The organism is Vibrio sp. E150_018 (assembly GCF_053544035.1).
In genome coordinates this window covers 1-55904 of record NZ_JBHGNY010000002.1, presented here as the reverse complement: position 1 = coordinate 55904, position 55904 = coordinate 1, and the positions used below count along the sequence as shown (strand labels likewise).

Sequence of the window (55904 nt, the reverse complement as noted above, 5' to 3'; positions counted from 1 at the left end):
TCGTCAGTGCATTTTCAATTGGATCTGAACCATCAATCGGCAGTAGATCAATCATATGCAATAGCACACGACAGCGCTCTAAGTGTTTTAGGAATCGAACACCAAGACCGGCACCATCCGCGGCACCTTCAATTAAACCAGGAATATCAGCAATAACAAAGCTACGTTCAGAGCCTGCTCTAACCACACCTAAACTCGGAATCAAGGTCGTAAATGGATAATCCGCCACTTTAGGCTTCGCCGCAGACACAGCACGAATGAAGGTGGATTTACCCGCATTTGGCAAACCCAGCATACCAACATCAGCAAGCAACAATAGCTCTAGACGCAACTCACGCACTTCACCTTTAGTGCCCATGGTCTTTTGACGCGGTGCACGGTTAACCGAAGATTTAAAACGTTGGTTACCTAAACCATGCCAACCGCCTTTCGCGATCATGATTTTTTGGCCATGTTCGGTTACTTCTGCTACCACTTCATTGGTATGGATATCAATTGCGCGAGTTCCAACTGGTACTTTGATAGTTTTATCTGCACCACGTTTACCCGTACAGTTACCACCACTACCATTTTTACCGCGTTCCGCTTTATGGAAACGTTCAAAACGGTAATCAACTAGTGTATTGAGGTTTTCGTCGGCTTGCATGTAAACATCACCGCCATCACCACCATCACCGCCGTCAGGACCGCCTTTTTCAACAAATTTTTCACGCCAGAAACTAACAACGCCATTACCGCCATCGCCAGCTTCTACTTTTATGGTTGATTCATCAACGAACTTCATTTGCTACTCCACCTGCATTATTGGCAAGTTATTATGAGTGTAGACCACAGACTGTAAATCCCAACTCTAGGGTCTAGGGTCTAGGGTCTAGGGTCTAGGGTCTAGGGTCTATTATATAACTTTGCTATAAATAAAAAACCCCGCCATAAAGGCAGGGCTTTGAATTCAATAGTAAACAGAAACTTATGCAGTTTCGATGCTTACAAACTTACGGTTCTTAGGACCTTTAACTTCAAATTTAACTTTACCTTCAGATAAAGCAAATAGAGTATGGTCTTTACCGATACCAACATTCGTTCCAGCGTGGAATTTAGTACCACGTTGACGAACAATGATGTTACCAGCTAGAACAGATTCACCACCAAAACGCTTAACACCTAGGCGTTTGCTTTCTGAGTCGCGACCGTTATTAGTAGAACCACCAGCTTTTTTATGTGCCATGTTAGCTTCTCCTTAGTTAAATTAAGCGCTGATGCCAGTAATTTTGACTTCAGTGAACCACTGACGGTGGCCCATTTGCTTACGAGAATGCTTACGACGACGGAACTTAACGATTTTTACTTTATCGCCACGACCGTGCTTAACTACTTCCGCAGTTACTTTACCGCCAGCAACCAGAGGTGCACCAATAGTGATTTCTTCACCATTAGCAACCATAAGAACTGAATCAAACTCAACGTTTGCGCCAGTTTCTACGTCCAATTTTTCTAAACGAAGAGTTTGACCTTCGCTTACACGGTGTTGTTTACCACCAGATTGGAAAACAGCGTACATATTTTACTCCGCTTTTTCCGCACAGCATCATGTTAGTTATTTTAAACATATCAGGTGTGCGCTTAAACTTGTCATCAATAGGGCGCAGATTCTACTTGAGAGCTTGGCCTTTGACAAGATAAATATTAAAAAAAATGGCGAAAAGATCATCGCCTGATTAAAGTGCGCTAATGATGCCGTTTACACTCGTGTTTATCAATGTTTTTTAGTGTAGAATCCATGATTATTTTTTAAATTTAGGCCTAGCACGCCCTATTCTCAGCTGGAAGAACAATGGATTTTAAAGCTATCCAGGCACTCACTGCCGACGACATGATAAAAGTGAATGAAACCATTCATGCACAATTGAATTCAGAAGTTAGCCTTATTAATCAACTCGGTTTCTACATTGTTAGTGGTGGAGGCAAACGCCTGCGCCCTCTTTTAGCGTTACTATCAGCCAAGGCTTTAGGTTATCAAGGGCAAGAACATATCACTGCTGCTGCGTTTGTAGAATTTATCCACACCGCCACATTACTACATGATGATGTAGTCGATGAATCGGATATGCGTCGTGGTAAAGAAACCGCTAATGCTGCCTTTGGTAATGCCGCTAGCGTTCTGGTCGGTGACTACATTTATACTCGCTCTTTCCAAATGATGACTAGCCTAGGATCTTTAAAGATCCTCAAGTTAATGAGTGATGCGGTAAACGTGATTGCCGAGGGTGAAGTTCAACAATTAATGAATTGCAACGATCCGAACACTACCGAAGAAAGCTACATGCAAGTGATCTATTCGAAAACAGCACGTCTATTTGAAGCCGCAACTCAAATTGGGGCTTTGTTAGTTGATGCGCCACAAGAAACCGAAGTCGCATTACAAAATTACGGTAAGTTCTTAGGCACCGCTTTCCAGTTAATTGATGATGTGATGGATTACACATCTGATGGTAAAGAAATGGGTAAAAACGTTGGCGATGATCTTGCAGAAGGCAAGCCTACCTTACCTCTACTGTATGCAATGCAAAACGGTACACCAGAACAAGCTTCTATGATCCGCGATGCAATTGAACGCTCGAATGGCATGGAAAAACTAGACGCTATTATGGCAGCTATGCATGAAACGGGTTCACTCGAATACACAACACAACGTGCAGAAGAAGAAGCCGATAAAGCCATTGCAGAACTGGCGATTATTCCAGAGTCAGACTACAAACAAGCTCTTGTTACTCTTGCGCACATGGCGGTTAGAAGGACAAAATAGATTTCCGAAGCTCGAACGCAAAGCTTCTCGTTCGCTTCGCTACTCGTTTATCGAAAATAAAAAAAGCTCGTCTCTTTTTCAAGAAACGAGCTTTCGAGAAACGAGATTCGCCTACTTACTTCGCGAACTCTTCACCTAGAGCAATATCTGATTTCAATGTATCTAGCATGCTATCAAACGCTTGTTGTTCAAATGCACTTAGCTCACCAAAGCTTAGAATTTCTTCTACACCTTCTTTACCTAAACGAATAGGTTGCGCGAAGAAACGTGCATGCTCACCATCACCTTCGACGTAAGCACATTCTACAATGCCTTGCTCGCCGTTCAGTGCTTTCACTAAAGACACACCAAAACGGTAAGCTGCTTGTCCCATAGAAAGCGTTGCAGAACCACCGCCCGCTTTAGCTTCTACGACTTCTGTACCTGCGTTTTGAATACGCTTAGTTAAAGAAGCTAGCTCATCATCAGAGAATTTCACACCTTTTACTTGAGAAAGTAGAGGTAGGATCGTCACACCAGAATGACCACCGATAACCGGAACTTCTAAACCATCAAGTGAAACACCTTTCAATTCAGAAACAAAAGTTTCAGAACGAATCACATCGAGTGTAGTAATACCAAATAAGCGGTTCTTATTGTAAACACCCGCTTTTTTCAATACTTCAGCGGCAATTGGCACTGTTGTATTAACTGGGTTAGTAATAATACCAACACACGCAGTTGGGCAAGTATTAGCAATTTTTTCAGCGAGAGATTTAATAATCCCAGCATTGACATTGAAAAGATCCGAGCGATCCATACCTGGTTTACGAGCAACACCAGCAGAAATTAGTACCACGTCGGCACCTTCTAATGCTGGTGTTGGATCTTCACCAGCATAACCTTTGATCGAAACAGGTGTTGGGATGTGACTTAAATCAGCTGCAACCCCTGGTGTCACCGGAGCGATATCGTATAAAGCAAGATCTGATCCTGCAGGAAGTCCGTTTTTCAGCAATAAAGCAAGTGCTTGACCAATACCACCAGCAGCACCAATTACAGCTACTTTCATGAGCCTTTCTCCTTCGAAAATTTGATTATTTTTTACATTATTTAGGTCTGAGTTTAAGGAGTTGGAACGACACTCCCTAGAAATTTATAGGGCCTAATCTTAATACCTTCGAAAGTACAATAACTCGATTATAATTACAATTATTCAACATCAGCTTTGCGATATTGAACTCATCCCTTATAAAATCATATATAAATTCAATAACTAAAATTAAAAGCTAAAGCTCAATCCACCTAATTTTAACAATCCTGACGAGTAAAAAGTTAACATAATGGTCACAACCTTTTTTTAGCGAAAATTTGACCTAATCGTTTGGTGATCATTGACCATCTATGCGAAAATATTGAAATTATATGTACCACTAAAAGAACCCATTATGCGAAATAGTGACAAACAAGATAACTTAGTCCGCTCTTTTAAAGCTCTACTAAAAGAAGAATGTTTTGGCTCCCAAGGCGAAATTGTTGATGCACTGCGAGAAGAAGGCTTTGTCAATATCAACCAGTCAAAAGTCTCTCGAATGCTAACTAAGTTTGGTGCAGTAAGAACGCGTAATGCGAAAATGGAAATGGTGTATTGCTTACCGGCAGAGTTAGGGGTTCCTACCGCTTCAAGCTCTTTACGTGAACTCGTGCTTGATGTTGGTCATAACGATGCGTTGGTAGTGATTCATACCGGTCCGGGAGCGGCTCAGTTAATAGCTCGTTTGCTTGACTCTCTTGGCAAATCAGAAGGAATTCTTGGTGTTGTTGCAGGTGATGATACAATTTTCATTACGCCAACCTTAAACATTAGCACTAAGCAATTATTTGATTCTGTGTGCGAATTATTTGAATATGCAGGTTAAAATATAAAACCGTCCTCTCCCCCTAGGCGTTCTTTTGACTCTTTTCCCCCACATGTCGTGAACGCCTTCTCATTTTTTATATAATCTTCAATAATTATCTATCTTTATAACCCCCACTCCCAGTATTTTTATTAACAATAAATCAACCTCTCACCTATTGTTGATATACAATGGCAAGGATCGCCATTTCTCATTTTATTGGCATAAAGGAATAAGCCATGACAACCTCTGCATCATACTTTCATTATTTTTTGTCTCGTGAGATCTATAAGATCTTACTGGTTTTCCTCTTGGTTGTTTCAACCACAACGGTAAAAGCAGAAAATAATAAAAGCTATATCACAATTGCTACTGGCGCGGTAACAGGAGTTTATTACCCTGCAGGTAGTTCTATCTGCAAGTTAATCAACAAAGGTCGTTTACAGCATAATATTCGCTGTTCAATCGAACCTTCCGCCGGCTCTGTCGATAATATTGATCAAGTGAGATTAGGTAAAAATGATTTAGGAATCACTCAATCAGATTGGCAGTACTTTGCTTACCAAGGTAGTAACGAATTTACCCCTAAAGCACCTTATTCCAACATGCGTGCCCTTTTCTCTTTACACAACGAACCTTTTAATCTCATCGTTCGCAAAGATTCAAACATTCAAAATGTCGCGGATTTAGCAAGTAAACGAGTCAATATAGGTAATAAAGGATCTGGCGATCGAGCGACTATGGATAGAATTATGCAACAATTTGGTTGGTCACCGAAAAGCTTCTCGCGGGCAACAGAATTTACCGGAGCGAGCCGAGCTCAAGCATTATGCGATAACCAAATTGATGCTTTTGTTTCAATTTTAGGTAATCCTAATGCCTCGATAAAAGAAGCGACTACTTCCTGTCAAGCCAAGATCATTCCCGTAACAGGCCCTAAAATTGATAAATTAGTCGATGATGTACCTTATTACGCAGAGACTAGCATTCCTGCAAATCTCTATCCGAACAATGACAAAGACATCAAAACTTTCGGCACTCTATCCGTTGTGTTTACCGATAAACGCATGTCCGATGAGCTTGCTTATAACATCACCAAGGCGGTATTTGAGAATCTTGATACCTTTAAGCGTTTGCACCCGGCTTTTGCAATGTTAAAGAAAGAAAATATGATTAAAGATGGAATCTCCGCGCCACTGCATCCGGGCGCGATTCGTTATTATAAAGAAGTCGGATTACTACCTTAGCGAATAAGCTAAATCGTTAGCAGACTCGATTCTGCTCAACACCTTGTTGGTATTTTTCAATATTGTCCATCAAGATATTACACAGCGCTTGAATAGAAGAATGACTCCCCCACGCAACATGTGGAGTGAGGAGTAAGTTTGGTAAGTCCATATTGGCGATTAGAGGGTTCGACTCATCAGCAGGCTCTTGAGTAAACACATCACACCCAGCACCGGCAATTTGTTTCGTTTTTAATGCTTCCACCAAATCTGACTCATTCACTAGTCCACCGCGACCAGCATTAATTAAAATTGCGCTCGGTTTCATCGCCGTTAGTTCTGGCATCGCAATTAAGTTTTGCGTGTCATCAGTAAGTGGGCAATGCAAAGTCAACACATCCGCCGTTTCAATCACTTTTTCAAACGCCATATAGCCGGGACGAGCAGGTTTCACCCCTTTACGTTCCGCAAACACCACCTTCATACCAATCGCTTTGGCTAACACGCCAACGGCTTGCCCTAAACTACCACTGCCAATAATCCCGATAGTTGAATCGGCCACATCAGTAATAGGATGAGTAAAGAAACAAAACTGCTTTTGTTTTTGCCATTCGCCAGCCGCGATATCTTGGTGATAACCGATTAAATTACGCTTTAGCGCAAACATCATCGCCACCACATGCTCTGGCACAGAGCGCGTTCCATATCCCTGAACATTGGTAACCACAATCTTATGTTCACGACAGTAATCTACATCAACGTTATTCGTTCCTGTCGCTGCGACCGCAATTAACTTGAGTTTCGGGGCTTGAGCCAAAATTTCTGCAGTTAATTGTACTTTATTGGTAATCACAATATCGGCAGGTTGAATTCTCTCAACCACCTTCTCCGCTGGCGTTAAGTCAAACTGTTGCCATTGATGTTCAAAAGTCAGGTTAGGCACTGAAATGTGTTCTGGAATGGTCGCATGATCTAAAAAAACAACCGTTGGTTTACTAGGTAAATGAGTGAGAGGGATAGGCATGTAACATCCTTTTCGATTAGTTCACGTTCACTATGACGATACCAAAGTTTTATAATCTGGCAACTCAGCTTCAGCGCTAAAGTGTTGCAAAATTTGCGCTTTTACATCGGGATAAAAATCACATTCAACAAACGCCGTTGCTAGTTGATTATCTTTCGGATGATAAAAACTTAACTCAGTAGAATGCAAGTGCAACCGCTCGGAGTACTCTAACGCCTCTGGAGTCGCATAGAATTCATCACCAACAATCGGATGACCAAGCGCCATCATATGCACTCGTAGTTGGTGTGAACGTCCTGTGATCGGTAGTAAACGAACGATGGTCGTCTGCTCTTCTCGCACCACTACTTGATAACGCGTTACAGAAGGTTTGCCATCTTGGTGACACACTTTCTGTCGAGGACGATTTGGCCAATCACAAATCAACGGTAAATCGATTTCACCTTGGTCGAGCTCAACACTTCCCCATACTCGCGCATAATAAATTTTATGGGTGAGGCGATATTGGAATTGCTTCTTAATATGACGTTCTGCTTCTTTAGTTAAAGCAAATAGCATCAACCCAGAGGTCGCCATATCCAGACGATGCACCACTTCAATATTTGGATACATCTCACGTAAACGACTCCAAATACTATCGTAATGCTCAGCCAAGCGCCCCGGCACCGATAACAACCCCGCAGGCTTATTAGCCACCAAAATATGTTCATCTTGGTAGACGATATCCGTCCAAGGATCGGTAGGTGGAAGATATTCAAGTAGGGCCATAGAAAAACAAGTTCCTAGTTTAGAGTTCCTAGTCCCTAGGTTAGGTTCCACAAACTAGGGTTAGACAAGGAGTTAAATAAACATTTCTCGGCAGCTCGTTGCTCGTAACTCGAAAAGATAACATCGAGCTACGAGAAACGAATTTTCCGAGTGACGTATTACTGATGAGCAACGACGATCAAACGCAAAGAATCAAGCTGTAACTGCGCGGTTTCGATGTAACCAGACAGTGTTTCGATTTGCGTTTCAATGGTGCTAATTTCTTCATCACGTATGTTTGGATTGACGGCTTTAAGCGCCAATAAACGTTCTAATTCAGAGTTAAGCTTTTGCTGCATCTCAGATTTCGCGGTTTGGCGTACGTCATCCAGTTTTGGTAATACCGCTTGCTCCGCATTTTCAATTAACGAGTGAATCTGATCTTGCACTGAACTCGCCACTTTACTCGCCATATGACGGTTAATCGGACTAAGTTGGCGGTTAAATGTGTCAAACGGTACTTGTTCTGAAAGTTCGTTACCTTTGGCATCCATCAATAAACGAATTGGGGTTTTGGGTAAGAATTGGTTAATGCCACTACGCTTTGGTGCTTGAGCATCCACTAAATACACTAGCTCCAAGAACATAGTGCCGACGGGTAATGCTTTGTTTTTCAAAAGAGAAACCGCATTAGTACCCACATTTTCGCTAAGCAAGAGATCAATACCACCTTGGATCATTGGATGCTCCCAACTCATAAAGTGCATATCTTCACGAGAAAGCGCAGTATCGCGATCAAAAGTAATGGTCGCACCTTCATAAGGTAACCCAGGGTAGCTTGGCACCATCATGTGTTCTGATGGTGTCATCACGAGGGCATTTTCACCTTTGTCATCTTGGTTTAAACCTATGGTATCAAACAGGCCAAGCGCAAAGGTCACAAGGTTAGTATCATTATCACCAGATTTAATAGTTTTAGTAATTTGTTGCGCTTTTTCACCACCGTTCGAGTGAATTTCTAGCAAACGGTCACGACCTTGCTCTAATTTCGATTTCAGTTGTTTATTGAGCGCTGCCGATTGCTCGACTAAATGCTCTAACTCACTCATATCGCCCGAAGCTAGCATGGCAATTAAATTGGCAGAATATTCATCATACACTGCGCGACCTGTCGGACAGGTTTCTGCAAATGCATTCAAACCTTGGTGATACCAATGAGCCAAAATTGATTGCGCTGAATTTTCTAAATGAGGAACGAAAATTTCGATATCACGAGTTTGACCAATACGATCTAAACGGCCAATACGTTGTTCTAATAGGTCAGGGTTGAATGGCAAGTCGAACATCACCAACTGGTTGGCAAACTGGAAATTACGTCCTTCAGAACCAATTTCAGAACAGATCAGTACCTGCGCTCCACCTTCTTCTTGAGCAAAGTAAGCGGCGGCTTTATCACGCTCCAGAATCGACATACCTTCATGGAATACCGTCGCTCGGATACCTTCACGCTCACGCAAAGCTTGCTCTAGTTGCAAGGCAGTAGAAGATCGTGATGCGATCACTAAGATCTTTTCAGAGCGTTTTTCTAATACTTTATCGATAAGCCAAGTCACGCGAGGATCGAACGTCCACCATGAGGTTTTATCGCCTTCAAGATCTTGTAAAATCTCTTCTGGGTACAAGTTTTTCAACGCTTGAGTTTGTTCAGGAAGTTCGCCATCCATCATATTGGAAACACGCATTGCTCGAGTGTATTGCTCAGGCATTGGCATTGCTAACATGTGTACGTGGCGCTCAGGAAAACCTTGGATCGCGGCACGAGTATTACGGAACAAGATGCGCCCAGTACCATGACGATCCATTAAGTTATCAATCAATTCTTGGCGAGCTAAGGTTTTCTGATCAATATCAAATTCAGCTTGTGAGCCACAACCATCTAAAATTCTAAATAGCGGCTCAGCATCTTGCTCTGATAACAACTCAGTGATGCTATTTTTTTGATCGTTAGTCAGCGGCTGACCAGATTCTAAACTGGCGACTGCTTCGGCTACCGGTGCGTATTGCTGCTCTTCTTTCACAAAAGTTGGGTAGTCAAAAAAGCGGTCTGAATCAAGCAAGCGCAGTCGAGCAAAGTGGCTTTCATGACCTAGCTGCTCAGGAGTTGCAGTAAGCAGAAGAACGCCTGCGATTTTTGCTGCTAAGCCTTCGACCATTTGATATTCACGGCTTGGTGCGTCAACACTCCACTCTAGGTGATGCGCTTCATCGACGACTAATAAATCCCAATCAGCGGCTAAGGCTTGATTGAAACGTTTTTCATTCTTTTTCAAGAAATCGAGTGAACATAGAACATATTGTTGAGTATCAAATGGATTCAAAGCATCGGCTTGCGACTCTAGGCAACGTTCTTCATCGAATACCGAAAAATGCAGATTAAAGCGACGCATCATTTCGACTAACCATTGATGCTGTAGCGTTTCCGGCACCACAATCAAAATTCGCTCAGAACGACCAGTTAATACTTGCTGGTGAATGATCATGCCCGCTTCAATGGTTTTACCTAGGCCAACTTCATCGGCCAGTAGGACGCGAGGCGCATGACGACGGCCCACTTCATGAGCAATATAAAGCTGATGCGGAATAAGGCCAGCGCGCATGCCACAAAGGCCACGCATTGGACTTTTATACTGCTGATATTGATTGGTTAATGCGTTGTAGCGTAGGACAAAGTTATCCATACGATCTATTTGTCCTGCAAACAATTTATCTTGCGGCTTATTAAAGCGAATTTGGTGGTTTAAGAAAATCTCACGTAATACAACATCGCTTTCTTGGTTATCTTGGCGAGTACCGATATAGCTGATCACATCATCTTGTACTTCGATATGCTCAACTTTTAAAGTCCACCCTTCTTGGCTTTCAATAACATCACCGACATTGAACACCACTCGAGTGATCGGCGCATCATTACGGGCATACAAACGGTTTTCTTCTGATGCAGCAAACATCAAGGTTACAGTACGAGCATCAAGCCCAACCACTGTCCCTAATCCTAAATCGCTTTCTGTATCACTAATCCAACGCTGACCTAACGCAAATGCCATGTAATCGACTACCTTATGAATCTAACTTTATTGAAATCTATTTTATACCCAAGTCACTTGCGTATCATGTTTTTTGACGAAATATTCTTCCCTCAAATCCCATTAAAATACGCTTTCCCGACAAGGAAAAAGCCGCACATCTTACTTGATGAGACTAGATATATCATCCTGATTTGAAGTTAATTTTCGCCTTGACATAAAAGTGTCAATATTTGAGAGGTAAATTAGAGCTGAAAGTAAAAATCTTTCATATACTCAACATAAGTATTCAGATAGTTTTGTATTAAAAAGCTATCGTTGCTTATACCAATCAAATTAATTAGATGATCAGAGATGACGCAGGAAAAAGCCTTGAGAACAAGGCATAAATTTTCGATAAGTAGTTGCTCTACAATCAAAATTGATAACGCAGTTATCGAGGCTTTTCACAAGTAAGAATGATTAGATAATTAATGAGATTGGTATTATTAATGAAAAGGGTTTGATCGTTATGTAGCTGCACGCTACCGACACTCTCGATAGCGAAAATAGAAACAAGATGTTATCTATATACTGTAGCTGCCTCTAGCAATCAAACATTGCTAGCCTTCCGCACCGCGGAACAAGGAGACGCTATGGGCTCGACCGACAGAACGCTAACTAGCGCAATATCATCAACACACGATAAATCATCACGCAAAATCTTTGTCCTTGATACCAATATCCTACTCCATGAACCTCACGCCATATACTCATTCCAAGAACATGATGTCGTCATTCCAATGACGGTGTTAGAAGAACTTGATCGCATCAAAGACAGCAAACGTGATGTTGCCCGAGATGCCCGAGTCGCCATTCGAGCCTTAGAAGCCATTTTTCACGATGCGACACCCGATGAAATATCCCAAGGCATTCCTTTTGCTAAAGATAATCAAGCTACTGGCACCATTTCGATTCTAGCTGATTTCGACATACAAGATAGTGATAAAGCCTTTGCTGATAAAGCAGGCGATAACCGAATTTTAAATGGCGTGATTGCCCTGCAAAACCGTCGCGCACCACGAGAAGTCGTATTAATCACCAAAGATATCAATATGCGCTTACGAGCTAAAGGGGCGGGTGTTCTGTATGTTGAAGATTACCGAACTGACCAATTAATTGATGATGTGCAGTTCCTAACCAAGGGTTTTAATGAATACCAAGGCAGCTTTTGGGATAACTTTAAACAAGTAGAAAGCCACAACGTCGGTAACAAAACTTTTCATACCGTTGATCGAGAAGGCTTAGAGCCCACCTTTATTAATCAATATATCATCGATGAAGATACCGATTTTGCTGGTCGTGTTGAAGAACTGTATCCGACAAATGCCAAAATTAAAGATCTTAGCCGAGAACGTTTGATGCACCGACACGCTTGGGATATTTATCCAAAAAATGTCTATCAAGGGATGGCAATGGATGCCTTACTTGATCCTGAAATTGATTTGGTGATTTTAACGGGCGCAGCAGGTAGTGGTAAGACTATGCTAGCCATGGCCGCAGCGTTAGAAATGACCATTGAAAAGAAAATGTTCGATAAAATCATCGTCACTCGTAATACGCCAGATATCGGTGAAGCCATTGGTTTCTTACCCGGTACAGAAGAAGAAAAAATGATGCCTTGGCTGGCGGCGATCACCGATACGCTTGAAGCTCTGCATAAAAACGATCACTGCACTGAAGGCTCATTAAAATACATTTGTGATAAAGCCAATATTCAATTCAAATCCATCAACTTTATGCGTGGCCGATCAATTCAAAATGCTTTTGTATTGCTTGATGAGTGTCAAAATCTGACTGCTTCGCAAATCAAAACCATCATTACTCGTTGTGGTGAAGGCACCAAAATTGTTTGTTCGGGTAACTTGGCGCAAATCGACTCTACTTACCTAACGCCTGTAACTTCAGGATTAACTTACATGGTTGAACGCTTTAAAAACTTCGAAGGTAGTGCCAACATTCACTTAAATGGTGTGGTTCGTAGCCGTTTAGCGGAATTCGCCGAAGAAAACTTATAATGATTCCCATCATCCTAGCTTGAATATGAAAAATCCCTACTTAGATTTAACCATTGTTTAAGTAGGGATTATTTTTGGTTTTTTAGGTTGAATAAATGAGTGGTAAAAATAATAGAAAAGTAAATAAAACGTTATAGAATACCCAACCTCTTTGCCTTGTCCGATACTTGAATGGAATCTTATACAATCGCTGTAAGGCTAAATTCTTTTATACTTTGAGGTTTTTTATGTCTAATGATATCCATAATATACTAAAAGGGTTTGGGCAATTTCTATTACTCGCTTTGCTTGTTACTTTACCTGTTGTCACTCTTAGCTATGACCTGATTTATCTCAAGCAAGGGATAGGTGAAACCTCACTCACTGAGTACTTTCAAGAGTTAATCTTACTACTTAGTGCATTATCTTTTGCTTATACCGCTTATCAAGAGCCTTCTATTCGGCATTTTTGTACTTTAGTGGCTGGTTTTTTCGGTTGTATGTTTATCCGTGAATTAGATGGCTTATTGGATTTAGTATTTCATGGCTTTTGGATAATACCTGTGCTTATCCTCACGGCTGCCTGTGTGATATACGCTTCAAGAAATATCAAACAAACCATACACACTTTCTCCCATTTCACCCAAAGCAGCCATTTCTTCTCATTATGTATAGGAATGGCATTGCTACTGGTATTTTCGCGCTTATTTGGTATGGGTCATTTTTGGCTAGGTATTCTTGGGCCTGAATATGATCGAACAATCAAACGTGTCGTAGAAGAAGGAATAGAAGTGCTAGGTTATACTATCATTTTTTATTCATCATTAGGCTACCTACAAAGTTTTTTAACCTGGCGAAAATATAGTCTCAAAGATGAAAACTATTCCGAATTTATCAATAAACGAAATCAATTTTTACTGAACGACTAACTAACATTACTTGCGGATAGTAAAAAACTTTAACCTTATTTTTCATATAAATATACAGCCTTTGATACTGACAATATCAAGGGCTGTTTTAATTTCCACTCGCTTTGAGAAACGCCCTTAAATGAGCGTTCGTACTTTCTTGGGTTAAATGTGATATTCGGTCGCATACGGTCACCTTGCCTTGCTCCATAAAGGCAAAATGACTGCCTATCGATTTAGCATCTGACAAATGATGTGTCACCATCAATACAGTGATATTGCGATCTTTGGCTAGGTTTGACACCAACGACAACATTTCTTGACGTAAAATCGGGTCTAACGCTGAAAAAGGTTCGTCCAACAACCAAATAGAATGAGGTTGTACAAAACACCTTGCCAGTGCGACGCGTTGCCGCTGTCCGCCCGATAACTGCTCTGGCAAGCGATCTAATAGTTCAACAATACCAACTTGCTGGGCGGCTTCACCGACTTGTTGTTTTTGTTGGTTCGTTAATTTCAAACCGGGATGTAAACCAAGACCAATATTTTGTCTTACCGTTAAATGGCTAAATAAATTATGCTCTTGAAACAGCATTGCCAATGGTCTTTGGTGAGGCTGCAAACCAATCACAGATAACCCATCGACGTTAATCTTCCCTTGTTTAGGCTCAATAAAACCGGCGATTAAACTGAGTAATGTGGATTTGCCAGAGCCACTAGGTCCCATCAAAGCCATAGTCGAACCACGCTCTACCTGTAAGTCAAAATGAAAGGTTTCACTTTGATAATCATAAATGACTTGCTGGATATCAATGGCACAATCAGACATGGTCATTCTTCTTCATAATTAACGACTACTCCGTTTAAAAATGACATCAATCAAGCTAAAACAAATGACACTAAACACCAATAAGCACAGCGAGACCATCGCCGCTGCAGGCATTTGATAACTTCCTAATAATTGAAATAAATACAAAGGCAACGTAATGAAAGATTGATTACCAAATAGTGCCACGGCGCTTAAATCTCCCATAGAAAACATAAAGCTAATCGAAAAGGCATGAGCAATGGGTTTATTTAGCGCTTTCCACTCAACCATTTTGAAACGATTCCAACCTGTCATACCTAAACTTTGACATAAAAATTGATATTGTTGCGAAATTTGTAACATCGGTTGCGACAACGTTTTGATGATATACGGTAATGCCATTAGCCCATTCACTAAAATCACCATCACAAAAGCGAGGCTGAATACGTCAACTTGTTTACGCAGCAATAAAAATAGCCCGGTGCTAATCACTATTCCCGGCGTCACCAAAATAATCGTGCCCACTAACTCTAAACGGCCAGCCCATTGACCACGCCCTTTCAAGTGCCAAGCACGACTGGTAAATAAAATGGTCATCCCCATGACTAAAGCAAGTGAACTGGCCAATGTTGCAACTTTAAGAGAAGCCATTAAAGCCTGCCAAAACTTAGCATCTTGCAGCACAATTAATGATTGAGGATTCAAGCCTTGCCATATCACCATCACTAAAGGCGGTAGCACAAGCAGCATTGCCGCTAGGATCCAAATGCTATCCCAAACTTTCGCTAAACGAGAATCGGGCCACACTAGTAACACTTGTTGGCTAGACTGAGTCGAAGCTGGCAAGGTCTTAACTAAACGCAATAATAGTAAACTTAACCCACCACATAACATCATTTGCCATAACGCGAGAATCGCGCCAGCTTGTAGGTCAAAATCAAACTTAATTGCTTGATAGATAGCCAGTTCAATCGTGGTCGACTTAGGCCCACCACCTAATACCATAACCGTCGAAAAGCTAGTAAAGCACAGCATAAACACTAAGCCAGCGACATGTGGAAGTTGCTGCCTCATACGGGGCCATTCGACTTGACAAAACTTCTGCCATCCATTCATTCCCAAGTGAGCGCACAATTTATGTTGCTCATTAGGTATCGATTCTAAAGCATGTAATAACAAGCGGCAGGCATAAGGTAAGTTAAAAAAGACATGGGCGACTAAAATACCACTTAAGCCGTAAATCGAAAAAGGTAAGCGGGCATCAAAAGCTTTTAATACGCTAGCGACCAAGCCACTGTTACCTAAAATCGCTAAAATACCGAATACGCCAACCAACACTGGCAATACCAATGTCGAAGCAAACAGTTTCAATAACAACGACTTGCCTATAAATTCTCGTCGAGATAACGCATGAGCAACCGGAATCGCTAAGCCAACACTCAACAAAGTCGAAAAGAATGCCTGATAGAAACTAAAGAAGGTGATATGTCGATAATAAGGATCGGATAAAATCCAACTAATATTTAACGTTGGGGCATGCAGAACCAACGCTCCTATTGTTGCGCAGACAAACGCAGCTATCACCAGCGCAACCGCAATACCTAACTTAGGAACCGGAACATTAATCACGCTGGCGTCCTATTAGAGCCTTAAAAACGAAAAGAGTTGTCATTGCTTTATTGCGACAAAGCCATCTGCCACTCACGAGTCCAACCTTTCAACTGCTTAGCAACGGTTTCGGGCTCTAACGACAACATTTTGCTTGGCACCGTTAATTGCTCATAACCTTTTGGCAACTTAACATCGGTCACTGGGTACATCCAATTACCGGTTGCCATCACGGATTGGAAATCATCGGTTAAGATAAAATGCATAAACTCATCGGCTAATTTAGAGTGCTTGGTACTCGCCACCTTGGCTGCCAATTCTATTTGTGCATATTGGCCTTCAGTAAAATTAGCCGCAGCGTATTGGTCATCATTTTCAGCAATGATGTGATAAGCCGGAGAGGTACTATAAGACAACACCATATCGCTCTCCCCTTTTAAGAACATAGGGTAAGAGTCTGACCACCCCTTACTCACCGTAACCGTTTTATCGGCAATTTTTTTCCATGCTTGCACCGCATCATCACCATAAACCGCTTTCACCCACAGCAATAAACCTTGGCCAGTAATCGATGTGCGTGGATCTTGATAAATAATATTAAAATCATCACGCTCGATTAATTCTTTTAAGCTTTTGGGTGGGTTGGTCATTTTCGTTTTGTTGTACACAAAGGCAAAGTAGCCGTAATCAAAAGGCACAAAATAAGAATTATTCCAACCACCGGGAATAGTGACTTGAGAAGTATCAACATCATGCTTGGCAAGTAGTCCCGTTTGCTGGGCCTGCGCCATAATGTTGTTATTTAATCCTAGAACCACATCTGCTTTGGTATTGTTACCTTCTAAACGAATACGACTTAACACTGAACCGCCATCATCCAAAGCAACAAAATTCAATTTACAGCCACATTGGCTTTCAAAAGCTTGTTTGATTTTCGGACCAGGCCCCCAATCGGAAGTAAAAGAATCGTAAGTATAAACGGTTAAGGTAGGCTTTTGCTCCGCTAGCGCTGAAGTAGAAAAGGTTGCAGCACAAGAGAAAGCAAGAAAAGTAAGCGCTTTAGGTGTGAAGTTCACTAGATTAATCCTTATTTAGTGAGCGGCACAGGGAAAAGAAGGAAAAACCCACTCAATTCCTACGCCAGCATTATCTGGTTCAGGTCACGGGTGTTATCTCAGCTAAATCACATGATTCAGCACCCCGATGAGTTGTATAAATTGTAAGATCTTACGTAACGGTAAACGAGTCGTTATATTAGCTTAATATCAACACTGTTAGCTAGAGCGTTGATCGTAGCCCCAACGAGGTACTAAACCTTGTTCAACACCTAAATGATCGAGAATTCTCGCCACCATAAAATCAATTAAATCTTCAATCGTTTTAGGTTGATGATAAAAGCCTGGGGCCGCGGGCATTATGGTGACGCCCATTTGCGATAGCTTGTGCATATTCTCTAAATGCAACGTCGAAAATGGTGTTTCTCGTACCACCAGCAATAACTGGCCGCGTTCTTTCATTACCACATCAGCAGCACGTTCAATTAAATTATCCGACATTCCGTGAGCAATCGAAGCCACACTACCAGCAGAACATGGACACACTACCATTTTTTTCGGCGCAGCCGATCCTGAAGCGACGGGTGAAAACCAATCTTCTTTACCACATACAATTAACTTATCACTGCGACATTTAAGGTGTTCAATCAAAGCTTTTTGCGCCGCTTCTGGGCCACTTGGTAACTTTAAATCATGCTCGGTTGCCATCACGACACGGGCCGCTGATGAGATCAACAAATAAACGGTATAGTCCGCCGCCAGCAAACACTCTAATAGACGCAGTCCATAAGGCGCACCAGAGGCACCAGTGAAAGCAAGAGTGATTTTCTTTTCCATCAATTGAGACATGTTCACTTCCTCAACAGAGAATGAGTTTGGTGAGCAAAAGGATTATAGTGATCTTTTTATCACCAATGATCTTTTTACTTACTATGATCTTTTTACTATTTTTGCTGTAAAGCTTGTAATAACTTGGCGTGGATCCCTTCAAAGCCACCGTTACTCATCACTAAGATCTGATCGCCAGTCTGCGCTTGAGCCACAATATGTTCCACAAAGCTGTCAATATTGTCATCAACGTAACTTGGTTGAGAACACTGTTGCGCCACTTCTTCTACTGACCATTGAATGTTGCTTGGCTGATATAAGCAAACTTGATCGGCATGCTTAAAAGCGGCGGCTAAAGTTTGTTTATGTACGCCCATTTTCATCGTGCTAGAACGAGGCTCAAACACCGCGATAATTTTACTATCACCGACTTTATTACGTAAACCTTCTAACGTAAGCTCAATCGCAGTTGGGTGATGAGCAAAATCGTCATAGACCTTAATGCCCTTTACTTCACCTTTTAACTCTAAACGACGCTTAGTATTGATGAATTTACCCAATGCTTCACAAGCTAGATCTGGCGTAACTCCCACATGACGCGCCGCGGCAATCGCCATCAACGCATTATTCACATTATGGTCACCGACTAAATCCCACACCACATCACCATGATGTTGGCCATCTAAATACACTTGGAAATGGCTGCCATCTTTTTTCACTTTTTCAGCTTTCCAATGGCCATCGTCGCCGATGTATTCTAGTTCACTCCAGCAACCACGCTTAATCACCTCTTTCAAACCATCATCATTGCTTGGCGTTAGAATACGACCATTGCCCGGCACGGTGCGAACTAAATGGTGAAATTGACGCTTAATCGCTTCCAAATCGTCAAAGATGTCTGCATGATCGAACTCTAAATTGTTCATCACTAATGTACGTGGGTGGTAATGCACAAACTTTGAACGCTTATCGAAAAAAGCACTGTCATATTCGTCGGCTTCGACCACAAAAAACATACTTTCGCCTAAACGTGCCGACACACCGAAGTTACCCAATACGCCTCCGACTAAGAAGCCCGGTGCATAACCGCAATCTTCTAAAATCCAAGACAACATACTCGATGTGGTGGTTTTTCCATGAGTACCAGAAACAGCAAGAACCCAACGATCATGTAATAAAAATTCTTGTAACCATTGTGGACCTGAGGTGTATTTCAAATTGTTATTTAACACATATTCAACACAAGGATTACCACGGCTCATTGCATTACCTATCACAACCAGATCCGGCGCGGGCTCAAGCTGAGAAGGGTCAAAGCCTTCTATAATATCAATACCTTGAGATTCGAGTAATGTGCTCATCGGTGGATAAACATTAGCATCACAACCTGTCACTTTATGTCCGAGTTGGCGCGCTAAAACTGCCGCTCCCCCCATAAATGTGCCACAAATACCGAGAATATGAATATGCATAACAATGGTTCCAATCCAACTATTAGGATCTAAAAAAATGAATGTACAATAATTCTGAATAGTACCGTAAACACACAGAAAAGTATGGTTAGAATTGAAAGGATATAAACTGAAATAAGAATTAAACATTTTCTGCTGTTGGCATAGTTACTTCATTACCATAAAAAAGTTTATCCTTTTACAATGAGTTAGCCCCGAACACACCCGTAGCTTAACGACACAAAAGGATTAAACATGTCGACCATGCGTACACTTGGTGAATTTATTGTCGAAAACCAACACCACTTCCCTCATGCCAGTGGAGACTTATCTTCTCTACTCGGTTCTATTAAATTGGCAGCTAAAATAGTCAATAGGGAAATCAATAAAGCCGGACTAGTTGATATTACTGGCTCGGTGGGCGCAGAGAATGTTCAAGGAGAAGAACAACAAAAACTTGATTTGTACGCTAATGACAAATTTAAAGCGGCATTAGAAGCTCGCGATCAAGTCTGTGGCGTAGCCAGTGAAGAAGAAGATGAGGCAGTTGCCTTTAATAAAGATCTTAATAAAAATGCCAAATACGTAGTGTTAATGGATCCACTTGATGGTTCATCTAACATTGATGTGAATGTTTCAGTTGGCACCATCTTCTCAATTTATCGCCGCGTTTCTCCAATTGGCACTCCACCAACCGAAGAAGATTTCCTACAACCGGGTCATAAGCAAGTGGCGGCTGGTTATATTATTTACGGCTCTTCTACTATGTTGGTTTACACGACTGGCAATGGCGTGCATGGCTTCACTTACGACCCATCACTTGGCGTATTTTGCCTATCTCACGAACAGATGACGATCCCACAATCTGGCACCATCTATTCAATTAATGAAGGTAACTACATTCGTTTCCCAACTGGCATCAAAAAATACATCAAGTATTGCCAAGAAAATGTGCCAGAAGATAATCGTCCTTATACTTCTCGTTACATTGGCTCTTTAGTCGCTGACTTTCACCGCAACTTATTAAAAGGTGGGGTCTACCTCTACCCAAGCACTGAAAGCCATCCAAATGGTAAGTTACGATTATTGTACGAGTGCAACCCGATTGCTTTTCTAATGGAGCAAGCTGGCGGAAAAGCAACCGATGGTAAAAACCGTATCATGGATTTAAAGCCAACTGAGCTACATCAACGAGTTCCTTTTGTCGTTGGCTCACCATTAATGGTCGATAAAGTAGAAAGCTTTTTAGAGCAATATCCTGAATAGCTCATTGCCTCGACTAACAATAAAGATAGGAGGAGCTTATTCCTCCTATCTTTTTCTCTTGTTATTAATCTTTTCTCTTACTGCTTCTTGTTGCTTCTCTTTTTTCTTGTCGCTTCGTTAGAATTTCCTTCGCATATTTCACGTAAGCCCTTTACAACCCCTTAACAAGTCACGTTATAATCAAAGCCGTTAATTTCAAATCTAATTGATGCAAAATAAAGAAAGGAAGCCCAATGAGCTTGAATAATGTACCTGCTGGTAAATCACTACCAGACGACTTATATGTAGTGATCGAAATCCCTGCTAATGCAGACCCAATTAAATATGAAGTCGATAAAGACAGTGGCGCAGTATTTGTTGACCGCTTTATGTCGGCACCGATGTTCTACCCATGTAACTATGGTTATGTAAATAACACCCTCTCTTTAGATGGCGATCCCGTTGATGTTTTAGTTCCAACGCCATTTCCATTAATGCCAGGTTCCGTAATTCGTTGCCGTCCGGTTGGCGTATTAAAAATGACAGATGAGTCTGGTGAAGATGCCAAAGTGATTGCGGTACCTCACAGCAAACTATCTAAAGAATACGAGCACATTCAAGACATCAACGATGTTCCTGAGTTGCTTAAATCTCAAATTACCCATTTCTTTGAGCGCTACAAAGATCTTGAAGAAGGCAAATGGGTAAAAGTTGATGGCTGGGAAGATGTCGCAGCAGCACGTAAAGAAATTCTAGAATCTTACGAGCGCGCTCAGAAATAATGACTCTCGCTTCAAACCTAACACAATGAAAAAAGAGCCATTATCGGCTCTTTTTTATTCCAATTATTTAAAGATTACGCTCAAGACTAAAACGACTCTCGAAATTGACACCAATCTCCAGACGGTATGCCTTTCGTCAATAAGCGTTTGTTTTGATATAAATATATCCACGCTTGCCCATGTGGCGTAGTGACTAGCTCTCGGTCATATTCATTAGGGTAGTCTTCCAATATATCCAGTCGCTTCATGGTATCATCATCAACTAAATACACTTCAGCCACTAAAGCCTGCTCACCTTTTATCGCCGCAGGATAAGGCCCTAAATCAAACAGCTGAAACTGCGCTTCCGTTACTACATTGCCTAAAAATTGGCTATTTGTTAATAAGTGATGATTCGACTCTCCTTGGCGTAACGTGCCATAAACTAAAACACGGTGTGACATGATTGTTCCTTTTTATTCATCACTATAAAATCTATTCACCATCAATTTACACTAAACTGATAGAGGAAATCGACGGCACTATCGACTCCCGTCACCGCTTCAACATAGAAATCGGTAAGCAATTCATAACGCACGGTAAACTCACCTAATGCATTAAATATTCCGACGCCATACTTCACCTGTAGACCTGGTGCAATATAACCACTTACCGTAACCTGAGAATCATCCCCCGAGCCCGTGGTTCCCAGTTGTAAGTCTTGCACTCCAAAGGCTTCACCAAGCTCACCAACTAACTGACCACTTTTAGCCAAACTTAAACCGATTAATGCAGTCGTCATGGTACTGCCACTTGAACCATCTTCTATTCCTTGGCCGCGTAATAAATATGATAAAGCATTAGTTTGCGACATCGCTGGCTCAGAAAATACTTTAACTTCTGGCGCATCAGCAGGGCCATTCACTTTAATCCCGGCAATCACATCATCTTGAGTATTGTCTGGATTTCGGATCGCTTTAATTGCCACATAAGGTTGATCCGCCGGACCATTCATTAAAATTTTCCCCTCTTTAATGATCAAGTCTTGGCCAAAGGATTGGTAATAACCTTCTTCAATTCTTACTTCACCTAAAATAAATGGGCCTTTATCTTTCTGAGAAACTTTCAAACTTCCTACTAAATAACCTTTTAAACCAAATGCCGACAAACTGACATCATCACCAATATTGATAGTAATATCGCTCTCTATCGCCATTGATAGGCCATTATTCTCTTCTACCGGATTCAGATCTTCATCCAAAATGATTTCATCTTTCGATAAACCTACCGCACTTTCTGGTAGTTCTTCGACTAAAATTCTCCCCCAAGGAATATCAATATTACCGGTGATTTTTGCTAGTGTAGGCGTAATCGCAATGGTGAGGTCTGGTTTTACTTTTAAAGATACCATAGGTGGAGCTTCAACTTTCAGTTCATCACCAAAGGCGCGTAAATTGGCATACCAGTTATTACGCTGCGCCCAATTGGCATGTCCTTGTAGCTGTAAATCACCATCATCGGTTTCTAATGCACTATTTAAGGTCGCCGAATAACCATTAAATTGAGTTTTGACTTCTCCTTGATGAATATCAACCGGGAACAATGGGCCTTCTACTTGAAAATCGTCAATACCAAAATTGCCCAACACTTTAGGATTGAGAATAGGGCCATTAAAATCGAGCTTGGAATTCACATTAGCATTAAGCCGATTTTGCTCACCGAGAAAAGGACGTAAAAAACCAAGATGAATCCCCTCAATAGTATTATCACCATCAATCGACATTTGTTGATCTTGAACATTGGGAATAGTGGCTTGACCTTTAACTTGGCCATTATTAGTTAACGCCAATAACCAACTCATATCGAGCTTATTTTGTTGTAAATTAGCAGATAATTGAATCTTATCCCAAGGAATCGTAAGTGGGGTATCCAATTTCTGAACGACATTACCTTGAGGAATATCAACATCTAACTTCGCCTGCGGTGCTTTATTGTTTGCCCATTTCAGCCAAGCGTTAACATTTAACTCACCATTAATCTCTGTATCTTCAGGAAGGAAAACGGCCAACTCATCAAAAGAAAATTGTTGAATAGACAACGTCACCTCGCCATCGTTACCGACAGAAAGGTCTTTATCTAAACAAATTTTCGAAGGTAGATGTTGCCAACAATGCGCTTGCACACTCACACGTTGAGATGACAATTGATAGCTGATCTCAACGGGATGATCAATCTGCCAGATGGGGTTGGTTTGTTGGTTGGTTTTTGATTCCATTAAGGTAATTTGTGCCGACGCTAATTGCCCTTGCCACGCTTCACTTGGCTTAGTTTGTTGTGGCTTATTTTTTATTCCTCCCTTAACCGCGAGGCTGGTTGAAAATAAATCCGTCATCATATCAAGATCGAGTTGATGCTCTTGCTCATTACCTTTAAAAGCTAAAGTCAGATCTTTGAGTTGATGTTCTTGATATAAACCACCTTGAGCATTCAAGCGAATATCCCCACTTGGTGATGGCAAAGGTGAAACTTGCCCTTTAACTAGCAGCGATTTTAATGTGGCTTCACCTTGCTTCCAATCGATATCGCTGATCGATAAGTCGGTCAAGATTTGCGGCGACTTTTGTTCGCCACGCAACTGAATATTGCCCATCGCTTGGCCTTTTAGCTCTGGAATGGTAGTTTCCAGTTTGGGCATATGAAGCGCTATATTCATATCCCACTGCTGCTCAACCCTACCTTTAATTCTGACACTATTTTTTGCGTGAGAAAGTTTTAATCCGCGAGTTCTAACAATGTATAGGCCTTTGCCATGAAGATCACTGGCATTTAACTGACCTTTTAAAGACAGTGGATAACCACGTAACTTGCCATCTATCGCCAAGCTTGGAAACTGTACTTTCCAACCTCCTTGTGTCGTTAAGTTTCCGGTATTAATTAAGCTGCCGTTGAGGATACCTTCCGCTTGTGGCCATTGCATTCCGGGCTGAATATCACTCAAACCTAAGGTTGCTTTCCAATTTAATGGCGCTTGCCAATTAACCATCGCCTGACCGGTAACATTGCCACCAAGCGTCGCAATATTTAGTTTATGTAATTCAATCTGATCAAGATCGCCCTTTGCATCAAATTCGATATCTGAGGCCGGAATATCCTTACCTGAAACTTGCGAGTTTAAGTCAAATTGATAGCCCTCTAATGAACCACTACCATCTAAATGTTCAATATTAACGTTATAATCAGCTTGTCCTTTAACTGGCCACTGTGCTTTCGCATCTTTAATAGATAAGCCAAATGGTAACGTGGCTTTCAGCGGTTTAAGGTGAGCCTTGATTTTCGCTTCCACTCCCCCCGAAAGTTCACTCGATACATTAAGATTCGCGACACTCCCTTTGGCATCTAAGGTGATCGTCTGGCCTGAATATTCCGCCATTTTGACTAGACCTTTCGCTTGCAGCGTTAACGGGTAATCTCCAGACATGGTTAGCTTGGCATTTGAATCTAAATCGGCCTGTGGCATATCAAGCTTAAGATCTCGGATATCAAGTTGGCTCCCCGTCAGTGAGCCTTTGAAACCTAGATGATTCACTTTAATCGGTGAATCTTGTAGAAAAATAAAGTCATCAACATTAAATGGTTCGACTTGCAAATTGATAGGCAATGCAACTTTAGGTAGAAGAATATCGGGCCGCTGTGCTAATGGGGTTTTATCGACCGACTCAGGCGTTTTGTCAGCCTCATCGGGTGCTAAAATTAAACGAATGGTTTTCCAATTAGTTGGACGCAATCTCAGTGTACGCCCTTGCATATAAAGCCCGGTAGAAAAGTGCTTCCAAGAGGCTTTATAGCCCAAAATATTCAAATCAATATCATTAAGAGTGAGGTGCGTTAGTGACACTGGAATAGGGATGAAAATGGCTGGCATTAATGAGCTACTATCCTCTGGCTCAGTACTTTCAGAAGCAGGCGCATCCGACATTGAAAACTTCAGGCCATCGACCGCGATAGTATCAATACACACTGAGTGCTCAAATAAACAATCAATTGAGGTGGAGAAATCAAAGCGCTTTAATTCCGTCGCAACGCCTAACGTTTCATCGTTATATTGAACATCGTGCAAAGTGAAAGTAGGTAATAAGCTACCTTCGGTGGAGCCCACCTTTAGCTCTGGCACTAATTTTTGCGCTACCCACAAACCACTGTTTAAACCAACATTGGTAAACAACAATAGCGCAACTAATAGCAAAGCAACCAAAACCGTCGTTGGGATCAATAAAATAATGCCAAGTAGCCATTTAAGTAATCGCTTCATTACAACTCAGGACCTAAGGTAAAGTGGATACGGAATTCATCACCATCATCGGCATCTAACCCATAAGCAAAATCTAGACGTACTGGCCCCACAGGAGAAGCCCAGCGCACTCCAAGGCCAACACCTCGTTTCCATTCTGGGGTATCGGTCCAAGCATCACCAACATCTAAAAATGCCGCGCCCCACCAATTGCCGGTTACTCGATATTGATATTCCAAACTAGACGTTGCCATATAAGCACCACCTTCTAGCTCATTGCTACTATTTCTTGGTGAGACTTCTTCATAACCATAGCCACGCAGTGAGTTCACCCCACCGACAAAAAAGCGTAATGATGGTGGTACTTCCGACCAGTTATCAGCAAAAGCGCCTCCTGCGCCTAAGCTAGTCAGAAAGCGATGATTACGACCAATCCCGCGAATCCATCCTGTATGACCTACCACGCGGATAATTCTCGTATCGGATAGCAGTGACGGATCGCCATATTCAAAACTAATACTTTGTTTATCGCCCCACATTGGCATAGTATGACCACGCGTTCTTACTCTGGAGAAGGAAACGCCTGGTAACACAAATAAAGAGTGGCCAAATTCGGATGCTTGCACATAATCTTCATATAATAAACGTAAATAAATGGTTCGATGCCAACCATTATCGTAGAGCCAATGGCGTTCAAACGATAGGTTTTGTTCTTGGCTATTGGTGTCATTATCATCCTCATCTTTAAAGCCGTACTGTACGAGATAATAATCAAGTAGCACATCTTCCAGTGGAATCTTATAGTTAGCAGTAAAGGTTTTTTCAGGTCCCGATAACATCACACTAGCACCGACACTATGACCATATTTATTGAGCCAAGGTTTTTTCCATGAAAGCTTGCCACGTGGACCAACATCGGTGGAATAACCTAAACCAGTTTCTATTTGGTTACGTGTTTGCGGTGAGACTCGAACCTTCATTGGTAATGATTTACCTTCATTTACGCTTTCAATATCGGGCTCCACCGAAATGTTAGCAAACCACTCAGAACTCGATAAGTTTTGGTTAAGCTCACCGACTAAAACCGATTGATATGGTTGACCATTGTCATACGGTACTAACGATTGAACTCGCTTTTTTTCGATTTGACTGCCAGTAATAATGGTTTGGCCAAACACGTAACGTTGACCACTTTGATAACGAAGGTGCACAAAAGCTTGATTTCGACTTGGTGAGACTTGTAAGCGAGTATCAATAAATTGGCCATCAAAATAGCCTTTTTGTAATGCGAGATTACGCAAAGCACTTTTTAACCCTTCATAATTACCGTGATTCAGTACTTGTCCTAAATTTAATTTTGATCGGTCTATTAAACGCATAAAGTCCATATCGGTGGCTGCATCGCCTTCAATTACAATATCACTTTCATAAATGATGGTAGGAATACCCGCATCAACTATCACGATTAATTCGTTATCCGCGTCAGGATCATCCGTATCACTTTCAATTTGAAATTGAATCGTGGGATTGTAATAACCGAGAGCTTTAAGGGCATCGATAATATTTTGCTTAACTCGCGACTGAAAACGCAATGAGGTGGAATACTCACTTTCTTTAATCGCTGATAAATATGAAGAGACATTATCTTTTAACTCACCATCTAAACCGTCAATGGTGAGTTCAGTTTCCGCATAACTCGGTGCTGATGAAAAAATCAGCAAACAGGTCAACAATGAAGCGAGGTGACTATTTTTCATAAGTGAATATTTGTACTCATTGTCAAAACTGCTGTAGTTTGTCATTTCAAAATATTCATAGATTTGAAATGACTACAGAGATTCATCGGTCTATGGTTTGGGACCTATTATAGTATGCAGCTTAAACTACCAGACTTTCCCTGTTCTCAAAAGCCAGATAAGGATTATATATGTCGAATAAAGATAAATTAGTGACTCAAGAAACGGCATTAGCTGGCCGTGATGAAAAAATGCTCATCACAGAGTTACATTATATTAATCAAACAGATTTAACTGCCGACAAACCAACAGGCAGTAAAGAAATATTATTAGGACTCGGATGCTTCTGGGGAGCAGAGCGTGTTTTCTGGCAGCTTGATGGCGTGATCAGCACATCGGTTGGTTATAGTGGTGGTTATACCCCGAACCCCACTTATCAAGAAGTATGTAGCGGAGAAACCGGACATGCAGAGGTAGTACGAGTGATTTTCGATCCTAATCAATTGACTCTACAAGAGTTACTGAGGATCTTTTGGGAGAAACATGACCCAACCCAAGGTATGCGTCAAGGTAATGATATTGGCACTCAATATCGCTCAGCGATTTATACCGAAGACCAAAACGATCTCGCGATGGCAGAACAAAGTAAAGCGACTTACCAACAAGCAATTGGTGAATCTTTAAGTAAAAATATCACCACTGAATTGGCGGTAATGAGTGACTACTACCTCGCGGAGACTTACCACCAACAATATTTAGCAAAAAATCCACAAGGCTACTGTGGCATCGGTGGCACTGGAGTGTGCTTCCCATCGAATCTAGCTTAAACACTTCGCGTAAGAGAGACTGCATAAACAGGCTTAACGTTCTAAGCCTGTTTTCTTATATCCCGATTTAAGACTCCATCGATAATTGATGAATCGCCAAGTTGACCTCTTTCATAATCTTCAGTTGTTTCTTATTCGACACATCCGGCAAGAGCACTTTACCTTGGTCGAAATAAAATTCCCCCACCCCTTTGATTCCAAAGTGTCCTTTAAATACCACTTTTACAAAACGAGCAATTTGAAGTGGGCGATAACGATTAAAAATTGGCTGCATGTTCATTAGTCTATCCAGATTATTGTTATTTGCGATAACGTCTTAACAGGCTCAGAGAGCATTTCAATAGCGCTGAAGTGCCACATATTGATGTGCTATTACTATTTATAATTGTTCATAAATATATAGTGCCTAAAACTCAATAAGGCCACATTGATACAGTAAAATTGCTGCAAATTCGTGACAAAGAGCAAATGCAAATTTTGCAGTATTTGCTTATAGTCAAAAAAGTGATGCAAAATTAGAGCCAGACAACATTTCACACTTTTCAAGTCTATTTATGCGCTATTATATGAGGACTTCCTCACTTTTTAAGTATCTAACTAGGTAGACAACTATGATAAGAAAACTATCCATTGCCCTCTTTTTGAGCATGCTTTCACTTACTGCAAGTGCAAATAATATTCAAATTGGTCGCAGTGTACCGGCAGTAGCAGTAGAAAAAGGCGGTGAGATTTTCATGCAAAATGATGATTTCAACTACTTACCCTGGAATACTGAATTACTACTCGGCAAGGTTCGTGTTATTCAAGCGATAGCAGGAAGAAGTGGGGCGAAAGCCATGAATGCACCTCTAATGGAAGCAATTACACATGCAAAGTTTCCAGAAGATAAGTACCAAACCACCACGATTATTAACCAAGATGATGCAATTTGGGGCACTGGATCATTTGTAAAATCATCAGCAGAAGATGGCAAGAAAGATTTTTCTTGGTCTTCAATGGTATTAGATCAAGAAGGGGTAGTGGCAAAACAATGGCAACTAACGCCAGAGTCTTCAACTATTATTGTTCAAGACAAAACTGGTCGAGTTCTTTTCAATCAAGATGGCGAACTGACTGAGCAACAAATTAACCAAGTTCTACAACTTATCAAGCAAAACCTATAAGTGATACATATTGTAATAATATAACATTCTCTTGCCAGATACATAATTGTTATAGTATAACAGTTATCTATCTGGTGAGAATGTGAGCCATAACGCTTACTCTCACACTCCATATTTATTCAGTGAGATCTCGACAATGCATAAAAATATTCTTATTCCTTCTATCTTATCTGCAAGTCTATTCGGCCTATCTAGTGCTGCTGTCGCGGACTCTCAACATGAATTTAGTCAACATCAAGCCCATGTTCATGGAATTGTCACCTTCAACATGGTGCAAGATGGCAATGATTTTCTAATCGAAATTGAATCTCCAGGGCAAGACATCTTAGGTTTTGAGCATGCGCCAAGCAGCCAAGCAGAAAAGCAAGCCTATCAACAAGCGGTTGCCTTACTTAAACAACCTAACCAGTTATTCACTTTAGCTGCTGCGGCTAATTGCCAGCCTGTTAATTTCTTAGTCAAAGACAACATAGGTCAAGATGAACACGATCATGATAACCATGCAGAGCATCATGATGAGCATGACCACGACCACGACCACGACCACGACCACGACCACGACCACAAGCATGGCGCATTTACCCTGCAATACCAGTACCAATGTGAAAATATTCCTCAGTTATCTCAAATTGATACTCAATGGTTTAGTCACTTCCCAGCAAGCCAAACCATTGAAGTTAATCTATTAACTGACAGTGCTCAAAAACACATTGAACTCAAGCAACCACAGCAAACCATTACATGGTAAAATAGTGGCTCAAAAAATTAACGTTGCGCGATTAGTCTCAGGATTAATCGCGTTGTTATTTGATCAAAAGACAAGCTGAAAAGAGACCAAGATGACGATGCCTCTTGCGATAGAACTTAAACAGGTCAGCTTTACTTGGCCGAAACAATCCACACCTACCCTAGTGATAGATCAATTAGCAATTAAGCCTCAGCAACATGTATTTATTCAAGGGCCCAGCGGTTGTGGAAAATCGACCTTGTTAAGCTTATTAACCGGAATAATGACTCCGCAATCAGGTCAAGTTCGTATTCTCGATAAGCAACTCAATCTGTTATCGCAAGCAGAACGAGACAAATTTCGCGCTCGACATATTGGCTACATCTTTCAGCAATTTAATCTACTGCCTTACCTATCAGTACTAGAAAATGTCTTACTGCCTTGCCGCTTTTCTCGCGATCGTAAAGCCAAAGCTGAACAACAAAGTTCCTCTTTAGAGCAACAAGCAAAGCAATTACTCTCTCGGTTACATTTACCTGTATCGTGTTTTGAACAACCGATCAATGAACTGAGTATTGGCCAACAACAACGAGTCGCCGCCGCCCGAGCATTAATCGGTCAACCCGAAATTATCATTGCCGATGAACCAACTTCTGCTCTAGATCAAGATAATCGCCAAGCTTTTATTGAGCTATTAATTGAAGAGGCTAATCAATCAGGTGCCACGGTGATTTTTGTTAGCCATGATTCTAGTTTGCGTCGTTACTTTGAGGTCTATGTTGACTTACCAACCATTAACCAAATCAGCCTAGTGAACCCACAACAAGAGGCAAACGAATGAGTGCGATTATCTCTCTTGCTTGGAAGAGCTTACTCAACCGTAAAACTACCGCCATACTCACCATCATTACGGTAGCTATTTCAGTAGTATTGTTACTAGGTGTAGAAAAAATCCGTACCCAAGCGAAAAGCAGCTTTGCTAACACCATATCAAGTACCGATCTCATTGTTGGGGCTCGCTCAGGTGAAGTAAATTTATTGCTTTATTCAGTATTTCGCATTGGTAATGCTACCAATAATATCGGCTGGCAAAGCTATCAAGATATCGCAACTCTGCCACAAGTTAAGTGGGCAATTCCGATTTCTCTGGGGGATTCACACCGCGGCTTTCGCGTAATGGGGACCAATCAGGACTACTTTAAATTCTACCGATACGGAAGTAAGCAACCACTCACTTTCTCTCAAGGGGAAGTTTTTCATAGCTTATTTGAAACCGTAATTGGCTCGGATGTAGCCAAGAAACTCAACTACCAAATCGGTGATGACATTATTATAGCGCATGGCATCAGTGATAAGTCTTTTACTCGCCACAAAAACTTACCTTTCACCATTACTGGTATTTTAGCACCAACTGGAACTCCCGTAGATAAAACCGTACATGTTTCATTAAGTGCGATTGAAGCCATTCATGTTGGTTGGGAGTCCGGTGCACATCTTGGCCAAACACCAGATAAAAAAGTATTAGAACAGCAAACCTTTGAGCCTAAAGAGATCACTGCATTCATGCTAGGCCTGAACTCGAAAATTCAAACCTTTATGCTGCAAAGACAAATCAATAATTACAACAAAGAACCTTTAAGTGCCATTTTACCCGGTATCGCATTAAGTGAATTATGGGGCATGATGTCGGTAGCAGAGCAAGCCTTAATGGTAATCTCTGGGTTTGTGGTCATTGCCGGGCTACTAGGTATGTTGACGAGTTTACTGACCGGACTACAAGAACGTCGCCGCGAAATGGCGATTTTACGTGCTATGGGAGCGCAACCTAAGCATATCTTCTTCTTACTGATGAGTGAAGCAAGTTTATTAACCTTATTTGGTATCACGGTTGGAACAGGAATACTCTACCTTGTGTTAGCCGCTTGCGCCCCCATCATAGAGCATCAATATGGCGTCAAAATTGCGTTAACCGCTTTATCCCAACATGACCTTATGTTACTACTACTGGTACAAATTTCAGGAGTCGTGATCGGACTATTCCCATCACTTAAGGCATATCGTCATTCGGTCGCAGATGGAATGACCATAAAGGTATAAAAATGCAAACTATCACCATTCAACCTTTTCAATCAAACCATCTCATCAATAGATTCTTATGGCTAAGTATACTATTGGTGTGTCTTTTCGTGCCTCTCACAGCTCATGCAACACAAAAACAAGAACCATTGAAACTTGACTGGATAGACTTAGTTCCAGTCAATGAACAAAAGAACTTTGATAAACTCGGCATGCCAGATCCCAGCAATCATACTGGCGGTAAGGCAAAACAAAACCCAATTGGTAATACTCGCCCTGAACTCAATAACAGTTATGTCAAAATTCCTGGCTTTGTTATCCCGCTAGAAGGCGATGAAAATACTATTACCGAGTTTTTATTAGTGCCATATTTTGGGGCTTGTATCCACGTACCACCACCACCGCCAAACCAGATTATTTATGTCAAATTTCCAAAAGGTGCACCAGTTCAACAATTATGGGATGTGGTGTACGTAGTAGGTAAATTAGAAACTCAAGTGCTGGATCATGAACTGGCTCAGACAGGTTATACCTTACAAGGTGATGCCATCGAAGAATATGACGATATGTAGCCAGCCCAAATAACTAAGTAAATAACGAAAAGGAAGCTCAACGGCTCCCTTTTTGCTTCTACTATCGGTTAACTAGGTTAAGCAATTATCGCTCTATCTCGTAACTGATGTAGACAAATCTCCACCAGCTCATCTAACGGTTTATCGCCTGCTGGCAAATCAATTTCAGGATGTTGTGGTGCTTGATACTCAGAATCAATACCAGTGAAATTTGGGATCTCACCAGCTCTCGCTTTCTTGTATAAACCTTTCGGATCGCGCTTTTCACACACGTCTAAAGGCGCATTAACGAACACCTCAATAAACTCACCATCGGGAAGTAAATTACGCACCATTTGGCGTTCAGAGCGATGTGGAGAAATAAATGCCGACAGTACAATCAAACCGGCATCGGCCATCAATTTGGCTAACTCACCAATACGACGAATATTTTCTCGACGATCTTGAGATGAAAACCCTAAATCACTGCATAAACCATGACGCACATTATCACCATCCAACAAATAGGTGTGATATCCCAAGCTAGCCAGTTGAGACTCTAATGCCCCAGCGACCGTCGATTTTCCCGCACCCGATAAACCAGTAAACCAAAGCACCACTGGCTTTTGATTTTTTAATTCAGAGCGCGTTTGCTTGGTCACCTGATGCTGGTGCCAAATGACATTTTCGTCTTTATTCAAAATGGTCATTAATAGATTCCATGTTACTTAGCCTAGCCTTACGATCATATCGAAGAGTTAGCGTTAAAAAGGAAAAAAATAAGGAATTAGCGTCAATGTCACGATCGAATAAACAATCGATATTGGCACTCCTATCTTAATAAAATCGTTAATATGGTAATTACCGACACTGTAAACCAGTAGGTTGGTTTGGTAACCATAAGGCGAAATAAAGCTGGCGCTCGCCCCAAACAACACCGCCATGATGAATGGCATAGGATCGACGCCATAACCTATTGCCATGCTATAACCAATAGGAAAAGCTAACGCGGCTGCGGCATTATTAGTAATCAACTCTGTTAAAATAAGCGTCAATAAATAGGTGGCAATAACCGCGCCCATTGGCCCTCCGCCATTAAACAAATAAATGAACAAATCACCCATTTGTTTAGACAGGCCTGAAGACATCATTAACTGCGCCAAACACAACGCAGCCCCCACGATCACCACAATATCGATAGGAAAACGACGCCTGAGTTCACTAATGCCTACTACCCCGAGTACTAACATCACTACAATGTAACCAGCTAATCCTTTGATAATAGGAATCGCTCCTACCAGTGATAACCCTATAACCGCAGCAAAACCAAATAAAGCAATCGCTGATTTAGTTCGATCTAGCTTAGCACTCGAATCAAGATCGTTAATCAACACAAACTCTTTGCCATGATCTTGACGTGCAGAGTGAAAGCCTTTTCCTGGAACCAAGACTAAAGTATCGCCAGCGGCCAGTTTTACATTGCCTAAGCCACCTTCTAAACGCTCGTGACCGCGACGAATCGCCACGACTACTGCATCAAAACGATCACGGAATTGGCTCGACTTTAAAGTCTTATTGCAAATCGAAGCCGACTGGCTCACCACGACTTCAATGAAGCTTTGTCCATTCAGGTGGTGCTGGCCAAATAAGGTAATGCCGGGGATCTCTTGTAATGTGGCAACGCTTTCAACATCACCACAAAACAACAGACGATCATTTTCAAGTAACACCAGATCTGGTGTCACCGATGCGATAGTCACCCCATCGCGGATCACTTCAGCTAAAAATAACTTACGTAACGCTCTCAAGTGATTTTGGGCAATGCTTTTACCAATTAAAGGCGATCCGGTTTCCACTCGAGCTTCTAAAAAGTAAGGAAGATCATCTTGCTCATACACATCGCTATGTGGCAATAAATAACTCAATGGAATCAGTACTAAAACCCCAATCATTAAAATTGCTAAACCAATGCAGGTTGGAGCAAAAAAGCTAAGGCTCGGCAATCCTGCATCCACAACAAAGCTATTAATAATTAAATTCGTTGAAGTACCAATTAAAGTTAAAGTACCACCAAGAATAGCGGCGTAAGATAATGGAATTAATAATCGTGATGGGGCGTGAGAGTTATTGCGCTTAATCGCACCAATCAAGGACACCACTACCGCAGTATTATTGGTAAAAGAAGAAAGAAAAGCGGTCGAAAAGCCAAGTTTCGCCACTACACTGCCCAATCGACCTGATGAAATATGGAGACTAATCCAACTGATCAAACGGGTTTTCTCTAAAGCACATGACGCTAAGATCAACAGTACTAACGTCAATAAGGATGAATTCGTAAAGTTCTTTACGATGCCATCCAAATCTACCGCGCCTGTCATAAAGGCGACTAACGCGGCAGTAGCGAAAATAAAGCTCGGCTTAATCTTGGTGAAGATTAAACTACCAATAATGGCAATTAACAGCAGTAACACCAACCATTTATCCCATATGGTAAACTCCACCATAATCTTGCCTTACTTCTTTTGATCGTTAAGAGAAGACGAATCAAAAAGCTGACCAATATCTTTCGCTCCCCAATGAGGGAAATGCTTGCGGATCAGTGCATTGAGCTCAACTTCAAAACTTGATGAAGTAGGCGTCGTGATTTGCTGTTCAATTAAACACTCACGTACCATACCTGCACCGACAGTAACGTTGGTTAAGCGATCGATAATGATAAAACCACCGGTATCCGCACACTCCGTGTATTTATCTAAAGCGACGGTTTCAGTTAATGAAATCTCACATAAACCAATACCATTTAATGGTAATTCCGTCGCATCAAACTCTTCCAATTTATTGATATCGTACTGATGCTTAATCGATTCCAGTTGCCCTACCGTTTGTTTACCAGCCACTTTAATATCGTATTGACGACCCGCAGCGAAAGGCTGATCAGTCATCCATACCACATCGGCTAAAAACTGATTAGTGGCTTTGATAGTCGCCCCTGTTGGCACTAATAAGTCACCGCGGCTAATATCAATTTCATCTTCTAAAGTAACGGTTACCGCTTGGCCTGCTCGAGCAGAGTCTAAATCACCATCAAAGGTGACAATTCGAGCAACTTTAGAACTTTTACCAGAAGGTAAAGCGGTCACACTATCGCCAACAGTAATTGTTCCATTGGCAATGGTGCCAGAAAAACCACGGAAATCGAGATTAGGGCGATTAACATATTGCACCGGTAAGCGGAACTCACCTTGAGTATGCTCTTGGCTTAAATCAATATCTTCTAAGATTTTCAGTAGTGGTTGACCTTGATACCAAGCAAGGTTCTGGGTCTGATCGACAACGTTATCGCCTTCCAATGCTGAAATCGGGATCAGTTTAATATTGATATCTGGATTGAGATTTTTAGAGAACTCTAAGTATTCTTCACGAATATCGTTAAAACGTTGTTCAGAATATTCCACCAAATCCATTTTATTTACCGCAACAACAAAGTGGCGAATCCCTAATAAACTAGAAATAAATGAATGACGACGAGTTTGATCTAATACCCCTTTACGGGCATCAATCAAGATCACGGCAACATCACAAGTCGAAGCACCAGTGGCCATATTACGGGTATATTGCTCATGCCCCGGAGTATCGGCAATGATGAATTTACGTTTCTTGGTTGAGAAATAACGGTACGCGACATCAATAGTAATGCCTTGTTCACGTTCGGCTTGCAACCCATCGACCAATAATGCTAAGTCAGGTCTCTCACCGGTGGTACCAACACGTTGGCTATCGCTATTCACTGCGGCTAATTGATCTTCATAAATCTGCTTTGAATCGTGGAGAAGGCGACCAATTAAAGTACTTTTGCCATCATCAACAGAGCCACAGGTTAAAAAACGCATCAATGATTTATATTGATGCTGGGTGAGATAACCTTCGATGCCCAATTCAGCCAGTTCGGCTTCAACAACTGCGTTCATAATAAAATCCTTTTGATAACTTAATGGCCTTAGAAGTAGCCTTGGCGTTTTTTCAGCTCCATCGATCCTGACTGATCATGGTCGATCGCGCGCCCCTGACGTTCACTGGATGTCGCCACCAACATTTCTTGAATGATCTCTGGCAAAGTTGCCGCCTCCGATTCGATCGCGCCAGTTAATGGGTAGCAACCTAAAGTACGGAAACGCACACTCTTATGCTCAACCTTTTCACCTTCTTCGAATTGAAAACGCTCATCATCGACCATAATCAGCATACCGTCACGATTAACCACAGGTCTTACGGCTGAAAGGTACAGAGGAACAATCTCAATATTTTCTAGGTAGATGTATTGCCAAATATCCAATTCCGTCCAATTTGAAAGTGGGAAAACACGAATACTTTCGCCTTTATTCACCTGGCCGTTATAAGTATGCCAAAGCTCTGGGCGCTGGTTTTTCGGGTCCCAAGTATGGTGTTTATCGCGGAATGAGTAGACACGCTCTTTAGCACGAGACTTTTCTTCATCACGACGAGCACCGCCAAATGCTGCATCAAAGCCATATTTATTTAGTGCTTGCTTCAAGCCTTGAGTTTTCATGATATCGGTATGTTTCGATGAACCGTGAACAAAGGGATTACACCCCATCGATAACCCTTCAGGATTCTTATGTACCAATAAATCAAAGCCATATTTCTTAGCAGTGCGATCACGAAATTCAATCATTTCTTTGAATTTCCAATCCGTATCCACATGCAAAAGAGGGAAAGGGATTTTGCCTGGATAAAAAGCTTTACGTGCTAGATGTAGCATAACCGCTGAATCTTTACCGATTGAATACATCATTACAGGATTATCAAACTCGGCAGCCACTTCACGGATAATATGAATACTCTCCGCTTCAAGTTGCTGTAAATGGGTTAAACGTTCTTGTTCCATGATTCATGTCCTTGCGCTAAATGCGTTTAATATTCAACGATGTGGCTCCTAACTAGAGCTAAATCGCAATCGGCTGAGTTGAATTTTGTTGTTTATCTTGAGAGGAAAACCAAGAGAGCTTTGATGACAGACTCACCACTTCACCAATCACAATTAAAGATGGTGACTGGGCATGTTCAGCGAGGCTCGCTAACTCGGATAAGGTTCCAATAAGCACTTTTTGTTTAGCTTGAGTACCACGTTCAATGATGGCAATTGGGGTATTGATTTCTCGACCATGTTCAATTAATTGCTGCTGGATATGAGAAGACTTCATCAATCCCATATAGATCACGAGAGTTTGACGGCCACGAGCAAGCGTTGACCATTCAATCTGATCATCTTCAGATTTTAAATGACCAGTGATAAACATGGCAGATTGGGCGTAGTCACGATGTGTCAACGGAATCCCAGCATAAGCAGTCGCACCAGCCGCTGCGGTAATACCAGGAATAACTTCAAAACCAATACCTTCATCAGCTAACACTTCCAATTCCTCACCACCACGACCAAATATGAATGGATCGCCACCTTTAATGCGAGCAACCTTGTAGCCTTGTTGAGCAAAGTCAACCAATAGCTGATTGGTTTTATGCTGAGGCACACTGTGGTGTCCCGCTTTCTTACCGACACAAACTAAAATGGTATCATTAGGAATAAGAGCCATAATCTCATCGGAAACCAAGTAGTCATACAGCACCACATCTGCTTGTTGCAGGTAAGATAAAGCTTTCAAAGTTAAAAGTTCAGCATCACCAGGTCCTGCACCAATAAGCACAACTTGACCAGACTTCAATTGACTGTGACTAAAACTTAGCAAGCTCTTTGCTTGGCTAGCTTGGTTTGCTGCTGCACTGCTTCCCTTCCTATTTGGGAATAAAGTAATCGTATCCATACTACTAGCTCTTCTCGACTGAATGCTTATTAGGCAATCATTATGACGATCAGATGTTATTACCTGAAATGCTAAAATTTCATTTTTTATTCGAATAACTGCTAAGGGAATATAAAAGCTACTTATAAATGAAAACAAATAGACGACCAAGACAGGTGGGATATAGCTTGACTGGACGATTAAGTCGATTATCTTAGTTTGTCTTACTGACCAACTAAGCCAAAGAGAAGTGTTTTTATGCAATGGATTTGTAAATCTTTCGACCAACTTACCACTCACGAACTCTACCAATTACTAAAACTGCGTGTGGATGTGTTTGTGGTTGAACAAACATGCCCTTATCCAGAGCTCGATGGCAAAGATCAGCTTAAAGGTGTTTATCAACTATTAGGCTATCAAGATAATCAATTAATTGCTTGCGCTCGTTTGCTTAAAAAAGGCATAAGCTTTGATAACGCAAGTATTGGAAGAGTAGCGACTGACATAAACCACAGAGGTAACGGTTTAGGACATCAACTGATTCAAACCGCAATTGAGTATAGTGTTCAACTATGGGGAAATATTGATATTACCATTGGCGCACAAGCTCATCTTGAGCACTATTATGCTAAACATGGATTCAAGAAGGTTTCAGAGGAATATCTAGAAGATGATATTCCTCATATTGATATGACAAGAAGCGCATAGTAATACTGAAATTATTCCATACTGCGTGCAAAGCCACCACTGGATAAGCGGAAAAACATCACTGAGCCATCTTCTTTTTCTATTCTAAGAATATCTAAATCGCCACGATTTGTGAGTTTAAAGCGAACTAATTGGCCATATTGAATATGGCTCAACGGTTGGTCCTTACCTTGAATTTCAACCAGCTGATTCAAATCTGATAGTGGTAAATCATTATTGCGGAAGATCTGCGAAAGTGTATCTCCTTTCTGTACGATATAGTCATTCCAAGGCTCAGGCCCAGCATTATTACTCACCTTACGCTCAGTCTGATCTTCTTCATCCGCTTCAGGCCCACTTAATTGTACACGCTTTTCGCTTTTCTCAACTTTTGGCTTAGGTTTAGTTGCTGCCGTTTCTTCACCGTTAATCACCAAAGGCACCGTCATACGTAACGGCTTATCTGGTTTGACGCGAACCTCATCAGTTTGAAGTTCTGAAGATTTTTCACTAGGAAGTAGCAGCAAGACAATGACGAGTGGAATAAGTACCATCAAAATACGCTGATGCAATTTAGGCAAAGAATGCCAAGCATCAATAACTCTAATCACAAGCTCTGATTGGATAAACTTATCCCTTATGGCTTGTGTACGACTTTGGTTATTTTTTTTACGTTGGTTCACGTGGCATCATCCTAATATTATTTGCGTCAAGGATATTCAATAAACTAATCGTTTTGTCAGTATATTACAAAATTTTCTACAGCTGTAACTGTTAAGCTCATATTACTAACAAAGTTTCATCTATTGATCAGAACTGATATTCTTAGTGCTTCATTTAAGCAAACAAGAGATTCGCATGTCTGACGTTAAACTAGAAACTATTGAACAAAAAGCAAGTTACGGTATTGGTCTTCAAATGGGTCAACAACTTGCAGGAAGTGGCCTAGAAGGTCTAAATGTTGCCGCTATCGCTAAAGGTATCGCAACATCATTAACAGGTGACATGCCTGAAATCGAAGTTGATGATATTAACAATGCACTTCGTGAGCTTCATACCCGCGCAGAAGCTTTACGTGCTGAAGCAGCAAAAGCGGCAGCAGCAGATGGCGAAGTATTCTTAAAAGATAATGCTCTACGTCCTGAAGTAACGGTTCTAGAGTCTGGTCTTCAATACGAAGTGATCACTGAAGGTACTGGTGAAATCCCAACATCAGACAAGCAAGTACGCGTACACTACCACGGTCAATTAACTGACGGTACAGTATTTGATAGCTCGGTATCTCGCGGTCAACCTGCTGAATTCCCAGTAACTGGCGTTATCGCTGGTTGGGTTGAAGCACTACAGCTTATGCCTGTTGGTTCAAAATGGAAACTGTACATCCCACAAGATCTTGCTTACGGTGAGCGTGGCGCAGGTGCAGCAATTCCTCCTTTTGCGGCTCTAGTATTTGAAGTTGAGCTTCTTGCTATCCTATAACAATCGTTTATAGGTTGTTAATAAGTATAAAAGCAGCGATCGCTGCTTTTTTTATACATAAAAAACAGTTATAACTATGTCCTACATTAATATATGGAATTCAGTTATGAAAAAACTCACCCTTACCCTTATCTCTGCCAGCCTTGTCATCTCATCACCAAGCTATGCATTATTTGGACTAAGCGAAGAAAATACAGATGTTGTGACTAAACTTGCTTCTCAAGCTCAAAGTAGTAGCGAATTAGTTAACTCACTAAAAAATCAATTAGGAGTATCTACCGAGCAAGCTGCCGGCGGAGCGGGAGCTCTATTAGCAATGGCTTCAAATGAATTATCTGGCAGCACTGGAGAAGAGTTCTCAGGATTATCATCTAATCTTAGTGGTATTTTAGATAGTGCTAAATCAGCGAGTAACACATTAGATAGTATGGCCGCGGTTAAAAGTGTTTTTGAAAAATTAGGCCTAGATAGCTCAATGGTAGAACAATATGTCCCAATCGTACTGAATTATTTAGGTGACGAAGGCGCAAGCAGTGGATTATTAAGCTCATTAACTAGCCTTTGGAAATAACTGCTTTTATATAGATTAAAACTTTAATTGTTTACTCTATATTTTAGGCATAAAAAAACGCCGAGTAATAATACTCGGCGTTTTTTATTTATTTAACTGTGCTTATTCAGCAGCTTCTTCAGCTGCTGCTTCTGGACGGTCAACAAGCTCAATGTATGCCATTGGCGCTTTATCACCGCTACGGAAGCCAGCTTTTAGGATACGAGTGTAACCGCCTTGACGGGCAGCAAAACGTGGACCTAATTCATTAAATAATTTTGCTACAACTTCGTTATCACGAGTGCGAGCAAATGCTAGACGACGGTTAGCAACGCTGTCAGTCTTAGCTAGTGTAATCAAAGGCTCAACTACGCGGCGAAGCTCTTTTGCCTTAGGCAAAGTTGTCTTGATAACTTCATGACGAACTAGAGAGCTAGCCATGTTGCTAAACATCGCTTTACGATGGCTGCTGTTGCGGTTGAGTTGACGACCACTCTTACGATGGCGCATGACCTAATCCTTCTAACTAATATCAATTAATCTTCAGCAATCGACGCTGGTGGCCAGTTTTCTAAGCGCATACCTAGAGACAGACCGCGCGACGCTAGAACATCTTTAATCTCTGTTAAAGACTTCTTACCAAGGTTTGGCGTTTTAAGAAGCTCAACCTCGGTACGCTGTACAAGATCACCGATGTAGTGAATCGCTTCTGCTTTCAAGCAGTTAGCAGAGCGAACTGTTAGTTCAAGATCGTCTACAGGACGCAGTAGAATAGGATCGAACTCCGGCTTCTCTTCTTTCTCTTCTGGAACACGTACATCACGAAGATCTACGAATGCATCCAATTGTTCAGCTAAAATAGTAGCTGCACGACGGATAGCTTCCTCAGGTTCTAAAGTGCCATTTGTTTCCATATCGATAACAAGCTTGTCTAAATCAGTACGTTGTTCTACACGTGCTGCTTCTACAACGTAGGCGATTTTATCAACCGGGCTATATGTAGCATCAACAAGTAAACGACCGATTGGACGCTCATCTTCTTCAGTATGGATACGAGCTGAAGACGGAACATAACCACGACCACGTTGAACTTTAATACGCATAGCGATTTCAGATTTGTCATCCGTTAGGTGACAAATAACGTGTTCTGGGTTAGCGATCTCTACATCACCATCATGGATGATGTCACCTGCAACAACAGGGCCCGAGCCTGATTTTTTTAGTGTAATAAACACTTCATCTTTGCCTTCGGCAACGCTCACAGCAAGACCTTTCAGGTTAAGAAGGATCTCAAGGATATCTTCTTGAACGCCTTCTTTGGTGCTGTACTCGTGTAGAACGCCTTCAATCTCAACTTCTGTTACAGCACAACCTGGCATAGAAGATAAAAGAATACGGCGAAGTGCATTACCTAAAGTGTGGCCAAAACCACGCTCTAAAGGCTCAAGAGTTACTTTTGCATGTGTCGTGCTGATTTGTTCGATGTCAACAAGACGTGGCTTAAGAAATTCTGTTACAGAACCCTGCATTGTGTCCTCTCTTTTGTTTAAACCTTACTTAGAGTAAAGTTCGACGATCAAGTGTTCGTTGATGTCAGCAGATAGATCAGAACGCTCTGGGATACGTTTGAAAGTACCTTCCATCTTGCTAGCATCTACTTCAATCCAAGTTGGTTTTTCGCGTTGTTCAGCAACTTCTAGAGCAGCTTTAATACGTGATTGCTGTTTAGCTTTCTCACGAATAGAAACAACGTCGTTAGCCGTAACTTTGAATGAAGGAACGTTAACTACTTTGCCGTTTACTAGGATAGCTTTATGGCTAACTAGCTGACGTGATTCAGCGCGAGTAGCACCGAAACCCATGCGGTATACGACATTATCTAAACGACCTTCAAGAAGTTGAAGCAGGTTTTCACCTGTATTGCCTTTAAGGCGTGCAGCTTCTTTGTAGTAGTTGCGGAATTGTTTTTCTAGAACGCCATACATACGACGAACTTTTTGCTTCTCACGAAGCTGAACGCCAAACTCAGATAAACGACCGCGACGAGCGCCGTGTACACCTGGTGCGTTATCAATTTTACACTTGGTATCGATCGCGCGGACACCTGACTTAAGGAATAAGTCAGTACCTTCACGACGACTAAGCTTCAGCTTAGGGCCCAAATATCTTGCCATGATCTTTCTCCAATATTCCTAGAAACGAATTAAACGCGACGTTTCTTAGGTGGACGACAACCGTTATGAGGGATCGGAGTTGCATCAACGATGTTAGTGATGCGGTAACCCAATGCGTTTAAAGCACGGATAGTAGACTCACGACCAGGACCTGGGCCCTTAACCATAACTTCCAAGTTCTTTAGGCCATATTCTTTGGCCATTTCACCTGCGCGTTCAGCAGCAACCTGTGCAGCAAACGGCGTAGATTTACGAGAACCACGGAAACCTGAACCACCTGCAGTAGCCCAAGAAAGAGCATTACCTTGACGGTCAGTGATGGTCACGATTGTGTTGTTAAAAGAAGCATGGATGTGCGCTACGCCATCTGCTACTTGCTTGCGAACGCGTTTACGCGTGCGTGTTGGTTGTTTTGCCATTGTACTCTCTACCTTATCCGATTATTTTTTGATCGGCTTGCGCGGACCCTTACGAGTGCGTGCGTTGGTTTTAGTACGCTGTCCACGTAGTGGTAGACTGCGACGATGACGAAGACCGCGGTAACAGCCAAGGTCCATAAGACGCTTGATGTTCATCGATACTTCACGACGTAGATCACCTTCTACAGTGTATTTAGCTACACCATCACGCAGTTGATCAATCTGCTCTTCAGTTAGTTCACTGATCTTAACATCTTCAGCAATACTCAGTTCAGCTAAAATAGCTTGAGAACGAGTTTTACCGATGCCGTAGATCGCAGTTAATGCGATAACAGCGTGTTTATGATCAGGAATGTTAATGCCTGCTATACGGGCCACTATTCACTCCTAGTACTTATATAAAGAATTATCCGCTGCAAAGCCCGTCGAGGATACGCAGCGGCATACTACTTCTTTTGCACGCAAAAGGTAGGCCGAGGAATATACTCGGCCTGCCCTCATATTTCAAGTAAAAATTTCTGCTAATTAGCCTTGGCGTTGTTTATGCTTTGGCTCACTGCAAATTACACGCACAACACCGTTGCGCTTGATAACTTTACAGTTACGGCAGATTTTTTTAACGGAAGCACGAACTTTCATTGCTAAACTCCGTAATGAAATCTGAACTATACCTACTGTTATTAGCGGTTATAGTTTTTCAGATTCGCTTTTTTCAACACAGAATCATACTGCTGAGACATCAGATGAGTCTGTACCTGTGCCATAAAGTCCATGATTACTACCACTACGATAAGTAGTGAAGTACCACCGAAATAGAACTTAACGTTCCATGCGGTCATCATAAACTGTGGGACTAGACAAATAAAGGTAATATATAAAGCACCAACTAATGTTAAACGAGTCATTACTTTATCTATATATCTTGCTGTCTGCTCACCTGGGCGGATGCCGGGTACGAATGCACCGGACTTCTTCAAATTATCTGCTGTTTCACGAGGGTTAAATACCATCGCTGTATAAAAGAAACAAAAGAAAATAATTGCTGTCGCATAAAGTATTATATACAACGGTTGACCTGGACTTAGTGCCAAAGACACATCCGTTAACCAACCAAATGTTTTACTTTCACCATTTTGGCCAAGCCATTGAGCTAGAGTACCTGGAAACAGGATAATACTTGAAGCAAATATAGCAGGGATTACACCCGCCATGTTTATCTTCAATGGTAAATGCGTACTTTGTGCTGCAAACACTTTACGACCTTGTTGACGCTTCGCATAGTTAACGACAATACGACGTTGACCACGTTCCATGAAAACAACGAAATAAATAACAGCGAACGCAACCACAGCGATTAACAATAGAAGAAGCACGTTCAATTCACCTTGACGCGCTTGCTCAATTGTATGTCCGATTGCAGCTGGCAACCCAGCAACAATACCCGTGAAAATAATCAACGAAATACCGTTACCAATTCCACGCTCAGTAATTTGTTCACCTAACCACATTAAGAACATGGTGCCGGTTACTAAACTGATGGTAGCAATGATTGTGAACATGGTTTGATCGATAACGACCAGATTTTGGACCATATTCGGCAGACCAGTTGCAATACCAATTGCTTGGAAAGTTGCTAGTACAAGCGTGCCATAGCGTGTGTATCGGCTTATCTTACGACGGCCTGCTTCACCCTCTTTCTTGAGTTCCGCTAACGCTGGATGAACTACAGTTAGCAATTGGACAACAATCGAGGCCGAAATATACGGCATGATGCCCAATGCTAATATAGATGCACGCGAAAGAGCACCACCAGAGAACATGTTAAACATTTCAATGATGGTACCTTTTTGCTGTTCGAACAAATCGGCAAGTACAGCCGCATCAATACCAGGAATCGGCACAAAAGAGCCAGCTCGGAATACCAAAAGCGCGAGGATTACGAATAATAAACGCGATTTTAATTCACCAGTACCCTGTTTAGCAGTACTGAAATCTTGTCCTGGTTTTTTAGCCATCTGTACCTATCCTTCGAAGATTAAGCTTCGATTTTACCGCCAGCAGCTTCGATAGCAGCTACAGCACCTTTAGTCACACGTAGACCTTTAACAGTTACTGGCTTGCTGATTTCACCAGAAAGAACAACTTTAACAAACTCGATGTTCTTAGTGATTACGTTAGCAGCTTTTAAGCTGTCAAGATCAATAACGTCAGCCGTTACTTTCGCTAGCTCAGCTAGACGAACTTCAGCAGTCACTAGGCTCTTACGAGAAGTGAAACCGAATTTTGGTAGACGTTGTTTCAAAGGCATTTGACCACCTTCAAAACCTGGACGAACACTGCCGCCAGAACGTGATTTTTGACCTTTGTGACCGCGGCCACCAGTTTTACCTAGTCCAGAACCGATACCACGACCTAAACGCTTCTTAGAAGGTTTAGAACCCGCAGCCGGTGATAGAGTATTCAAACGCATTCTGATTACTCCCCAACTTTAACCATGTATTGAACTTTGTTGATCATGCCGCGTACGCAAGCAGTATCTTCAAGTTCAACAGTGTGGTTGATTCGACGAAGGCCTAGTCCACGCAAAGTAGCTTTGTGCTTTGGTAGGCGACCAATTGAGCTTTTAGTTTGAGTTACTTTAATAGTTGCCATGTGTTCTTACTCCGAAATAGATTCAACAGTTAGACCACGTTTAGCAGCAACCATTTCTGGTGACTTCATGCCGCTCAAACCATCGATCGTTGCACGAACGATGTTGATAGGGTTCGTAGAACCGTACGCTTTCGCAAGTACGTTATGAACACCTACAACTTCAAGTACTGCACGCATTGCACCACCGGCAATGATACCTGTACCTTCAGAAGCTGGTTGCATGTAAACTTTAGAGCCTGTGTGGCGACCTTTCACCGAGTGGTGAAGAGTGCCTTCGTTAAGAGCGATAGTAACCATGTTACGACGCGCTTTTTCCATTGCTTTTTGAATCGCAGCTGGTACTTCACGAGCTTTGCCGTAACCGAAACCAACGCGACCATTACCGTCACCAACGACAGTTAGTGCAGTAAAGCTAAAGATTCGACCACCTTTAACCGTTTTAGCAACACGGTTAACAGCGATTAGCTTTTCATTCAAATCTGAAGCTTGTTGTTCTTGTTTAGCCATCTTCCAACCCTACCTTAGAATTTCAGACCAGCTTCACGTGCAGAATCTGCAAGTGCCGCCACTCGACCGTGGTATTGGAAACCAGAACGATCGAAAGCCACATCTGAGATGCCTTTTTCGATAGCGCGCTCAGCAATAGCTTTACCTACAGCTTTAGCAGCGTCAACGTTACCAGTATTCTTAACTTGCTCACGGATCGCCTTTTCTACAGTAGAAGCAGAAGCGATAACCACAGAGCCGTTTGGTGCGATAACCTGAGCGTACACATGACGTGGAGTACGGTGTACTACTAGGCGGTTTGCACCTAGCTCAGCAATCTTACGACGTGCACGTGTAGCACGACGGATGCGAGATGCTTTCTTATCCATAGTGTTACCTTACTTCTTCTTAGCTTCTTTAGTACGCACATTTTCATCTGCGTAACGAACACCTTTGCCTTTATAAGGCTCAGGCTCACGGTAAGAACGAATGTCAGCAGCAACTTGACCGACTAATTGCTTATCACAAGCAGTTAATACGATTTCAGTTTGGCTTGGACATTCAGCTTTAACACCTGAAGGCAATTCATGCTCTACAGGATGAGAGAAGCCTAGAGTTAGAGCTACAGAGTTGCCTTTAATAGCAGCACGGTAACCAACACCCTTAAGAACTAGCTTCTTCGTAAAGCCTTCAGTAACACCAACAACCATGTTGTTTACAAGTGCACGCGCAGTACCTGCTTGAGCCCAAGCATTCACTACACCTTCACGTGGACCGAAAGTCAGGTTGTTTTCTTCCTGAGCGATCACTACTGCATTGTGTAAAACGCGAGTTAACTCACCTTTAGCACCTTTAACAGTCACTTCTTGACCATTCAGTTTCACCTCTACGCCAGCTGGAATAGCGACAGGTGCTTTAGCAACACGAGACATATTCTACTCCTTAAGCTACGTAACAGATGATTTCACCGCCAAGACCTGCTTTGCGAGCAGCACGGTCAGACATCAGACCCTTGGAAGTGGAAACAACAGCAACACCCAAACCGCCCATCACTGATGGTAACTCGCCTTTTTTCTTGTAGACGCGTAGACCAGGACGTGAAACACGTTGGATTTGCTCGATTACTGGTTTTGCTTGGAAGTACTTAAGAGTAACTTCTAGCTCTGGTTTTACTTCGCCTTCAACAGCGAAGTCAGCGATGTAGCCTTCAGCTTTTAGTAAAGTAGCAATTGCAACTTTAAGCTTTGAAGAAGGCATTTTCACAGCAACTTTGTTTGCTGCCTGACCGTTACGAATGCGGGTCAGCATATCCGAAATCGGATCTTGCATGCTCATATGATTTACTCCAAATGATTAAGTGGCAATTACCAGCTAGCCTTACGAAGTCCAGGAATCTCGCCTTTCATGCAAGCTTCACGAACTTTGATACGGCTTAGACCGAATTTACGTAGGTAACCGTGTGGACGACCAGTTTGGTTGCAACGGTTGCGCTGACGCGATGCACTTGAATCACGTGGAAGAGCTTGCAGTTTAAGAACTGCGTTCCAACGATCTTCTTCAGATGCGTTAACATCACTGATGGTTGCTTTAAGCGCAGCACGCTTTTCAGCGTATTGTGCTACAAGCTTTGCACGTTTAGTTTCACGTGCTTTCATTGATTGTTTAGCCATAACAGTAACCCTTCACCTTATTTGCGGAATGGGAAGTTAAAGGCAGCCAGCAGAGCTCGGCCTTCCTCATCAGTGCTTGCAGACGTCGTGATAGTAATATCAAGACCGCGTACACGATCGACTTTATCGTAGTCGATTTCCGGGAAGATGATTTGCTCGCGAACGCCCATGCTGTAGTTACCGCGTCCGTCAAAAGACTTAGCGCTAACACCACGGAAATCACGTACTCGTGGAAGAGCGATAGAAATCAAACGCTCAAAGAAATCCCACATACGCTCGCCACGCAAGGTTACTTTACAACCAATTGGGTAGCCTTCACGAATTTTGAAACCAGCAACAGATTTGCGTGCTTTAGTGATAAGTGGCTTTTGACCAGAAATGGTCGCCATATCACTTGCAGCATTCTCAAGTAGCTTCTTATCGTTGATTGCTTCACCAACGCCCATATTTAGGGTGATTTTCTCAATCCTAGGGACTTGCATGACGCTTGTGTAGCTGAACTCTTTGGTCAGTTCAGCGACTACAGACGACTTGTAGTAATCATGCAGTTTCGCCATAGTAGAACTCCAAATTACTTAATTAATTCACCGTTTGATTTGAAGAAGCGCACTTTTTTGCCTTCTTCCAAACGGAAACCGATACGATCCGCTTTACCAGTAGATGCGTTAAAGATTGCAACGTTAGAAACATCAATAGCTGCTTCTTGTTCAACGATGCCACCTTGTTGACCTAGAGCCGGTTGAGGCTTTTGGTGTTTTTTAACAAGGTTGATACCTTCAACGAAAACTTTACCAGTTTCGAGAACCTTAGTTACTTTACCGCGCTTGCCTTTATCTTTACCAGCAAGAACGATTACTTCGTCATTACGACGGATTTTAGCTGCCATTTTATTGCCGCTCCTTACAGAACTTCAGGTGCTAGTGACACAATTTTCATGAATTTCGCATTACGAAGCTCACGAGTCACAGGACCAAAGATACGTGTACCGACTGGTTGCTCAGTATTGTCGTTCAACAATACACAAGCATTACGGTCGAAGCGAATGACAGAACCGTCTGGACGACGAACGCCTTTACGGGTGCGCACCACTACCGCTTTCAGAACATCACCTTTTTTTACTTTACCGCGAGGAATTGCTTCCTTAACAGTAACTTTGATGATATCTCCGATATGTGCATAACGGCGGTGAGAGCCACCCAGAACCTTAATACACATTACTCTGCGAGCGCCGGAGTTATCCGCTGCGTCCAGTGTACTTTGCATTTGGATCATGTTAGTGCTCCGCTAAATATTAAAACTAGACCCATCTCGGGTCGGGCTGCCTCTTTATAAGGGCTGCGAATTGTACCACCGTTTCCAGAAGAAAGGTAGTCAAAAAATAAACGGCCCCAAAAAAAACTTTGGGGCCGCTTTAAAAGCCTAAAAAATAAGGAAAAATTAAATTTTCGATTTTTCTAGAACTTTAACCAATGTCCAAGATTTAGTCTTAGACAGTGGGCGACACTCACGAATCTCAACTTTGTCGCCTAAGCCACATTCGTTGTTTTCATCGTGTGCATGTACTTTTGTCGTACGTTTGATGAACTTCCCATAGATTGGGTGTTTAACAAAACGTTCGATAGCAACAACAATAGACTTGTCCATTTTGTCGCTAATTACACGACCTTGAGTCGTACGAGTTGTTTCGCTCATTATGCGCCTGCCTTACTAGTCAAAACAGTCTTAACACGTGCGATATCACGGCGTACAGCTTTCAGAGTATGAGTTTGCTGTAGTTGACCAGTTGCAGCTTGCATGCGCAAGTTGAACTGTTCGCGTAGCAAATTCAATAACTCAGCGTTAAGCTCTTCAACGCTTTTTTCGCGTAGGTCTTGTGCTTTCATCACATCACCTGCTTAGTTACAAAAGTTGTTTTTATAGGCAGTTTACGTGCCGCTAGGCGGAACGCTTCACGTGCCAACTCTTCAGGTACACCACCCATTTCGTACATCACTTTACCAGGTTGGATTTGGGCAACCCAATATTCAACGTTACCCTTACCTTTACCTTGACGAACTTCAAGAGGTTTTTCAGTGATAGGTTTGTCTGGAAAAATACGAATCCAGATTTGACCTTGACGCTTAACGTGACGCGTCATTGCACGACGAGCCGCTTCGATCTGACGAGCAGTAATGCGACCACGGCCAACAGCTTTAAGGCCGAATTCGCCGAAGCTTACATCAGTACCTTTCGCTAGACCACGGTTACGACCAGTCATAACCTTACGGAATTTAGTACGTTTAGGTTGTAGCATCAGTCGACTCCTTACTTACGGCTTTGACGTGGCTTCTTCTTAGGCTTGTCAGCCTTTGGCTCTACCGCGTTAGCGTCTGGCATGCCGCCAAGGATTTCACCCTTGAAGATCCAAACTTTAACGCCGATCACACCATATTGAGTGTGAGCCGAAGAAGTTGCGTAATCAATATCAGCACGTAGGGTATGTAGTGGCACACGGCCTTCACGGTACCATTCAGTACGCGCGATTTCAGCGCCGCCTAGACGACCACTTACTTCTACTTTAATACCCTTAGCACCTAGACGCATTGCGTTTTGTACTGCGCGCTTCATAGCACGACGGAACATAACACGACGTTCTAGCTGAGACGAGATGCTATCAGCCACTAATTGACCGTCTAGCTCAGGCTTACGTACTTCTGCAATGTTAATTTGCGCTGGTACACCTGCAATTTTAGCTACAGCTGCGCGTAGCTTCTCAACGTCTTCGCCTTTCTTACCGATAACAACACCTGGACGAGCTGTGTGAATAGTCACACGGATGCTCTTCGCAGGACGCTCGATAACGATGCGAGATAAAGACGCTTTAGACAGTTCTTTCGTTAAGAACTGACGTACCTTGAAGTCGCCGTCTAGGTTGTCAGCGAATTCGTTGGTATTAGCAAACCATGTAGCATTCCAAGGCTTAACGATGCCAAGACGAATACCATTTGGATGTACTTTCTGACCCATTTGCTTACTCTCCTAGTCTCTTAGCGATCTGCTACAACAACAGTGATGTGGCTTGAACGCTTCAAGATACGATCCGCACGACCTTTAGCACGAGGCATAATACGCTTCATGATAGGGCCCTCATCTACGAAGATTTTAGCGACTGATAGATCGTCGATATCTGCACCTTCGTTGTGTTCCGCATTTGCAATCGCAGAATCAAGTACTTTCTTAACTAGGTCAGCAGCTTTTTTGTTGCTGAAAGTTAAAATTTCAAGAGCTTGTTCTACTGATTTACCACGGATTTGGTCTGCAACTAAGCGAGCTTTCTGAGGAGAAATGCGAGCAAAGTTATGTTTAGCAACAGCTTCCATTATCTACTCCTTATTTCTTCTTAGCTTTCTTATCTGCAGCATGGCCGCGATAGGTACGAGTTGGTGCAAATTCGCCCAGTTTGTGACCGATCATTTCATCAGTTACGAATACTGGAACGTGTTGACGACCATTATGGACAGCGATGGTCAAACCAATCATTGATGGAATGATCATTGAGCGACGGGACCAAGTCTTAATAGGCTTTTTGTCTCCGCTTTCCACCGCTTTCTCTACCTTCTTCAGCAAGTGTAGGTCAATAAAAGGACCTTTCTTGAGAGAACGTGGCATGGCGATTCCTCTTTATAGATTATTTGTTACGACGACGTACAATGTACTTGTCAGTGCGTTTGTTCTTACGAGTCTTGAAGCCCTTAGTAGGCATACCCCAAGGAGAAACTGGGTGACGACCACCAGAAGTACGGCCTTCACCACCACCGTGTGGGTGGTCTACTGGGTTCATTACCACACCGCGAACGGTAGGACGAACACCGCGCCAGCGGTTAGCACCAGCTTTACCTAGTTCACGAAGCATGTGCTCAGAGTTACCTACTTCACCGATTGTTGCACGGCCTTCAGATAACACTTTACGCATCTCACCAGAACGTAAGCGTAGAGTTACATATGCACCGTCGCGAGCGACAAGTTGAGCATATGCGCCAGCTGAACGAGCTAGCTGTGCACCTTTACCAGGCTTAAGTTCAATACAGTGAATTGTAGAACCTACTGGGATGTTACGCATCGGCAGTGTGTTACCTGCTTTGATAGGCGCATCAACACCAGATTGGATCGCATCACCAGCTTGAATGCCTTTAGGGGCAATGATGTAACGACGTTCACCGTCTGCATACAATACTAAAGCAATGTTTGCACTACGGTTTGGATCGTATTCAAGACGCTCAACTTTCGCTGGGATACCGTCTTTAGTACGTTTAAAGTCAATGACACGGTAGTGATGTTTGTGACCACCACCAATGTGACGTACTGTAATACGACCGTTATTATTACGACCACCATTTTTAGAGTTTTTCTCTAAAAGCGGCGCGTAAGGCTTACCTTTATGTAGGTCAGCATTAACTACTTTAACAACGTGGCGACGACCAGGGGAAGTCGGCTTACACTTAACAATAGCCATTTTTAACTACTCCTGTTACTCAGCACCGCCAACGAAGTCAAGGTCTTGACCTTCTTTCAAAGTAACGTAAGCTTTTTTCACGTCTGAACGACGGCCTTCACGCATACCTTGACGCTTGGTCTTACCCTTTTGTACTAGGGTATTTACAGACTTAACTTCAACTTCAAATAGCTTTTCTACAGCTGCTTTGATCTCTTTTTTCGTTGCGTTAGTCGCAACTTTAAAAACGATAGTGTTTGCTTTTTCAGCAGCCATTGTCGCTTTTTCAGAGATGTGCGGAGCACGTAGAACTTTTAGTAGACGCTCTTCACTGATCATGCCAGCATCTCCTCAACTTGCTTAACTGCGTCGGCAGTCATTAGAACCTTGTCAAATGCGATTAGACTTACTGGATCAATACCAGCAACGTCACGTGCATCAACTTTGTAAAGGTTACGAGCAGCTAAGAATAGATTCTCGTCTACTTCGCTAGTTACGATTAATACATCGTTTAGCTCAAGATCTTTAAGCTTAGCAACTAGGTCTTTAGTTTTTGGCGCTTCAACTGAGAAGTTATCAACAACGATTAAACGCTCTTGACGAACTAATTCAGAAAGAATGCTTTTCATAGCACCACGGTACATTTTTTTGTTTACTTTTTGGCTGTGATTTTGTGGTTTCGCAGCAAAAGTAACACCACCTGTACGCCAGATTGGGCTACGGATTGTACCAGCACGCGCACGGCCAGTACCTTTTTGACGCCATGGTTTAGCGCCGCCACCAGATACTTCAGAACGAGTCTTTTGAGCACGAGTACCTTGACGAGCACCTGCTGCATATGCAACAACTACTTGGTGTACAAGAGCTTCGTTAAACTCACGTCCGAAAGTAGTCTCGGAAACAGTTAGTGCATCAGCACCTTTAACCATCAATTCCATTACTTACTCCTAGACGTTATGCTTTAACAGCTGGTTTTACGATTACGTTGCCACCGATAGCACCAGGTACTGCACCTTTAATAAGAAGCAGATTGCGTTCAGCGTCAACACGTACGATCTCTAGGTTTTGAGTCGTTACACGCTCAGCACCCATATGACCAGCCATTTTTTTGCCTTTAAACACGCGACCTGGAGTTTGACATTGGCCAATTGAACCCGGAGCACGGTGAGACAAAGAGTTACCGTGAGTCATATCTTGAGTACGGAAGTTCCAACGCTTAACAGCGCCTTGGAAGCCCTTACCTTTAGATGTACCAGTAACGTCTACTTTTTTGATTTCATTGAAAAGTTCTACGTTTAGCTCAGCGCCAACTTCAAACTCTTCACCGTTTTCTAAACGGAATTCCCAAAGACCGCGGCCTGCTTCAACACCTGCTTTCGCAAAGTGACCAGCTTCAGGCTTAGATACACGGTTGGCTTTCTTAGCGCCTGCAGTTACTTGGATTGCTGCATAACCATCAGTTTCAAGTGTACGTACTTGAGAAACACGGTTAGCTTCAACCTCAACAACTGTTACAGGGATAGAAACGCCTTCTTCGGTAAATACGCGGGTCATACCCACTTTACGACCGACTAGACCAATCATTATTTCTTCTCCCTTAACCTAGGCTGATTTGAACATCAACGCCAGCAGCAAGATCTAAACGCATCAATGCATCAACAGTTTTATCTGTTGGTTCAACGATGTCGATTAAACGCTTGTGAGTACGAATTTCGTACTGGTCACGTGCGTCTTTGTTGACGTGAGGAGAAACAAGAACAGTGAAACGCTCTTTACGAGTAGGTAGTGGAATAGGACCACGAACCTGTGCGCCGGTGCGCTTTGCTGTTTCAACGATTTCCGCAGTAGACTGATCGATTAGACGATAATCGAAAGCCTTTAGGCGGATACGAATACGTTGGTTCTGCATGAGACAGAGCTCCAATTAATTAATTACACAAACAATATCGCCACTCAACTGCGTAAATTCGCAGGAATGCCGATTGATTTATGTGAAACCGTAGTGCCCTTATTGGGTACATTGTCAGTTAATTTCATCAGAAACTATTTAACTATTTCTAGATAACTAGACGACTAATTTTATTAACTGCGAACATAAGCTGAGTATACATTATGGTTATCCACCGAATAATCCCTTAAGAATTAAGAGTGCTAACACGAATCCTCGCTGCTCATTGGTTCACAACTGGCTAAACCAGAGCCGTGCATTATACAGATCACATAATGGGATGCAAGTGGTGTTCGAAAATTAATCGCAAAAAGTACGAGATACGAGATACGAGATACGAGATACGAGATACGAGATACGAGATACGAGATACGAGATACGAGATACGAGATACGAGATACGAGATACGAGATAATTTTATTGCTTTATTTATTAATAGGCAACAAAAAGGGAAGCCGAAGCTCCCCTCTTTTTATACAGATTTGATTCTGATATTAAGCGATGATTTTCGCTACAACACCAGCACCAACTGTACGGCCACCTTCACGGATAGCAAAACGTAGACCTTCGTCCATCGCGATTGGTGCGATTAGAGTAACTGTCATTTGTACGTTATCACCAGGCATTACCATTTCAACACCTTCAGGTAGTTGAATGTCGCCAGTTACGTCAGTTGTACGGAAGTAGAACTGTGGACGGTAACCTTTGAAGAATGGTGTGT

General features: G+C 42.1%; 67 protein-coding genes and 1 riboswitch (1 of these 68 running past the window's edge). Of the genes, 16 read left to right on the top strand and 51 right to left on the bottom strand.

Features of this window, described 5'->3' with window-relative positions; translation table 11 throughout:
* From cgtA to rplU, 3 genes are all read right to left on the bottom strand, one after another.
* Nucleotides 1–784, bottom strand: the 5' portion of a protein-coding gene (gene cgtA, locus ACE3G9_RS02920; protein WP_417879993.1) for an Obg family GTPase CgtA. Its footprint begins 386 nt before the window's first position; 784 of the gene's 1170 nt are visible here — the first part of the coding sequence; the start codon lies at nt 782–784; its stop codon lies off the left edge, out of view.
* Nucleotides 785–967: 183 nt separating this feature from the next.
* Nucleotides 968–1225: a 50S ribosomal protein L27 gene (rpmA, locus tag ACE3G9_RS02915; RefSeq protein WP_017026335.1), complete on the bottom strand. Its 258-nt coding sequence runs from the start codon at nt 1223–1225 to the stop codon at nt 968–970.
* Between the two features lie 21 nt (nt 1226–1246).
* On the bottom strand, nt 1247–1558 hold the full coding sequence (gene rplU / locus ACE3G9_RS02910) for a 50S ribosomal protein L21 (RefSeq protein ID WP_089122172.1): 312 nt from the start codon (nt 1556–1558) through the stop codon (nt 1247–1249).
* A gap of 273 nt (nt 1559–1831) precedes the next feature.
* Between rplU and ispB the strand changes: the two genes are divergently transcribed.
* Nucleotides 1832–2803, top strand: coding sequence for an octaprenyl diphosphate synthase (ispB, locus tag ACE3G9_RS02905; RefSeq protein WP_417879992.1), 972 nt, complete (start codon nt 1832–1834; stop codon nt 2801–2803).
* Between the two features lie 115 nt (nt 2804–2918).
* Here ispB and mdh read toward each other — a convergent pair whose 3' ends face one another.
* Nucleotides 2919–3854 (bottom strand): malate dehydrogenase, encoded by a 936-nt coding sequence (gene mdh, locus ACE3G9_RS02900; protein WP_417879991.1) that lies wholly within the window; start codon nt 3852–3854, stop codon nt 2919–2921.
* Between the two features lie 376 nt (nt 3855–4230).
* On the opposite strand from mdh, the gene argR reads away from it, so the two are divergent.
* Together argR and ACE3G9_RS02890 are read left to right on the top strand one after the other, a co-directional pair.
* Nucleotides 4231–4701 carry a transcriptional regulator ArgR gene (gene argR, locus ACE3G9_RS02895; RefSeq protein WP_144387537.1) on the top strand — a complete coding sequence of 157 codons (471 nt, stop codon included), beginning with the start codon at nt 4231–4233 and terminating at the stop codon, nt 4699–4701.
* A 218-nt stretch (nt 4702–4919) separates the two neighbouring features.
* The gene (locus ACE3G9_RS02890; RefSeq protein WP_449218437.1) at nt 4920–5927 is read left to right on the top strand and encodes a TAXI family TRAP transporter solute-binding subunit; all 1008 of its coding nucleotides are present in this window, start codon (nt 4920–4922) and stop codon (nt 5925–5927) included.
* A 16-nt stretch (nt 5928–5943) separates the two neighbouring features.
* On the opposite strand, the gene ACE3G9_RS02885 is transcribed toward ACE3G9_RS02890, so the two are convergent.
* The 3 genes from ACE3G9_RS02885 to rapA form a co-directional block, all read right to left on the bottom strand.
* Complete coding sequence (locus ACE3G9_RS02885) at nt 5944–6930, bottom strand: D-2-hydroxyacid dehydrogenase (RefSeq protein WP_449218436.1); 987 nt, start codon at nt 6928–6930, stop codon at nt 5944–5946.
* 30 nt (nt 6931–6960) lie between these two features.
* Entirely contained in the window at nt 6961–7698 is a 738-nt protein-coding gene (gene rluA, locus ACE3G9_RS02880; RefSeq protein ID WP_417879988.1) for a bifunctional tRNA pseudouridine(32) synthase/23S rRNA pseudouridine(746) synthase RluA, read from the bottom strand.
* A gap of 158 nt (nt 7699–7856) precedes the next feature.
* Nucleotides 7857–10781, bottom strand: coding sequence for an RNA polymerase-associated protein RapA (gene rapA, locus ACE3G9_RS02875; protein ID WP_449218435.1), 2925 nt, complete (start codon nt 10779–10781; stop codon nt 7857–7859).
* Between the two features lie 614 nt (nt 10782–11395).
* Here rapA and ACE3G9_RS02870 point away from each other — a divergent pair.
* Nucleotides 11396–12817 carry a PhoH family protein gene (locus ACE3G9_RS02870; protein WP_417879986.1) on the top strand — a complete coding sequence of 474 codons (1422 nt, stop codon included), beginning with the start codon at nt 11396–11398 and terminating at the stop codon, nt 12815–12817.
* Nucleotides 12818–13044: 227 nt separating this feature from the next.
* Nucleotides 13045–13725 carry a hypothetical protein gene (locus ACE3G9_RS02865; protein WP_417879985.1) on the top strand — a complete coding sequence of 227 codons (681 nt, stop codon included), beginning with the start codon at nt 13045–13047 and terminating at the stop codon, nt 13723–13725.
* 88 nt (nt 13726–13813) lie between these two features.
* On the opposite strand, the gene thiQ is transcribed toward ACE3G9_RS02865, so the two are convergent.
* The 5 genes from thiQ to mpl form a co-directional block, all read right to left on the bottom strand.
* A complete protein-coding gene (gene thiQ / locus ACE3G9_RS02860) occupies nt 13814–14539 on the bottom strand; it encodes a thiamine ABC transporter ATP-binding protein (protein WP_417879984.1) in 726 nt (241 codons plus the stop codon).
* 12 nt (nt 14540–14551) lie between these two features.
* Entirely contained in the window at nt 14552–16141 is a 1590-nt protein-coding gene (gene thiP, locus ACE3G9_RS02855; protein WP_449218434.1) for a thiamine/thiamine pyrophosphate ABC transporter permease ThiP, read from the bottom strand.
* Nucleotides 16142–16188: 47 nt separating this feature from the next.
* The gene (thiB, locus tag ACE3G9_RS02850) at nt 16189–17196 is read right to left on the bottom strand and encodes a thiamine ABC transporter substrate binding subunit (protein WP_449218433.1); all 1008 of its coding nucleotides are present in this window, start codon (nt 17194–17196) and stop codon (nt 16189–16191) included.
* Between the two features lie 39 nt (nt 17197–17235).
* Nucleotides 17236–17333: riboswitch (TPP riboswitch) on the bottom strand.
* Nucleotides 17334–17394: 61 nt separating this feature from the next.
* Entirely contained in the window at nt 17395–18024 is a 630-nt protein-coding gene (locus ACE3G9_RS02845; protein ID WP_417879981.1) for a flavin prenyltransferase UbiX, read from the bottom strand.
* A 95-nt stretch (nt 18025–18119) separates the two neighbouring features.
* Nucleotides 18120–19475 (bottom strand): UDP-N-acetylmuramate:L-alanyl-gamma-D-glutamyl-meso-diaminopimelate ligase, encoded by a 1356-nt coding sequence (mpl, locus tag ACE3G9_RS02840; protein WP_417879980.1) that lies wholly within the window; start codon nt 19473–19475, stop codon nt 18120–18122.
* Nucleotides 19476–19709: 234 nt separating this feature from the next.
* Here mpl and fbp point away from each other — a divergent pair, with 234 nt between their 5' ends.
* Both fbp and ppa read left to right on the top strand, forming a co-directional pair.
* Nucleotides 19710–20720, top strand: a complete 1011-nt coding sequence (gene fbp, locus ACE3G9_RS02835) for a class 1 fructose-bisphosphatase (RefSeq protein WP_417879979.1) — start codon at nt 19710–19712, stop codon at nt 20718–20720.
* A gap of 233 nt (nt 20721–20953) precedes the next feature.
* Entirely contained in the window at nt 20954–21481 is a 528-nt protein-coding gene (ppa, locus tag ACE3G9_RS02830) for an inorganic diphosphatase (RefSeq protein WP_417879978.1), read from the top strand.
* Between the two features lie 86 nt (nt 21482–21567).
* Here the strand turns inward: ppa and ACE3G9_RS02825 are convergent, their stop codons facing one another.
* From ACE3G9_RS02825 to tamA, 3 genes are read right to left on the bottom strand one after another with little or no spacing between them, the layout of a single operon-like run.
* Nucleotides 21568–21924: a gamma-glutamylcyclotransferase family protein gene (locus ACE3G9_RS02825; RefSeq protein ID WP_449218432.1), complete on the bottom strand. Its 357-nt coding sequence runs from the start codon at nt 21922–21924 to the stop codon at nt 21568–21570.
* Nucleotides 21925–21965: 41 nt separating this feature from the next.
* A complete protein-coding gene (gene tamB / locus ACE3G9_RS02820) occupies nt 21966–25769 on the bottom strand; it encodes an autotransporter assembly complex protein TamB (RefSeq protein ID WP_449218431.1) in 3804 nt (1267 codons plus the stop codon).
* Nucleotides 25769–27505, bottom strand: a complete 1737-nt coding sequence (gene tamA / locus ACE3G9_RS02815; RefSeq protein ID WP_417879975.1) for an autotransporter assembly complex protein TamA — start codon at nt 27503–27505, stop codon at nt 25769–25771. Before tamA ends, tamB begins: the two co-directional genes overlap by 1 nt.
* 170 nt (nt 27506–27675) lie before the next feature.
* Between tamA and msrA the strand changes: the two genes are divergently transcribed.
* Nucleotides 27676–28311 carry a peptide-methionine (S)-S-oxide reductase MsrA gene (gene msrA, locus ACE3G9_RS02810; protein ID WP_417879974.1) on the top strand — a complete coding sequence of 212 codons (636 nt, stop codon included), beginning with the start codon at nt 27676–27678 and terminating at the stop codon, nt 28309–28311.
* Nucleotides 28312–28378: 67 nt separating this feature from the next.
* Here msrA and ACE3G9_RS02805 read toward each other — a convergent pair whose 3' ends face one another.
* Nucleotides 28379–28591, bottom strand: a complete 213-nt coding sequence (locus tag ACE3G9_RS02805; protein ID WP_156888759.1) for a DUF1107 family protein — start codon at nt 28589–28591, stop codon at nt 28379–28381.
* A gap of 331 nt (nt 28592–28922) precedes the next feature.
* Here ACE3G9_RS02805 and ACE3G9_RS02800 point away from each other — a divergent pair, with 331 nt between their 5' ends.
* The 5 genes from ACE3G9_RS02800 to ACE3G9_RS02780 all read left to right on the top strand — a co-directional run bounded on the left by ACE3G9_RS02800 (nt 28923) and on the right by ACE3G9_RS02780 (nt 32849).
* Nucleotides 28923–29474, top strand: coding sequence for a YtfJ family protein (locus ACE3G9_RS02800; RefSeq protein WP_417879973.1), 552 nt, complete (start codon nt 28923–28925; stop codon nt 29472–29474).
* 82 nt (nt 29475–29556) lie between these two features.
* On the top strand, nt 29557–30222 hold the full coding sequence (gene zrgA, locus ACE3G9_RS02795; protein WP_449218430.1) for a zinc uptake protein ZrgA: 666 nt from the start codon (nt 29557–29559) through the stop codon (nt 30220–30222).
* Nucleotides 30223–30313: 91 nt separating this feature from the next.
* Entirely contained in the window at nt 30314–31042 is a 729-nt protein-coding gene (locus ACE3G9_RS02790) for an ABC transporter ATP-binding protein (protein WP_449218429.1), read from the top strand.
* Complete coding sequence (locus ACE3G9_RS02785; RefSeq protein WP_449218428.1) at nt 31039–32298, top strand: ABC transporter permease; 1260 nt, start codon at nt 31039–31041, stop codon at nt 32296–32298. Before ACE3G9_RS02790 ends, ACE3G9_RS02785 begins: the two co-directional genes overlap by 4 nt.
* Before the next feature lie 2 nt (nt 32299–32300).
* Entirely contained in the window at nt 32301–32849 is a 549-nt protein-coding gene (locus tag ACE3G9_RS02780) for a DUF3299 domain-containing protein (protein ID WP_449218427.1), read from the top strand.
* 77 nt (nt 32850–32926) lie between these two features.
* Here the strand turns inward: ACE3G9_RS02780 and cysC are convergent, their stop codons facing one another.
* The 5 genes from cysC to cobA are packed head-to-tail and all read right to left on the bottom strand — an operon-like array spanning nt 32927 to nt 38668.
* Nucleotides 32927–33538, bottom strand: coding sequence for an adenylyl-sulfate kinase (gene cysC / locus ACE3G9_RS02775; protein ID WP_417879968.1), 612 nt, complete (start codon nt 33536–33538; stop codon nt 32927–32929).
* Between the two features lie 54 nt (nt 33539–33592).
* Nucleotides 33593–35332: an SLC13 family permease gene (locus ACE3G9_RS02770; protein ID WP_417879967.1), complete on the bottom strand. Its 1740-nt coding sequence runs from the start codon at nt 35330–35332 to the stop codon at nt 33593–33595.
* A 9-nt stretch (nt 35333–35341) separates the two neighbouring features.
* Entirely contained in the window at nt 35342–36796 is a 1455-nt protein-coding gene (gene cysN, locus ACE3G9_RS02765) for a sulfate adenylyltransferase subunit CysN (RefSeq protein ID WP_449218426.1), read from the bottom strand.
* A gap of 29 nt (nt 36797–36825) precedes the next feature.
* A complete protein-coding gene (gene cysD / locus ACE3G9_RS02760) occupies nt 36826–37734 on the bottom strand; it encodes a sulfate adenylyltransferase subunit CysD (RefSeq protein WP_417879965.1) in 909 nt (302 codons plus the stop codon).
* Nucleotides 37735–37792: 58 nt separating this feature from the next.
* Nucleotides 37793–38668 (bottom strand): uroporphyrinogen-III C-methyltransferase, encoded by an 876-nt coding sequence (gene cobA / locus ACE3G9_RS02755; protein WP_417879964.1) that lies wholly within the window; start codon nt 38666–38668, stop codon nt 37793–37795.
* A gap of 237 nt (nt 38669–38905) precedes the next feature.
* On the opposite strand from cobA, the gene ACE3G9_RS02750 reads away from it, so the two are divergent.
* A complete protein-coding gene (locus ACE3G9_RS02750; RefSeq protein ID WP_417879963.1) occupies nt 38906–39355 on the top strand; it encodes a GNAT family N-acetyltransferase in 450 nt (149 codons plus the stop codon).
* Nucleotides 39356–39366: 11 nt separating this feature from the next.
* Here the strand turns inward: ACE3G9_RS02750 and ACE3G9_RS02745 are convergent, their stop codons facing one another.
* Nucleotides 39367–40017 (bottom strand): LysM-like peptidoglycan-binding domain-containing protein, encoded by a 651-nt coding sequence (locus ACE3G9_RS02745; RefSeq protein ID WP_449218425.1) that lies wholly within the window; start codon nt 40015–40017, stop codon nt 39367–39369.
* A 175-nt stretch (nt 40018–40192) separates the two neighbouring features.
* Here ACE3G9_RS02745 and ACE3G9_RS02740 point away from each other — a divergent pair, with 175 nt between their 5' ends.
* Complete coding sequence (locus ACE3G9_RS02740; protein WP_417879961.1) at nt 40193–40813, top strand: FKBP-type peptidyl-prolyl cis-trans isomerase; 621 nt, start codon at nt 40193–40195, stop codon at nt 40811–40813.
* Between the two features lie 106 nt (nt 40814–40919).
* Nucleotides 40920–41384 (top strand): DUF2780 domain-containing protein, encoded by a 465-nt coding sequence (locus ACE3G9_RS02735; protein ID WP_417879960.1) that lies wholly within the window; start codon nt 40920–40922, stop codon nt 41382–41384.
* Nucleotides 41385–41486: 102 nt separating this feature from the next.
* Here the strand turns inward: ACE3G9_RS02735 and rplQ are convergent, their stop codons facing one another.
* The 29 genes from rplQ to ACE3G9_RS02590 all read right to left on the bottom strand — a co-directional run.
* Nucleotides 41487–41873 carry a 50S ribosomal protein L17 gene (rplQ, locus tag ACE3G9_RS02730; RefSeq protein WP_417879959.1) on the bottom strand — a complete coding sequence of 129 codons (387 nt, stop codon included), beginning with the start codon at nt 41871–41873 and terminating at the stop codon, nt 41487–41489.
* 26 nt (nt 41874–41899) lie between these two features.
* Nucleotides 41900–42892, bottom strand: a complete 993-nt coding sequence (locus ACE3G9_RS02725; protein WP_417879958.1) for a DNA-directed RNA polymerase subunit alpha — start codon at nt 42890–42892, stop codon at nt 41900–41902.
* 24 nt (nt 42893–42916) lie between these two features.
* Nucleotides 42917–43537, bottom strand: coding sequence for a 30S ribosomal protein S4 (gene rpsD / locus ACE3G9_RS02720; RefSeq protein ID WP_027697909.1), 621 nt, complete (start codon nt 43535–43537; stop codon nt 42917–42919).
* 29 nt (nt 43538–43566) lie between these two features.
* On the bottom strand, nt 43567–43956 hold the full coding sequence (gene rpsK / locus ACE3G9_RS02715) for a 30S ribosomal protein S11 (protein ID WP_027697910.1): 390 nt from the start codon (nt 43954–43956) through the stop codon (nt 43567–43569).
* Nucleotides 43957–43977: 21 nt separating this feature from the next.
* Nucleotides 43978–44334, bottom strand: a complete 357-nt coding sequence (rpsM, locus tag ACE3G9_RS02710) for a 30S ribosomal protein S13 (protein ID WP_027697911.1) — start codon at nt 44332–44334, stop codon at nt 43978–43980.
* Nucleotides 44335–44481: 147 nt separating this feature from the next.
* Entirely contained in the window at nt 44482–44595 is a 114-nt protein-coding gene (gene rpmJ / locus ACE3G9_RS02705) for a 50S ribosomal protein L36 (RefSeq protein WP_000868186.1), read from the bottom strand.
* A gap of 41 nt (nt 44596–44636) precedes the next feature.
* Nucleotides 44637–45971 carry a preprotein translocase subunit SecY gene (gene secY, locus ACE3G9_RS02700; RefSeq protein WP_417879957.1) on the bottom strand — a complete coding sequence of 445 codons (1335 nt, stop codon included), beginning with the start codon at nt 45969–45971 and terminating at the stop codon, nt 44637–44639.
* A gap of 20 nt (nt 45972–45991) precedes the next feature.
* Nucleotides 45992–46426, bottom strand: coding sequence for a 50S ribosomal protein L15 (gene rplO / locus ACE3G9_RS02695; protein ID WP_027697913.1), 435 nt, complete (start codon nt 46424–46426; stop codon nt 45992–45994).
* A gap of 5 nt (nt 46427–46431) precedes the next feature.
* Nucleotides 46432–46608 (bottom strand): 50S ribosomal protein L30, encoded by a 177-nt coding sequence (gene rpmD, locus ACE3G9_RS02690; RefSeq protein ID WP_417879956.1) that lies wholly within the window; start codon nt 46606–46608, stop codon nt 46432–46434.
* A 6-nt stretch (nt 46609–46614) separates the two neighbouring features.
* Nucleotides 46615–47115, bottom strand: a complete 501-nt coding sequence (gene rpsE / locus ACE3G9_RS02685; RefSeq protein WP_027697915.1) for a 30S ribosomal protein S5 — start codon at nt 47113–47115, stop codon at nt 46615–46617.
* A 14-nt stretch (nt 47116–47129) separates the two neighbouring features.
* Nucleotides 47130–47483 carry a 50S ribosomal protein L18 gene (rplR, locus tag ACE3G9_RS02680; RefSeq protein WP_027697916.1) on the bottom strand — a complete coding sequence of 118 codons (354 nt, stop codon included), beginning with the start codon at nt 47481–47483 and terminating at the stop codon, nt 47130–47132.
* Nucleotides 47484–47492: 9 nt separating this feature from the next.
* The gene (gene rplF, locus ACE3G9_RS02675; RefSeq protein WP_089122136.1) at nt 47493–48026 is read right to left on the bottom strand and encodes a 50S ribosomal protein L6; all 534 of its coding nucleotides are present in this window, start codon (nt 48024–48026) and stop codon (nt 47493–47495) included.
* Between the two features lie 10 nt (nt 48027–48036).
* Nucleotides 48037–48429, bottom strand: coding sequence for a 30S ribosomal protein S8 (gene rpsH, locus ACE3G9_RS02670; RefSeq protein WP_449218424.1), 393 nt, complete (start codon nt 48427–48429; stop codon nt 48037–48039).
* Between the two features lie 29 nt (nt 48430–48458).
* Nucleotides 48459–48764, bottom strand: a complete 306-nt coding sequence (gene rpsN, locus ACE3G9_RS02665) for a 30S ribosomal protein S14 (protein ID WP_027697919.1) — start codon at nt 48762–48764, stop codon at nt 48459–48461.
* 17 nt (nt 48765–48781) lie between these two features.
* Nucleotides 48782–49321: a 50S ribosomal protein L5 gene (gene rplE, locus ACE3G9_RS02660; protein ID WP_449218423.1), complete on the bottom strand. Its 540-nt coding sequence runs from the start codon at nt 49319–49321 to the stop codon at nt 48782–48784.
* A gap of 14 nt (nt 49322–49335) precedes the next feature.
* Nucleotides 49336–49650, bottom strand: a complete 315-nt coding sequence (rplX, locus tag ACE3G9_RS02655; RefSeq protein ID WP_449218422.1) for a 50S ribosomal protein L24 — start codon at nt 49648–49650, stop codon at nt 49336–49338.
* A 14-nt stretch (nt 49651–49664) separates the two neighbouring features.
* Nucleotides 49665–50036, bottom strand: coding sequence for a 50S ribosomal protein L14 (gene rplN, locus ACE3G9_RS02650; protein WP_017026385.1), 372 nt, complete (start codon nt 50034–50036; stop codon nt 49665–49667).
* 165 nt (nt 50037–50201) lie between these two features.
* The gene (rpsQ, locus tag ACE3G9_RS02645; protein ID WP_027697922.1) at nt 50202–50456 is read right to left on the bottom strand and encodes a 30S ribosomal protein S17; all 255 of its coding nucleotides are present in this window, start codon (nt 50454–50456) and stop codon (nt 50202–50204) included.
* Nucleotides 50456–50647 carry a 50S ribosomal protein L29 gene (gene rpmC, locus ACE3G9_RS02640; RefSeq protein WP_017026387.1) on the bottom strand — a complete coding sequence of 64 codons (192 nt, stop codon included), beginning with the start codon at nt 50645–50647 and terminating at the stop codon, nt 50456–50458. The genes rpsQ and rpmC overlap by 1 nt, the downstream gene beginning before the upstream one ends.
* The gene (rplP, locus tag ACE3G9_RS02635; protein WP_027697923.1) at nt 50647–51057 is read right to left on the bottom strand and encodes a 50S ribosomal protein L16; all 411 of its coding nucleotides are present in this window, start codon (nt 51055–51057) and stop codon (nt 50647–50649) included. Before rplP ends, rpmC begins: the two co-directional genes overlap by 1 nt.
* 11 nt (nt 51058–51068) lie before the next feature.
* Nucleotides 51069–51770 (bottom strand): 30S ribosomal protein S3, encoded by a 702-nt coding sequence (rpsC, locus tag ACE3G9_RS02630; protein ID WP_017026389.1) that lies wholly within the window; start codon nt 51768–51770, stop codon nt 51069–51071.
* A gap of 20 nt (nt 51771–51790) precedes the next feature.
* Nucleotides 51791–52123, bottom strand: coding sequence for a 50S ribosomal protein L22 (gene rplV, locus ACE3G9_RS02625; RefSeq protein ID WP_449218421.1), 333 nt, complete (start codon nt 52121–52123; stop codon nt 51791–51793).
* A 10-nt stretch (nt 52124–52133) separates the two neighbouring features.
* On the bottom strand, nt 52134–52412 hold the full coding sequence (rpsS, locus tag ACE3G9_RS02620) for a 30S ribosomal protein S19 (RefSeq protein ID WP_004398469.1): 279 nt from the start codon (nt 52410–52412) through the stop codon (nt 52134–52136).
* A 19-nt stretch (nt 52413–52431) separates the two neighbouring features.
* Entirely contained in the window at nt 52432–53256 is an 825-nt protein-coding gene (gene rplB / locus ACE3G9_RS02615; protein WP_449218420.1) for a 50S ribosomal protein L2, read from the bottom strand.
* Between the two features lie 15 nt (nt 53257–53271).
* Nucleotides 53272–53574 (bottom strand): 50S ribosomal protein L23, encoded by a 303-nt coding sequence (gene rplW, locus ACE3G9_RS02610; RefSeq protein ID WP_027697925.1) that lies wholly within the window; start codon nt 53572–53574, stop codon nt 53272–53274.
* On the bottom strand, nt 53571–54173 hold the full coding sequence (gene rplD / locus ACE3G9_RS02605; RefSeq protein ID WP_027697926.1) for a 50S ribosomal protein L4: 603 nt from the start codon (nt 54171–54173) through the stop codon (nt 53571–53573). The genes rplW and rplD overlap by 4 nt, the downstream gene beginning before the upstream one ends.
* Nucleotides 54174–54189: 16 nt before the next feature.
* On the bottom strand, nt 54190–54819 hold the full coding sequence (gene rplC, locus ACE3G9_RS02600) for a 50S ribosomal protein L3 (RefSeq protein ID WP_027697927.1): 630 nt from the start codon (nt 54817–54819) through the stop codon (nt 54190–54192).
* Between the two features lie 13 nt (nt 54820–54832).
* Nucleotides 54833–55144, bottom strand: a complete 312-nt coding sequence (gene rpsJ / locus ACE3G9_RS02595; RefSeq protein WP_017026395.1) for a 30S ribosomal protein S10 — start codon at nt 55142–55144, stop codon at nt 54833–54835.
* Between the two features lie 533 nt (nt 55145–55677).
* Nucleotides 55678–55904, bottom strand: a 227-nt coding sequence (locus ACE3G9_RS02590; RefSeq protein WP_449218419.1) for an EF-Tu C-terminal domain-related protein, incomplete at its 5' end; no start/stop codon positions are given.

Bases quoted from the DNA above. Each gene is read 5' to 3' on its own strand.
- rplP (WP_027697923.1), bottom strand. From the start codon at position 51,057: ATGCTACAACCTAAACGTACTAAATTCCGTAAGGTTATGACTGGTCGT.
- mpl (WP_417879980.1), bottom strand. From the start codon at position 19,475: ATGCATATTCATATTCTCGGTATTTGTGGCACATTTATGGGGGGAGCG.
- rplV (WP_449218421.1), bottom strand. From the start codon at position 52,123: ATGGAAGCTGTTGCTAAACATAACTTTGCTCGCATTTCTCCTCAGAAA.
- ACE3G9_RS02845 (WP_417879981.1), bottom strand. From the start codon at position 18,024: ATGTCTCAATTGATGGAAAAGAAAATCACTCTTGCTTTCACTGGTGCC.
- ACE3G9_RS02805 (WP_156888759.1), bottom strand. From the start codon at position 28,591: ATGAACATGCAGCCAATTTTTAATCGTTATCGCCCACTTCAAATTGCT.
- cysN (WP_449218426.1), bottom strand. From the start codon at position 36,796: ATGAACGCAGTTGTTGAAGCCGAACTGGCTGAATTGGGCATCGAAGGT.
- rpsQ (WP_027697922.1), bottom strand. From the start codon at position 50,456: ATGAGCGAAACAACTCGTACGACTCAAGGTCGTGTAATTAGCGACAAA.
- rapA (WP_449218435.1), bottom strand. From the start codon at position 10,781: ATGGCATTTGCGTTAGGTCAGCGTTGGATTAGTGATACAGAAAGCGAT.
- rluA (WP_417879988.1), bottom strand. From the start codon at position 7,698: ATGGCCCTACTTGAATATCTTCCACCTACCGATCCTTGGACGGATATC.
- rpsD (WP_027697909.1), bottom strand. From the start codon at position 43,537: ATGGCAAGATATTTGGGCCCTAAGCTGAAGCTTAGTCGTCGTGAAGGT.
- rplB (WP_449218420.1), bottom strand. From the start codon at position 53,256: ATGGCTATTGTTAAGTGTAAGCCGACTTCCCCTGGTCGTCGCCACGTT.
- ACE3G9_RS02735 (WP_417879960.1), top strand. From the start codon at position 40,920: ATGAAAAAACTCACCCTTACCCTTATCTCTGCCAGCCTTGTCATCTCA.
- rpsS (WP_004398469.1), bottom strand. From the start codon at position 52,412: ATGCCACGTTCTCTCAAGAAAGGTCCTTTTATTGACCTACACTTGCTG.
- rpmA (WP_017026335.1), bottom strand. From the start codon at position 1,225: ATGGCACATAAAAAAGCTGGTGGTTCTACTAATAACGGTCGCGACTCA.
- rpsE (WP_027697915.1), bottom strand. From the start codon at position 47,115: ATGGCTAAACAAGAACAACAAGCTTCAGATTTGAATGAAAAGCTAATC.
- ACE3G9_RS02770 (WP_417879967.1), bottom strand. From the start codon at position 35,332: ATGGTGGAGTTTACCATATGGGATAAATGGTTGGTGTTACTGCTGTTA.
- secY (WP_417879957.1), bottom strand. From the start codon at position 45,971: ATGGCTAAAAAACCAGGACAAGATTTCAGTACTGCTAAACAGGGTACT.
- rplU (WP_089122172.1), bottom strand. From the start codon at position 1,558: ATGTACGCTGTTTTCCAATCTGGTGGTAAACAACACCGTGTAAGCGAA.
- cobA (WP_417879964.1), bottom strand. From the start codon at position 38,668: ATGGATACGATTACTTTATTCCCAAATAGGAAGGGAAGCAGTGCAGCA.
- fbp (WP_417879979.1), top strand. From the start codon at position 19,710: ATGTCGACCATGCGTACACTTGGTGAATTTATTGTCGAAAACCAACAC.
- rplN (WP_017026385.1), bottom strand. From the start codon at position 50,036: ATGATCCAAATGCAAAGTACACTGGACGCAGCGGATAACTCCGGCGCT.
- ACE3G9_RS02800 (WP_417879973.1), top strand. From the start codon at position 28,923: ATGATAAGAAAACTATCCATTGCCCTCTTTTTGAGCATGCTTTCACTT.
- rpmJ (WP_000868186.1), bottom strand. From the start codon at position 44,595: ATGAAAGTTCGTGCTTCCGTTAAAAAAATCTGCCGTAACTGTAAAGTT.
- ACE3G9_RS02870 (WP_417879986.1), top strand. From the start codon at position 11,396: ATGGGCTCGACCGACAGAACGCTAACTAGCGCAATATCATCAACACAC.
- ACE3G9_RS02825 (WP_449218432.1), bottom strand. From the start codon at position 21,924: ATGTCACACCGTGTTTTAGTTTATGGCACGTTACGCCAAGGAGAGTCG.
- rpmD (WP_417879956.1), bottom strand. From the start codon at position 46,608: ATGGCAACTATTAAAGTAACTCAAACTAAAAGCTCAATTGGTCGCCTA.
- rplD (WP_027697926.1), bottom strand. From the start codon at position 54,173: ATGGAATTGATGGTTAAAGGTGCTGATGCACTAACTGTTTCCGAGACT.
- rplO (WP_027697913.1), bottom strand. From the start codon at position 46,426: ATGCGTTTGAATACTCTATCACCGGCTGCGGGTTCTAAACCTTCTAAG.
- rplX (WP_449218422.1), bottom strand. From the start codon at position 49,650: ATGGCAGCTAAAATCCGTCGTAATGACGAAGTAATCGTTCTTGCTGGT.
- ACE3G9_RS02780 (WP_449218427.1), top strand. From the start codon at position 32,301: ATGCAAACTATCACCATTCAACCTTTTCAATCAAACCATCTCATCAAT.
- rpsH (WP_449218424.1), bottom strand. From the start codon at position 48,429: ATGAGCATGCAAGATCCGATTTCGGATATGCTGACCCGCATTCGTAAC.
- rpsN (WP_027697919.1), bottom strand. From the start codon at position 48,764: ATGGCTAAACAATCAATGAAAGCACGTGAAACTAAACGTGCAAAGCTT.
- ACE3G9_RS02885 (WP_449218436.1), bottom strand. From the start codon at position 6,930: ATGCCTATCCCTCTCACTCATTTACCTAGTAAACCAACGGTTGTTTTT.
- argR (WP_144387537.1), top strand. From the start codon at position 4,231: ATGCGAAATAGTGACAAACAAGATAACTTAGTCCGCTCTTTTAAAGCT.
- thiQ (WP_417879984.1), bottom strand. From the start codon at position 14,539: ATGACCATGTCTGATTGTGCCATTGATATCCAGCAAGTCATTTATGAT.
- cysC (WP_417879968.1), bottom strand. From the start codon at position 33,538: ATGACCATTTTGAATAAAGACGAAAATGTCATTTGGCACCAGCATCAG.
- rpsC (WP_017026389.1), bottom strand. From the start codon at position 51,770: ATGGGTCAGAAAGTACATCCAAATGGTATTCGTCTTGGCATCGTTAAG.
- mdh (WP_417879991.1), bottom strand. From the start codon at position 3,854: ATGAAAGTAGCTGTAATTGGTGCTGCTGGTGGTATTGGTCAAGCACTT.
- rpmC (WP_017026387.1), bottom strand. From the start codon at position 50,647: ATGAAAGCACAAGACCTACGCGAAAAAAGCGTTGAAGAGCTTAACGCT.
- rplW (WP_027697925.1), bottom strand. From the start codon at position 53,574: ATGATCAGTGAAGAGCGTCTACTAAAAGTTCTACGTGCTCCGCACATC.
- rplE (WP_449218423.1), bottom strand. From the start codon at position 49,321: ATGGCGAAACTGCATGATTACTACAAGTCGTCTGTAGTCGCTGAACTG.
- ACE3G9_RS02725 (WP_417879958.1), bottom strand. From the start codon at position 42,892: ATGCAGGGTTCTGTAACAGAATTTCTTAAGCCACGTCTTGTTGACATC.
- rpsJ (WP_017026395.1), bottom strand. From the start codon at position 55,144: ATGCAGAACCAACGTATTCGTATCCGCCTAAAGGCTTTCGATTATCGT.
- rplC (WP_027697927.1), bottom strand. From the start codon at position 54,819: ATGATTGGTCTAGTCGGTCGTAAAGTGGGTATGACCCGCGTATTTACC.
- cysD (WP_417879965.1), bottom strand. From the start codon at position 37,734: ATGGAACAAGAACGTTTAACCCATTTACAGCAACTTGAAGCGGAGAGT.
- ACE3G9_RS02890 (WP_449218437.1), top strand. From the start codon at position 4,920: ATGACAACCTCTGCATCATACTTTCATTATTTTTTGTCTCGTGAGATC.
- rplF (WP_089122136.1), bottom strand. From the start codon at position 48,026: ATGTCTCGTGTTGCTAAAGCACCTGTCGCTATTCCAGCTGGCGTAGAG.
- ACE3G9_RS02790 (WP_449218429.1), top strand. From the start codon at position 30,314: ATGACGATGCCTCTTGCGATAGAACTTAAACAGGTCAGCTTTACTTGG.
- ppa (WP_417879978.1), top strand. From the start codon at position 20,954: ATGAGCTTGAATAATGTACCTGCTGGTAAATCACTACCAGACGACTTA.
- ACE3G9_RS02785 (WP_449218428.1), top strand. From the start codon at position 31,039: ATGAGTGCGATTATCTCTCTTGCTTGGAAGAGCTTACTCAACCGTAAA.
- ACE3G9_RS02750 (WP_417879963.1), top strand. From the start codon at position 38,906: ATGCAATGGATTTGTAAATCTTTCGACCAACTTACCACTCACGAACTC.
- tamA (WP_417879975.1), bottom strand. From the start codon at position 27,505: ATGAAAAATAGTCACCTCGCTTCATTGTTGACCTGTTTGCTGATTTTT.
- msrA (WP_417879974.1), top strand. From the start codon at position 27,676: ATGTCGAATAAAGATAAATTAGTGACTCAAGAAACGGCATTAGCTGGC.
- ACE3G9_RS02740 (WP_417879961.1), top strand. From the start codon at position 40,193: ATGTCTGACGTTAAACTAGAAACTATTGAACAAAAAGCAAGTTACGGT.
- ACE3G9_RS02865 (WP_417879985.1), top strand. From the start codon at position 13,045: ATGTCTAATGATATCCATAATATACTAAAAGGGTTTGGGCAATTTCTA.
- rplR (WP_027697916.1), bottom strand. From the start codon at position 47,483: ATGGATAAGAAAGCATCTCGCATCCGTCGTGCTACACGTGCACGTCGT.
- tamB (WP_449218431.1), bottom strand. From the start codon at position 25,769: ATGAAGCGATTACTTAAATGGCTACTTGGCATTATTTTATTGATCCCA.
- rplQ (WP_417879959.1), bottom strand. From the start codon at position 41,873: ATGCGCCATCGTAAGAGTGGTCGTCAACTCAACCGCAACAGCAGCCAT.
- ispB (WP_417879992.1), top strand. From the start codon at position 1,832: ATGGATTTTAAAGCTATCCAGGCACTCACTGCCGACGACATGATAAAA.
- rpsK (WP_027697910.1), bottom strand. From the start codon at position 43,956: ATGGCAAAACAACCAACACGCACGCGTAAACGCGTTCGCAAGCAAGTA.